Here is a 57,671-nt window from a genome sequence, read left to right on the forward strand (position 1 = left end):
CATCCACATTCAAGCGGCCAACCACATCATCGAACCAAATTTTCCTGGGTTTAAGGGTGGAAACGCCTTTTTCTTTGAGTTCAATACGCTTTACCGGATATTTGGTGACAAGGTTGCCTTTGGATGCCCTTCCCTTGATGAGCACGTCGGCAAAATCCAGGTCCCATTTCAATTTTTTAATGCTGCCCGACTGACGAAGCATAACCGTTACCACTTCGGCTTCCCCATTGGGATTGGCCGAAAAATACAATACGTCCGAAGAGGCTTTCTCTCCGGCCAATTGATACATTTTGTCACGGGTGATGCTGGTCACATTAAATCGTTTCACATAGCTTGGACCTCCTTTGCCATCCTTGTAGATCATATTATAGATGGTGCGTTTGTCCTTTTTCTTGAAAACGGCCACATGGATGATGTTCTTGTCCACAAACACTTTGGAGTCGACTTTGGTGACCATCATTTCGCCTTTTTGGGTAAAAACAATGATATCATCAATGTCACTACAATCCGTCACATACTCGTCACGTTTTAGGGAGGTGCCAATAAAACCTTCCTCTCTATTGACGTACAGTTTTGTGTTGCGGATGACCACTTTGGTGGCCTCAATATCATCGAAAATCTTGATTTCGGATTTGCGTTCCCTTCCCGCTGCGTATTTTTTCTTCAGCTCCTTGAAATAATCGATAGCATATTCCACCAAATGCTCCAAATGGTGTTTGGTCTGCGCAATCTTTTCTTCCAGGCCTTCAATAAATTGCTGGGCCTTTTCCAAATCGAATTTGGAAATACGCTTGATTCGGATTTCGGTCAAGCGAACAATATCCTCTTCGGTTACAGCGCGTTTCAAATGTTGGGTATGCGGCTTCAATCCCTTGTCGATGGCAGCGATTACCCCTTCCCAAGTTTCTTCTTCCTCAATATCTCGATAGATCCTGTTCTCAATAAAGATGCGTTCCAAGGAAGCGAAGTGCCACTGTTCCTCCAATTCGTCAAGTTGGATTTCCAACTCAGCTTTCAGTAGATCAACAGTATTGTCCGTGGAACGTTGAAGCATTTCTTTAACTCCAATAAAATTAGGCTTGTTATCCTCGATGATGCATCCCAAAGGAGAAATGGAGGATTCGCAAGCTGTGAAAGCATACAAGGCATCAATGGTCTTGTCCGGAGAAATGCCCGGGGGCAAGTGTACCAGGATTTCCACTTCAGCTGCGGTATTGTCCTCTATCTTCTTGATCTTGATCTTGCCTTTCTCATTGGCTTTGAGAATGGAATCGATTAAAGAAGAAGTGTTGGTTCCGTAGGGTATTTCGGTGATGACCAAGGTGTTCTTGTCCAAAGTGGAGATTTTGGCCCTTACCCGAACCTTGCCGCCACGCAAACCATCGTTATAATTGGTCACATCAATAATGCCAGCCGTAGGGAAATCAGGATATAACGTAAAACGTTGTCCTTTCAAATGCTTGATGGAGGCATCGATCAATTCCACAAAATTGTGCGGTAATATTTTTGTCGAAAGCCCAACCGCAATCCCTTCGGCACCCTGCGCCAATAACAATGGAAATTTCACCGGAAGATTGATGGGTTCCTTTTTTCTACCGTCGTAAGAAAGTTGCCATTCGGTGATTTTTGGACTGTACACCACTTCCAGTGCAAACTTGGAAAGTCTGGCCTCAATATATCGGGGTGCCGCGGCACCGTCCCCGGTCAGGATGTTCCCCCAGTTTCCTTGGGTGTCAATAAGAAGGTCTTTTTGACCAATTTGGACCATGGCGTCCGCAATACTGGCATCTCCGTGGGGGTGGTATTGCATGGTGTGCCCTACTACATTGGCCACTTTGTTGTAACGTCCATCGTCCAATTCCTTTAGCGCGTGCATGATCCTACGCTGCACAGGTTTAAACCCGTCTTCAATGGCAGGTACGGCTCGCTCCAAAATTACGTAGGAAGCATAATCCAAAAACCAATCTTTGTACATCCCCGTTACCTTGACCAGGCTATCTTGGGGCTCTTCATGGTTTTCTAAACCTTCATCATTCAGTTCTTCGTTCTCTTCCATTTAGAAGGGCAGCATTTAGTTGGTTCACAGTTGATTTTCCTCAACTAGATCTAGTTCGACTTTAAGGTTGTTTATGATAAATTCCTGTCTGTCCGGCGTATTTTTCCCCATGTAAAACTGTAACAGGTTGTCGATACTCATCGCTTTGTCCAGCATTACAGGTTCCAAGCGTATATCGTCTCCAATAAAATGTTGAAACTCGTCCGGAGAAATTTCTCCCAATCCCTTGAATCGGGTAATTTCCGGTTTGCCTGTCAGTTTTTCAATGGCCTGACGTTTTTCCTCTTCACTATAGCAATAAATGGTTTCCTTTTTATTGCGCACCCTGAACAATGGAGTTTGAAGAATGTAAAGGTGATTTTCCTTGATCAGCTCTGGGAAGAACTGCAGGAAAAATGTAATCAACAGCAAACGAATGTGCATACCGTCAACATCGGCATCCGTGGCAATCACGATATTGTTGTAGCGCAAATCTTCCATGGATTCCTCAATGTTCAATGCCGCTTGTAACAGGTTGAACTCCTCGTTCTCATATACAATCTTTTTAGACATTCCGTAGGAGTTCAACGGTTTTCCACGAAGACTGAACACGGCTTGGGTGTTCACATCCCTGGATTTGGTGATGGATCCGGAAGCGGAATCCCCCTCCGTAATGAATAGGGTGCTATCCAGCCTGCGGTCACTTTTCATGTCCTGCAGATGTATACGGCAGTCACGTAATTTTTTATTGTGGAGGCTTGCCTTTTTGGCCCGTTCCCTTGCCAGTTTTCGAATACCGGACAGTTCCTTGCGCTCTCGTTCCGCCTGAACAATTTTGCGTTGCAACGCCTCAGCGGTCTGAGGATTTTTGTGCAAATAGTTATCCAAATAGGTGCCTAAAAAATCGTTGATATAGGTGCGTACCGTTGGCAGGTTACCACCCATATCGGTGGAACCCAATTTGGTTTTGGTCTGACTCTCAAAAACAGGCTCCATCACTTTAATGGATATGGCCGAAATAATGGACTTCCGTATATCGGAAGCATCGTAGTTTTTTCCGTAAAAATCGCGGATGGTCTTGACCACTGCCTCCCTAAAAGCAGCTTGGTGTGTTCCTCCCTGTGTGGTATGCTGCCCGTTCACAAAGGAATGGTATTCTTCGCTGTACTGGGTTTTACTATGGGTCATGGCCACCTCAATGTCCTCTCCTTTTAGGTGGATGATCGGGTAGAGAAAATCGTCCTCATTGTTGTTGTCTTCCAACAGATCCTTCAAACCGTTTTCGGACTGATACTTCTCCCCATTGAACATAATGGTAAGTCCGGGATTGAGGTAGACGTAATTTTTGAGCATGCGTTCCACATACTCATTTCGGTATTTATAGTTTTTGAATATGGTATCGTCCGGGGTGAAACTAATTTTGGTCCCCCTTCTTCTTGAAGATTCTTCCAAAAGTTCTTCGTTGACGAGGTTTCCTATATTGAACTCAGCCGACTTGGATTGCCCATCCCTGTTCGATTCCACCTTAAAAAAAGTGGACAGGGCATTGACGGCCTTGGTACCAACACCGTTCAACCCTACCGATTTCTTGAAAGCACGGGTATCGTACTTACCCCCGGTGTTCATCTTGGAAACCACATCGACCACCTTGCCCAATGGAATGCCTCGGCCGTAGTCGCGCACATGCACCATGTTGTCCTTTATGGTAATTTCGATAGTCTTGCCTGCACCCATGACAAATTCATCGATACAGTTATCGATGACTTCCTTGAGCAGTATGTAGATACCGTCATCGGCGGACGAGCCATCTCCTAATTTACCAATGTACATTCCAGGACGCATGCGAATATGCTCCTTCCAATCCAGGGAACGAATATTATCCTCTGTATACTGGGTTTCTGCCATTAATCTATAAGGGTTAATCCTTGCTAATATAAAATTTAGGGGCAAAAATAACAGTGCCGGACAAAGAAAGTAATCAACAATGAAAGTGTACAATTGTTAATATACATCACGCCTTAGCCCTCTTTTTTCGCTGTATGGAGAGGTAGGTGACCCCAAAAATCACCACCATCATTCCTAGTAATTGCCAGTATGTCAATCTTTCATTCAAAAATACAAAAGCCAACAGAATTGTGGAAACTGGACCCAAGCTCCCCAATATCGAAAAATTGGAAGCGCCTAATCGTTCTATGGATGCCGAAACCAGAAAAGATGGGATCAAAGTGGCCAAAATGGCCATGGCGAACCCATATAGATAAACAGGCGGCGGATATTCCCAAAGCTGCCAGCTCCCGGCAATGAGGTAATGTACCATGATACAGGTTGTAGAAACAATCATGGCATAACACGTAAATCGCAACATCCCGAATTTAGGAATCAACCAGCCGCTACCCACCAAATATGAAGCATAGGTAATGGCACTCAACAACACCAAAAAACCACCCCACAATACTCCATTGCCTGTGATATCCAATTCGCTCCAAAAGGTGATAACCACTCCAATGTAAGTGATGATAATGGCCACAGATTGCACTTTGGTTATTCTTTGTTTGAAGAAAAACCAGGACAGAAAAACCACAATGGTGGGGTACACAAAAAGAATGATCCGTTCCAGACCTGCCTTGATGTAGTTCAATCCCAAAAAATCGAAATAGCTGGCCAGATAGTAGCCCACAAACCCGAAAAGGAACAACCATGCATAATCCTTTAGGTTGATTTGGATTGATGGTTTTTTCTTTCTAATCAAAAAGAGAATGAAAAGATAAAACGGAAGCGAAAAAAGCATTCGGAACAAAAGAAGATCCAAGGTGTCCACATAGTATTCATAGGCCAGTTTGACCATGACCGCCTTGGAGGAAAATAGAATCACCCCCACAATACCATAAAAGATTCCCAAGCTTTTGTTCGACATACATCAAAACTAAACTTGAACTAAAAATTAAAAGGAGAAAATCTGGTAGAATTACAACGGTCAGTGTTTACACATTAAACCTAAAGTGCATGATATCACCGTCTTTCACGATATATTCCTTGCCTTCTACACGCATACGGCCAGCTTCCTTTACCTTGGATTCGCTGCCATATTTAATGTAATCGTCATAAGAAATCACCTCTGCTCGGATAAATCCCTTTTCAAAGTCGGTATGGATCACCCCTGCAGCCTGGGGAGCGGTTGCCCCAACGGGAATGGTCCAAGCACGAACCTCTTTAACCCCTGCAGTAAAATAGGTTTCTAGATCCAATAATTTGTAAGCCCCGCGAATCAGTTTAGCTGAACCCGGTTCAGTAAGGCCCAAATCTTCCAAGAACATTTGACGCTCTTCATAGGTTTCCAATTCAGTGATGTCTGCCTCGGTACCCACGGCCAAAAAGATGACCTCAGCATTTTCATTGGCTACGGCTTCTTTTACCTTTTCAACATAAGCATTGCCCGTTGTGGCTGAACCTTCGTCCACGTTGCATACGTACATCACAGGTTTATCGGTGATCAGTTGCATGGGTCTTACATATTCGGCACGGTCTTCCTCGCTGATCTGAATAGCGCGAACCGAAGTTCCGGACTCCAAACCTTGCTTAACGGCATTGAGCACGGCTTCTTCCTTTTGGGCTTCCTTGTTTCCAGTTTTGGCTGCTCTTTTAACTTTTTCCAGTTTTTTGTCCACACTTTCCAAATCCTTCAACTGGAGTTCCATATCGATGGTTTCCTTATCTCGAATTGGGTTTACGGAACCATCCACGTGCACAATATTGTCATTGTCAAAACACCTCAAAACGTGCAGAATGGCATCGGTTTCACGGATATTTCCCAAAAACTGGTTGCCCAAACCTTCACCCTTGCTAGCTCCTTTTACCAATCCGGCAATATCCACAATTTCTACTGTTGCAGGAACCACGCGCTCTGGATTTACCAACTCTTCCAATTTTTCCAATCGCTGGTCGGGCACGTTCACCACACCAATGTTGGGTTCAATGGTACAAAAAGGGAAGTTGGCACTTTGTGCTTTTGCATTGGAAAGGCAATTGAACAAAGTTGATTTTCCTACGTTGGGCAATCCTACAATACCGGCTTTCATTGACTAGATAATAGATGTTATATTTTAGAACTCGGATTAAATCTCAGAACACAGAAATACTATTGTATTCATTGATTATTGATGACTGTTCATTGATTTAAGGCTGCAAATATAAGTTGAAGTTTTGGTTGAGGGATCAATATTTCCCAATCAAAAGGTAGATGCCCATGATAAACAGGGCTATGATTCCTAAAATGGCCACCAAAGAGAGGATGCATCCCACCTGCATCCAAATGCCTTTGTACTCTTTTTCCTTTTCTTCCATAAAAAAACCCGAACCATTTAAAGTCCGGGCTAAATTACAAGATATTTTATTGATTAGTTGTTGGGATGCATAAAACGCTGCTTGCCCAACAATACATCTTCGCTTTCCACATGGTCCTCATCGGGGACACAACAATCCACCGGGCAAACCGCGGCACATTGGGGTTCTTCATGAAAACCTTTGCACTCGGTACATTTATCTGGAACGATATAATAGATTTCATCACTTACGGGATCCTGCACATCATCCGCATTCACGGCCTTGCCGCTTGGCAAAACCACATCTCCGGTCAACGATGTCCCATCGCTGTATCTCCACTCATCTGCACCTTCATAAATTGCGGTATTGGGGCATTCTGGCTCGCAAGCACCACAGTTTATGCATTCATCTGTTATAATTATGGCCATAATTTTCTTTTCCTTTTGGGCTGATTCTTTTCAGCATGCTTACTTTTGACAAAAATAAACCCTAGTAATTTAGTGTACAAATTTAATGACACCGTATAACCAAAGAATTGGAGCTTTTGTCGAACTTGGAAAATACCTAACGGATTTTTGCGAAAAATGTTATGCAAACGATGATTCCATTGACCTTGAATTCAAGGAAATAGTGGCTCGGGCACAACAGGAAAACGGATGGTTTACCCAAGAGAATATTTTGCACGCTTTAAGGGAATGGGGACATTTGCTCACCAAAGAAAATCTTGAAGATTGGTTGTCTGGATATGATCTGGGCACTGTGGATTATCCAAAAACCATTGGCATCATCATGGCCGGGAATATACCTTTGGTAGGCTTTCATGATTTTCTCTGCGTTATCTTTTCCGGACACAAGGTTTTGGCCAAGCTTTCTTCCAATGACAAAAGATTGTTGCCGCATTTGGTGAAATTTTTGGACGAACAATATCCGTCATTAAAGGAGTACATCACTTTCGTGGATGGAAAAATGGAAGGCTTCGATGCTGTCATTGCCACTGGAAGCAATAATACAGGACGTTACTTCGAATATTATTTTGGCCAAAAACCACATATCATCCGAAAGAACCGGAATTCGGCAGCTATCCTGACAGGCAAAGAAACCCAAGAAGAATTGGTGGCCTTGGGTGAAGATATTTTTAGGTATTATGGATTGGGTTGCCGCAATGTTTCCAAAATCTATATTCCTGAAGGATATGATTTTGAACCTTTCTTTAAGGCCATGTTCAATTATGGGGATATCATCCACCAGCACAAGTACGCCAACAATTACGATTATAACAAAGCGGTATACTTAATGAGCGATTTCAAGATTTTGGACAATGAGTTTCTGGTCTTGAAAGAAGAGTCGTCCCTCTCCTCGCCAATTTCAGTGTTGTTCTATTCCTATTATAGTTCGGAAGAAAATCTTCAAAAGGAATTGGAAGCGTTGAATGATCAAATCCAATGTGTGGTTTCCAATCAAAATAGGGATGGACATGTTGGTTTTGGCCAAACACAAAAACCCCAACTTGACGATTATGCGGATGGTGTCGATACTATGGAATTTCTGCTTCAACTTTAAGAAAAATCGAACCCTGAGAACCATTTTCAGATCCAAGAATTTTTAAGACCTTTATCCCGTAAACCAAGGAAATGAAAAAACACAATTTTAGTGCAGGACCCAGCATTTTGCCCAAAGAGGTCTTGTTAAAGGCTTCCGAGGCCGTAATGGACCTCGATGGAATCGGACTTTCCCTAATCGAAATATCCCACCGTAGCAAGGAATTTGTAGCCATCATTGAAAAGGCCCGTTCCTTGGCACTGGAATTGATGGGGTTGGAAGGAAAAGGCTATCAGGCCATTTTTCTTCAGGGTGGTGCGAGCATGCAGTTTTTAATGGCCGCCTATAATCTTTTGGAGAAAAAAGCAGGATACGTGAATACGGGTACCTGGAGTCAAAAAGCCATCAAGGAAGCTCGCTTATTCGGTGAAATTGTTGAAGTGGCCTCATCCCAAGAAGATAATTTCGACCATATCCCAAAGGGATACAAGGTGCCGAGCGACTTGGACTACCTTCACCTGACCTCGAACAACACCATCTATGGAACACAGATCAAAGAATTTCCTGAAACGGACGTTCCCCTGGTTTGTGATATGAGTTCCGACATCTTTTCCCGTCAGCTCGATTTCTCAAAATTTGACCTGATCTACGCCGGGGCCCAAAAGAATATGGGACCTGCCGGAACCACTCTTGTAGTAGTCAAGGAAGATGTATTGGGTAAGGTATCCCGAAAAATCCCATCCATGTTGGATTATGCCGTGCATGTAAGCAAGGATAGTATGTTCAATACTCCCCCTGTGTTTGCGGTCTATGTTTCCATGCTTACGATGCAGTGGTTGAAGGATTTGGGAGGTATTCCAGCCATTGAGGAAATCAACGAGCGGAAAGCCAACTTGATCTATTCCGAAATTGAACTGAACCCTGTATTCTCGGGTTTTGCGGCCAAAGAAGACCGTTCCATGATGAATGCCACGTTCAATATTACTGATGATGGACTCAAGGATATATTTGACAATATGTGTAAGGAAGCGGGCATCAGCGGTATCAACGGGCATAGATCCGTTGGTGGTTACAGGGCTTCCATGTACAATGCACTTCCCATTGAAAGTGTTGGGGTTTTGGTCGATATCATGAGTGAATTGGAAAAGAAAGGATAAGTTTTTTTAAATGTTCAATTCTAAGTTTTAAGTGTTGATTGAGGACAAGACCTTTAAATTTTCTCTTAGTATCATCAAATTGGTTAAAGATTTGAAGGAAAATAAAGAGTTTGTCTTTGCTGATCAATTGCTTCGTTCATCAACCAGTATTGGAGCCAATCTTGTGGAAGCTGGTGCAGGTCAATCCAAAAGGGATTTCATCGCAAAAATGGCGATTGCTTCCAAAGAGGCAAGGGAAACGCGTTATTGGCTCAGATTGATCAAAGAAAGTAAATTGACAAAGATTGGAACAGAATCTTATTTGGATGAAATCGACCAGATCATTAAAATATTGACCAAAATCGTGAAGACCAGTCAAGAAACCATTTAGCATTCAAAATTTAAAACTTATAAATTAATGAAGGTCATATTAGCCAACGACGGGTTGGCAAAAGAAGGAATCGCTTTGCTTGAAAAAGCTGGATTTGAGGTCAACCTTACACATGTTGCCCAAGAACAGTTGGCAAACTTTATCAATGAAAATAAAATCAACGGACTTTTGGTCCGCAGTGCCACCAAGGTCAACAAGGAAATCATTGATGCTTGCCCCCCCCTTAAATTGATCGGTCGCGGCGGTGTTGGCATGGACAATATCGATGTGAAACATGCTGAGTCCAAGGGAATCCATATCATCAATACCCCAGAGGCTTCTTCCGAATCCGTTGCCGAACTGGTCTTTGCCCATTTGTTCGGTGCGGTCCGTTTCCTCCCAGACTCCAATAGAAATATGCCACTGGAAGGCGAGAGCCATTTCAAATCACTCAAGAAAAGCTATGCAGGTGGGTTGGAACTACGTGGAAAAACATTGGGTATTGTTGGTTTCGGAAGAATTGGACAGGCAACAGCCAAGATGGCCTTGGCTTTGGGGATGAAAGTAATCTATACCGATCATCATGTCAATAAAGCTAATCTGGAGGTTTCTTTTTTTGATGGTCAATCCGTGTCTTTTTCTTTGGAGGCCCAAGATCTGAAAAGTGTGTTGAAGCAATCCGATTTCGTTAGCCTACATGTTCCCGCACAAGAGGATTATGTCATCGGCAAAAAAGAATTGGAAATGATGAAGCCGGGTTCTGGAATCATCAATACCTCCCGTGGTGGCATTTTGGACGAAGTGGCATTGGTGGAAGCCTTGGATAATGATCACCTTGCCTTTGCAGGATTGGATGTTTACGAATCGGAACCCCATCCAGAAATCCAAATATTGATGAACCCCAAAATATCCCTTACACCCCACATCGGGGCATCGACCATCGAAGCACAGCAGCGTATTGGAATGGAATTGGCCCAGCAGGTTATCAAATTGCTAAATTAATTTGTTTTTGAGGGCCAAAAGAGGATGGTAAAGACTACTTTTTTGTACATTGTTCTTCTAACCTTAACACGAACGAAATGTCAGGATTATTGGATTTACTGAATAGCCCCATGGGCAAACAATTGGTCAGTGGGGTCGCAGGACAAACAGGCCAATCCGAGAGCAAAACTGCCGATGTTTTGAGCATGGCCATGCCACTTTTGATGGGAGCCATGAAAAAGAACACTTCCACACCAGGTGGTGCCCAAGGATTGATGAACGCGCTCAGTTCCAAACACGATGGAAGCATTTTGGATAATCTGGGAGGTTTCTTTGGTGGAGGTGTAGACCAAAGCGCCATGGATGACGGAGCCGGGATTTTAGGTCATATTTTAGGATCAAAACAGCCACAGGTCGAGAATGCCCTAAGTAGTAAATCGGGGATGGATGCAGGTACCATTGCCCAGATTTTACAGATAGCCGCCCCTATCCTATTGGGATATTTGGGCAAGCAGACACGACAACAGAATGTGAGCAGCCCTGATGGACTCAACGGACTTTTAGGTGGATTGATGGGCGGTAACAAAACTGCGGCCAAACAGCAATCCCTCATTGAAACTTTTTTGGATTCCGATGGTGATGGCAGTATTATGGACGATCTTGCCGGAATGGTATTGAACGGAGGGGGCCAAAAGAAAAGTGGCCTGGGAGGAATCCTCGGCGGATTGTTTGGCAAATAGAAACACCGACTTAACGTTATTTAACAAAGCCGTTTGAAATTTCAAACGGCTTTTTTTGTACCTTAAGATTATGAAAAAGAAAAAGATAAAGATACATTATTCGTTAATGACGATTGTTTTGTTAATGCTCGTCTCCTGTACTACCCAAAAGCAAGCGTTGGATATTTCCAGCGAGGAACAGGCCCTTTTTGATTCCAAAGAAGAAGAACCTGTGGAAATCAAAGATGAAAAAACAGAGTATGAGATCATCATTATTGAACCGGGCTTCAACACATGGTTGTTGAGCATTGCCAGGCCTGAAGGTTATTATTCGCAAAGTTTTCTTGAAAACCGCAACGCCATTTTGGTCATGAATTGGAACCAAAGGGTAATGCAACCCAACTTGTATAATCCAAACCTATATGAAATGCAGATCAACTACGATCCCAATATCGATTATGGGTATGAGGTCAACTACAAACTCTACAATTATTTCATATACTTTCAAAGAAAGTATCACCAACGCTTGGGACCCTTTATTCCAAGGATTTAATGTCGTATTTTTGCATGACAACCAAAGGCAATGCAAAGAATAAGACAGCGTTGGGAAATCCAGAAGAATTGGCAATTAATTTTTCCTGTTCTTGGCGTAACGCTTACCATGCTTGCCGCCTATATGATCGCTAGAAGGTTATTACACCTTTTTGGGCTCAACAACACCTATTTTGAATGGATTTTCACCATTGGTATGACCTTGCTTTTATACTTTTTGTTGGTCCGGCTCTTTTTATGGTGTTTTAAAAAGTTGGAAAATAAATGGAAGGTGACCTACAAATGGGAAATGATCACCATTTTTATTGTTTTTGCCATAACGGGCAGTTTGGCCGGTAAAATGGCAGGTCCCTTAGTGGAATGGATCGGACTGGGCAAGGGCACCATACATCACGTTCTTTATTGGACCATCAGGATTCTTATCATTTTTCCCTTGTATCAAGTCTTATTGATTTCCATAGGATGGCTTTTTGGACAGTTCCAATTCTTCTGGAATTTTGAAAAAAAAATGCTCAAACGCATGGGATTGGGCTTTCTTGCCCCATAGTTTAAGGTTTTATTAACACAGAAAGAGCAAAGGTCTTCTTTAAATTTGTTGGAAATGGCCTTCAAACTCCACAAACGCGCGATCTCATATCTCTCCCTTGTTCTTGCATTGGGGATTCTTACGCCGTCTGTTGTCAAGTTGGCACATGCCATATATGGGCATTCCCAAGAGCAAAAATGTCTCGCACAGGGGACCAATCATATCCACAGTGCAAACTTTCATTGTGATTTTCATGATTTTACCCTGGCCTCCAAGGTATTCTTCAATTCTTCTTTTACCTATGTACCGGTAGACATTCCGGAAATTGTTCACAATGAAACGGCCTATCATTTTGTCTTTAAACCCTTCAAGGCACAATACCATGCCTTACGAGGTCCTCCAAGGGTTGTAACATCTACTGCCGTCTAGATTTACAAACCTTTTAATTTTTACAATGAAACAATTTTATCTGGCAATGCTATGGGCATTGTCCCCCCTATATATATTTTCACAAAATACCCTCACGGGGACCATCACGGATTCTGATAGTGGCGCTCCACTAGAGCAGGTTTCCATTTACTTTCCACAATTGCAAAACGGTACCATTACGGATGAGAATGGAAATTACACCCTAAAAAACCTTCCGGAAGGCAATTACAAATTGGTGGTTTCTTACTTGGGATATGAAACCTATTCCATTTCTTTTGAAATCGGGACAGGAAATAATGTGTTCGATTATCAAATGGTTCCCTCGGCCATAGAAATGGATGAAGTGGTCCTTTCCACACCCTTCCATAAACTGGAAAGGGAAAACGTAATGAAAGTAGAACAAAAGTCAATCGCCGAGCTTAAAAGTGAAGGAGCCATGACCTTAGCGGATGGCATCACCCGGATACCAGGGGTATCCTCCGTATCTACCGGTGTAGGTATTGGGAAGCCTGTGATACGTGGATTGAGCTTCAATAGGGTTTTGGTATACACGCAAGGCGTCCGTTTGGAAAACCAACAATTTGGTGGTGAGCATGGTCTTGGATTGAATGATGCCGGGATTTCCAGTATCGAGGTCATCAAAGGCCCCGCGTCATTGCTATATGGCTCCGACGCCTTGGGAGGCGTCCTCTATTTAAATCCGGAAAATTTTGAACTAGCAGGTAAGACTTCCGGGGATGTAAACCTGAACTATTTTACCAATACCTTGGGCTATGGAACCAACGCTGGTTTCAAGACGTCAGGCGAGAAATTCAAGTTTTTGGTAAGGGGTGCCATTGCCTCCAATGCGGACTACGAAACCGGGGACGGCACCAGTGTCACCAATTCCAGGTTCAAGGAATCGGATATCAAGACAGGTTTTGCCTATCAAGCCGCCAAATTCAAAACGGAGCTGCGATATAACTACAATCTATCAAAGCTCGGTATTCCAGAAGAGATAGGTGTACAGAACAATGATCGCGATCCATTGTTACCCTATCAGGAAATTTTCACCCATATCCTGAGTTCCAAGAACAATTTCTTTTTCAAGAAATCAAGCCTTGAAGCTACTTTTGGCTATATTTTTAACGACAGAAAAGAGTTTGAGGAAGAGCATGATCATGAAGAAGAAGGTGAGGAAGAGGAACATGGAGAGGGACCTTCCTTGCATATGGAGTTGAGTACCTTCAACTACAACATCCACTACAATCCGCAATGGGGCAAAACAACCACTATTTTCGGAATCCAGGGAATGAGCCAAAAGAATGAAAACTTTGGGGAAGAAGTGTTGATTCCAAACGCTACCACCAATGATTTTGGGGTTTTGGCCACATCTCACATCCATTTCACTAAAAGTGATTTTCAATGGGGACTCCGGTATGATGTCCGTGCCATAAAGGGTGATGAAAGCGGTGTACAAGGTGAAGAAACCTATATTGCTGCCATTGACCGTAATTTCAACAGCTTTAATGCTGCTGTGGGGTACCGTGTAGATGTTACCGATAATATTTTGGCCCGTTTGAACCTCGCATCTGGGTTTAGAGCACCCAACTTGGCGGAATTGACCTCCAATGGGCTACATAGCGGGGCCAACCGCGTGGAAATAGGAAATCCCGATCTTAAGAGTGAGCGGAATTTTCAGATAGACCTCGCCCTTGAATACGGGAACAAACACGTGGAAGCCTACATCAATGGGTTCTACAATGGCGTGAGCGATTACATCTACCTTCAGCCTACAGGCGAGTTTAGGGATACGGACCCCATCTACATCTTTCAACAACAGAATGCTACTTTGTATGGTGGTGAATTTGGATTCCACATTCACCCACACCCTATAGATTGGTTGCATCTGGAAAGCAGTTATGACATTGTCTACGGTCAATTGGAAAATGACACCAACCTACCTTTGATGCCAGCTAATAAATGGACCAATACCTTCAGGGTGGAATGGAACAAAAAGGACACCCAATACCGATGCTATGCATTCGTAACGCTTCAAACTTTTTTTGACCAGAACAAAGTGGCCGTATTCGAGACCAAGACCCCGCGTTACAATTTGTTCAATGTTGGTGTTGGGGGAGATATCAAGATCTTTGACCACAAAATTGGATACAAGATCAGTGGTAACAACCTATTCGACAAAAACTATATCTCGCACCTATCTAGGTTGAAAACGGATGGAATTGCCAACATTGGGCGCAACGTAGCTTTCAATTTGAGTATTCCCCTGTAAAAGTTTTAAACTGAATCATTAGAAGGGCAACGATTGATGAAACATCAGTCGTTGTTCTTTTTTTTGGCCAAAAGATAGGTGTAGATCCACTTCAAGGTAAACGTAGGGATAATATCAAGACCGGGAATCAACTCTTCTGTAAAGGTGATCAAACCAGCGGCCTGCCCTACCCTGCCCTTGTACATACGGGTCATGAGCCAACCGGCAATGGGAGCCCAGATTACGTCGGAAAACTCACCCACACCAGGAATGATAAAGGATAACATCCCAATACCATCAAACACCAATCCCAGAATGAGATTGCGGTACTTCTTGTCTTTTTCTTCTCCCATAAAGGAAAAATAGGAATTCCCCCCGAATTGTGGAAATCGACTAGGATAAATCTGAACTGATGAGTTTCAGGAACTCGTTACGGGTCTCTATTTTTTCAAATTGTCCCCTAAAACCTGATGTGGTAGTCACAGAGTTTTGTTTCTGTACCCCGCGCATCATCATGCACATGTGGGCCGCTTCGATTACCACGGCAACTCCTTTTGGTTTCAAGGTGTTGTTGATGCATTCCAAAATATCATGTGTCAACCGTTCCTGCACCTGTAACCTACGGGCAAAAACATCCACAATGCGCGGAATCTTGCTCAATCCCACAATATGTCCGTTGGGAATGTAGGCGATGTGGGCCTTGCCAAAAAAAGGCAACATATGGTGTTCGCAAAGCGAATACATTTCTATGTCTTTGATGATGACCATATCGTCATAACTTTCGGCAAACATGGCGCTCCTCAAAATTTCCTCAGCATCCTGTTGATAACCTTGGGTAAGAAACAACATGGCTTTGGCGGCACGCTCTGGTGTCTTGACCAATCCTTCACGGGTCACATCTTCCCCAATATCACCCACGATCTTGGCAAAATGATCCTTGACCTCGTTAGTGATCTCGATGTTGTATTCCTCTAAATTTCTATAAGGTGCCATGCTGTAGTTTTTTTGAAAAATAGGTATTCAATTTTTTGATTTTTGGATCGATAATGACCTGACAATACGGTTGTTGATGATGGTCGTTGTAATAATTGTGATGCTCCTCCTCTGCTAAATAAAAGGGTTTTTCTTCAGAAATAGCCGTAACAATAGGTGATGCAAAGATGTCTTCTTTTTCCAACAGGGCAATGAATTGTTCCGCCAATTCCTTCTGTTCAGGATTTGTGCAGAAAATCTCACTACGATATTGGGTGCCCACATCGTTCCCCTGTCGGTTAAGGGTTGTGGGGTCATGCGTGGCAAAAAATACTTCCAGCAATTCGGTATACGAGACTTGGGAAGGATCAAACGTAATCTTGATGGCCTCTGCATGTCCGGTCCTGCCCGTACAGATTTCACGATAAGCAGGATTTTTAATGGTGCCACCTGTATACCCAGGCACCACGGATTCCACCCCTTTCAAGCGTTGAAAAACCGCTTCGGTACACCAAAAACAACCGCCAGCAAAGATGGCGGTCTCCAATGTAGTATTATTTTGTTTATCCATTATTATTCAAAGTTAAACAAAGTTTAGGATTTCACATTCTAAATCCTAAACTAATTCCATTCGGTATTAGTCGCACAAATGACCGAAACTTAATTTAAAAACCTGCATCTTTGTGGCTTTGACAGGATTCATTACTTTCATTACACGAAGCCATTTTTATGATTAAGGCCACGAACATTCAAAAAAGTTACGGAGACCTAAAGGTCTTGAAAGGGGTTGATCTCGAAATCCAAAAAGGCGAAGTCGTTTCTATCGTGGGCGCTTCCGGTGCAGGAAAAACCACCTTGTTGCAAATTCTTGGGACCCTCGATACCCCATCCAATAAAGGCGAAAGTACCTTGTTCATCAATGATACGGATATTAACCAATTGAATGATAAAAGCTTGGCCCGATTCCGAAATGAACATATCGGGTTCATCTTCCAATTCCATCAATTGCTTCCTGAATTTACAGCCTTGGAAAATGTATGCATCCCTGCCTTCATTAGGGGTACGGCCAAATCCGAGGCCGAAAAAAGGGCGAAGGAACTCTTAGACTTTCTGGGACTTGCAGATAGGTATGACCATAAACCCAATGCGCTTTCGGGTGGGGAACAGCAACGGGTTGCCGTGGCGCGATCCCTCATGAACAGTCCAGCCGTGGTTTTTGCGGACGAACCCAGTGGTAACCTCGATTCCGAAAGTGCGGACAACCTTCATAAACTGTTCTTCAAGCTCAGGGACGAATTCGGCCAGACCTTTGTATTGGTGACCCACAACCTGGAACTGGCCAATATGGCGGACCGTAAATTGACCATGGTAGATGGTTTGATCGTAGCCAAGAACTAGCATGACCAAAGCGGAGTTAAAGGAGTTTTTGGATGCAAAAGTAGAGGAATACAACCACCCCCGTTTTTTAGAGGATGACCCCCTGCAGATTCCCCATCGCTTTACCAAAAAAGAGGATGTCGAAATCAGTGCTTTTTTGGCTTCTACCATTGCATGGGGCAACCGAAAAAGCATCATCAACAATGCCTCTAAATTGATGGACCTCATGGACCATGCTCCCCATGATTTTGTCATGGACCACAACCCCAATGACTTGGATAAATTGGCATCGTTTGTCCATCGCACCTTTAATGGAATCGACTTAGGTTACTTTGTAACCAGCCTGAAAAACCTATATATCAACCATGGTGGCCTAGAGGGTGTTTTTACTACTTACCAGGAACAGGATTCCATGCAACCGGCCATTTCCAAATTCAAGGAAATTTTCTTTGAACTGCCCCATGAGACCCGTACTACCAAACATGTCTCCGATCCGTTAAAAGGTTCAGCGGCCAAGCGTATCAATATGTTTTTGCGGTGGATGGTACGTGACAATTCCACTGGTGTTGATTTTGGCTTATGGAAAAACATTTCTCCCAGTAAACTTTCTTGTCCGTTGGATGTGCACACAGGTAACGTAGGCCGTAAATTAAAACTGTTAAAGCGCAAACAGAGTGATGCCAAGGCCTTGGCCGAGCTGGACAAAAACCTTAGAAAATTAGACCCCGTAGACCCCGTGAAATATGACTTTGCTTTATTTGGGTTGGGGGTGTTTGAGCGGTTTTAGTTAAAAACCTTTTTTCATTCAAAAGAAAACGGAAATCAACTATATTGTAGAAGAATGTATTGGGACTACAAAAACAATACATGATTGAATAATCAATTTTTAGTTATGAAAAAATTCATTTTAGTCTTCGTAATCTCTTTTAGCATAAATATTGGATTTTCTCAGTCAACATTTAATACTGAATCTAAAGATTCTACAAATATTTATTTCCATTCTTTAAAAAAAATGTGTGAACTATTTGATGCTAATTCAGTAAACAATCAAATTCTGTATGTAGAAGAAAATTTATTTACTGATAAGCTTCCGGATAATATTTTAAACTTTCAGATTAAATATCTCAATGAATACGAGATAATTAAGACAATTAAAGATAAGGGTGGTGACATAATGTTAATTAGAATTGTATCGTTAAGGATACGTAATGGGGTTTTCTTTATTAATATTATTCCATTTCAAGCTATTTATAATAAAGGAAATTTGGAATTGGTAAATTCTGGCGGAATGAAAGTTGAATATTTGTTCAGCCAAGAATTAAACGGACTTGTATTTGAGAAAGCTAATTTCAGTGGAATTTAGTTGTTTATTATAGGAAGGATGGCTTAAATGCTTAATTATTTAATTAGGATTCGATTGATCTAAAATCATTAAAAAACCTCACAAATCCATTCTCGAATTTTGTTTGCCTATTTGTTGTTTGCTTTCGGTTGCTATTTTCTACTCCACCGCAAAAACAAAACAGCCTATAAAGCTTTTGTTGATTTAGTCATAAAACTATAAGGAACCTGCATTATAGATTAGAAAAAATCTTGAAATAATTTGCGCAACCGAAAAGTTGCATATATATTTGCAACCAAACAGTTTCATAAATCATATTGAAAAAATGAGAAGAGATGTTTTTCAAGCCGTTGCCGATCCCACAAGAAGGGCTATTATTGCGCTAATTGCCTTGCAATCCATGACTCCCAATGCCATTGCGGAAAACTTCGATGCTTCCCGTCAATCTATCTCAAAACACTTGCGCATTCTCAGCGAATGTGAATTGGTGCACCAAGAACAACAGGGCAGGGAAATATTCTATTCCCTCAAAATAGAGAAGATGAAAGAGATTGATGCATGGCTGGAGCAATACCGGAAAATTTGGGAAACTCGATTTGACCAACTCGAAAATGTATTATCCACAATTAAAAAACAAACAAAATGAAAGACCATTTGCTATTTAATTTTACCGCAGACAAAGCAATTCAAACCGTATTTATTGACAAGGAATTTGAGACAGAACTCCCACTGGTTTGGGATGCCTTTACCAAGCAAGAAATTCTAGATCAATGGTGGGCGCCGCAGCCTTGGAAATCGGTAACCAAGCATATGGAGTTTAAAGTGGGCGGAAGACGATTTTATGCCATGGTAAGTCCAGAGGGCCAGGAACATTGGTCGCTTCAACAATACACTTCCATCAGCCCGAAAACCAATTTTAAAATGTTCAATGCGTTTGCTGATGCAGATGAAAACCCACAATTACCAGGCTCTAATTGGGATTTGAACTTTAGTGAGGAAAACGGCGTTACCACGGTGAGCATTTCCATCCACAATGAATCGCTTACCCGAATGGAACAGATGATCGAAATGGGCTTCAAGGAAGGATTTACTGCAACATTGACCTATTTGGAAAAGGTGTTGAAATCACTATCGTAAACCCGGACGGTCAAAAAATTTCAATCACCCCCAAAACCAAAGCCGGGGGCAAGATCCAAGTTGATTTTCTGCCCTCCTTTGGCAATGGACGTATAAATGGCCTCAACGATCATCATATCCCGTTTGCCCATTTCTCCTGGTGCCTTATTGGGTTCTCCCATGAGCACATGCTTGGCAAAATCATCCATTTGTAATTTTTGTTGGCTTTCATGTGGAAACTCGATGATATCCCCATTGGAAGTTTTGCCACTCAACGGTCCATAATTGTTGGCCGGTTGTAGTTGGAACCAACCATTCGTGCCAGAGACATACATGCTGTTTGCGTTAAAATTATGTGAAGTGGAGATATTGGCCACCGCACCACTCGGAAATTCCAATTGGGCCATGATGGTCTCGTCGGTATTCTTGAAATATTCGGGGCGTGTGCTAAATTCCTGTGCAGAAACCGAAATGGGGTTCTCCCCTGTCCCATAAATGGTACTTTGCACGGCATAAACACCCATGTTCATCAAGGCTCCACCACCTGAAAGTTTTTTGTTCAACCGCCATTGGTCTGGATTGCCTGTGGACCTGTAAGCGGCCTCAGCGGACACAAATTTGATATCGCCAAAGGTTTTTTCCTTCACAAATTGCTTTACTTGTTGCGTATAGGGTTCGGAATGTAGCCGGTATCCCATTCCCAATTTTACCCCTGCCGCCTTGCAAGCATTGATGATGGCATCACACTCTTTTACACTTATGGCCATGGGTTTTTCGCAGATAACATGCTTTCCCGCTTTAGCGGCACGGATACAAAATTCGGCATGCATACTATTGGGCAACACCACATATACCACATCAATGGCGTCGTTCTTGGCGATTTCATCAAAATTTTGGTAGTTATAGATGTTTGCTTTGGGAATGTTGTATTTATCTGCCCAAACTTTTTCTTTTTGCGGTGTGCCAGTCACGACTCCTGCCAAATAACAATGCTGGGTATCTTGAAGTGCAGGGGCCAATTGGTAGGTGCTATAACTCCCCAATCCTACCAGGGCAATGCCCAGTTTCTTTTTATCCTGATCGGTTCCCATGGCACAGGCCAAAGAAGTAACGGACATTAGGGCGGCGCTCCCAGCCCCCTTGATCATTAAACCATTGAAATCCCTTCTGGTTAAATTTTTCATCGAAATCGTTTTTAGTGTGCCGTACTAAAAATACACATAATGCATGAACCTTTATAATTTTATGTTTTACGATTCCTTTAACAGATTTCAAACTTGTAAAATCCTTACATTTATTCACTAGACTAATTCAACCAAATAATATGAAATCTCTTTACCTTTTCAGCATAGCGTTATGCTCTGCTATTACCCTGACATTTGCCCAAGAAAGAAAATTACCGATTGACACCACGGTGACTACCCAACATTCCGTGACCATCAACGGCACTCGAATGGATTACACCGCCGTAACGGGAACCCAGCCGGTTTGGGACGAGCTTGGCAAACCCATTGCTTCCTTGCACTACACCTATTACACCCGAAATGATGTAAAAGACCGAGCAGCCCGTCCTTTGCTGATCTCTTTCAACGGTGGACCTGGTTCAGGTTCCGTTTGGATGCACTTGGCCTATACGGGTCCTCGTGTACTTAAAATTGATGATGAAGGCTATCCGGTTCAACCTTATGGAGTAAAAGAAAATCCTTATTCGGTTTTGGACGTGACCGATATTGTATATGTGAATCCAGCCAATACTGGCTATTCCCGTACCATTCCCGAATCTGGAAAGGAAGTGGACCATAAAAAATTCTTCGGGATTAATGCCGATACCAAATATTTGGCCGAATGGTTGAATACTTTCGTGACCCGCAACAACCGTTGGAGATCCCCGAAATACATCGTTGGGGAAAGCTATGGAGGTACCCGTGTGATGGGACTTTCTTTGGCATTGCAAAACCAACAGTGGATGTACTTGAACGGAGTGATCATGGTATCTCCTGCGGATTACAGGAATTTCCGTGATGATGACCCTGTTTCCAGTGCCTTGAACTTGCCCTATTTTGCCGCCACTGCATGGCACCATAAGGCCTTGCCTGCTGCTTTGCAGAACCAAGATCTTTTGGAAGTATTGCCTGAAGTGGAAGATTTCACCATCAACCAATTATTGCCTGCCATTGCCAAGGGCGGCTTTATCCAGGATTCGGAACGCAAGGCCATCGCCGAAAAAATGGCCTATTATTCTGGGATAGATGTGCAGGACATCTTGGATCAAAACCTGGTGGTTCCCACTCAATTTTTCTGGAAGGCGTTATTGAGGGAAAAAGGCGGTTACACCATCGGACGTTTGGATAGCCGTTATTTGGGAATCGACAAGGTCTTAACCGGTACCAGACCTGATTATTCGCCCGAGTTGACGTCTTGGTTGCACAGCTTTACCCCTGCCATCAACTATTATTTACAGGAAGAGCTGAACTTTAAGACCGATATTAAATACAACATGTTCGGTCCCGTGCATCCTTGGGATAATAGCAACGATAACGTTCGTGACGACCTTCGCCAGGCCATGGCACAAAACCCTTATTTGAACGTATTGGTGCAATCCGGTTATTATGATGGGGCCTGTACCTATTTTGCGGCCAAATATACCATGTCACAAGTGGATCCCAGTGGGCGTATGAAAGATCGTTTCGAATTTAAAGGATATCGTTCCGGTCACATGATGTACCTACGTCACGAAGATTTGAAAACGGCTAATGAAGATATCCGGAATTTCATTCTAAAAACCCAAGCAAACGGTAAGAGTGCTAAATATTAATGGCGATTAAAACTATATAAAAAGGCAGGTCCACAAGGACCTGTCTTTTTTTTGACATGGGTTTTCATTCGATTCTGTCCTTTATCTGAATACTTTTTATGTAAATTAGAACTTTGTACAGTAACTAAAACAAACATTTTGAAAACACAAACCACCATTTGGGCCATGGCATTTTTATTTGGATTGTCGAACTCGTTCAAAAGTACCGCACAGGATTGGCCCAACCTTGAAAAGTATAAAAAAGCCAATACCGAATTACCTGCCCCTGCTTCAGATGAGAACCGAGTAGTTTTTATGGGTAACTCCATTACCGAAGGTTGGATTGGGGCACATCCTGAGTTTTTTAAGGACCATCCTTTCATTGACCGCGGTATCGGCGGACAGACCACACCTCAAATGTTATTGCGCTTCAGACAGGACGTCATCAACCTTAAACCTAAAGTGGTAGTGATATTGGCCGGAACCAATGACATTGCGGGGAATACCGGACCCATGACGCTTGAAGAAATAAGAGATAATATTTTGGGTATGGTAGAACTGGCCAAAGCTAATGGCATCCATCCCATCGTCTGTTCCGTGTTGCCAGCCTATGATTATCCTTGGAGACCCGGATTGCAACCCAATATCAAAATTCCAAAGCTGAATGCTATGCTAAAGACCATGGCAAAGGAGAAAGAGGTCATGTATCTGGATTATTTTGCAGCCATGGCCGATAAACGAAACGGTCTGCCCAAAGCTTTGACTACGGATGAAGTACATTTGACCAAAGCCGGTTATTCCGTTATGGAGAAACTGGTTTTGAAAGCCATTGATGAAGTTTTGGAATAAGAGACACCGATGTGGTATCGCTTTACAGCATCAATATTTTTTTGTCCGTAATTATTTGAAGTCCATAGATTTAGCAGGAGACCAAGTGATTAATGGTCATCCGAAGCTAACTTTTGTATCTTAGCGATATCAATCAATCTCATTGTGGAACTAATTGGCAATAAGGAAACTACCATTGCGGTTTTACCTTTTCAGATTTTAGGGGATTCTGAATCCATCTCCCCTATTATCAAAGGGTTTACCGAGGACCTTATCATAAATTTTTCCAAGTACATTGGGTTGTCCGTCATTTCCCAATACTCCACACAGCACATTTCAGATACTTCCGATACTGAGTCTATGACCAGATTGGGTGCCGATTACCTGATTACCGGAAGCTTCCGACCCACGGATAAAGGATTCCGCATTGGGGTGCAACTCATCAGGACCCGAGACCACAAGATTGTTTTTGCCGGTAATCATGATGAAACCCTAGAAACCGTTCTAAAAATGCAGGATACCATTACCCAACAAATGGTAAATGTACTGCAACAGCAAATAGACCACGACCTGCTCTCCTACTCCTATAAAAAGGAATCCGTGGACCTTGCGGTATATGAAAATTGGCTCTTGGGAATGAACGAGGTCAAAAAAGGAACCTTGGAAAGCGATCTTAAGGCACGGGAACATTTTGAGGCCGCCCTAAAGATTGATCCCATGTTCGCCAGGGCTTATACAGGACTCTCATTATCGTACTTCAATGAATGGAGTTGTCAGTTATGGGATCGTTGGGATGTAAGTCAAAAAGGAGCCCATGACTATGCCCTCAAAGCCATAGAATTGGATGAAAACGATTATGTTTCCTTGGCAGTCCTCGGTCGCACTTTTCTTTATTTGGGGGATTACGAAAAATCCGAACATCTGCTACGCAAATCCCTTAGGATGAATCCAAACGATGCCGATAACCTTGTATTGATTTCCAATTGTATGGTTTGGCTTGGTTATATGGAAGAAGCGGAACAATTATATGATAAGGCCAGAAGCTTGAACCCTTTGAATCCGGAAGCCTATCTACCCGCAGGCATGTTGGTTTATTTTGAAAAAGGCGAGTTTGAAAAAGCTATAGAGGTAGGTGAAAAGGTTTCCAATCTTTCCATTTGGACAGATTTCACGGCTTTTTTATCTGCGGCATATTACCATATTTCCCGCTACGACCAAATGAAGAGTTATTGGGAGCAATATCTAAAGATATTTAGAAAAAATATCAAGCAGGGTAAAGATGCTACAAACCAAGAAGCAGTTGCATGGCAAAAGGAAGTTAACCCCTATAAAGATAAAAGCAACCTGGAATCCTTTTGGGAGTTTATGCTAGGCAATGGTTCAAAACCTAATCCGAAAATTGTTTCGACAAAGAAAAAAAATATTGCTGGGGGAAGTTTTATTCATCATGGCGAACTGTGGGAACTCAGTTATTCAGGCCTATCGGTAACTGCAAAGGATTCCAAAGGACTACATGATATCGCACAATTATTGGAACACCCTGAGGAAGAATTTCATTGTCTGCAGCTTATGGGAAGTTCCGTAAACAATGATGGTGAAGCACTTGTTGATGAAAAAGCATTAAGGGATTACAGATCCAAAATAAAATCCTTAAAAATGCAAATCAGCGATGCAGAAGAGATAGGGCTTATTGAAAAAGCAGAAAGACTAAAAGAGGAATATGAACAATTAATGGGGCATATCGGTAAGGTTATGGGGTTGTCCAACAAAGCGCGTAAAACGGGTTCTTCTTTGGAGAAAGCAAGGGCAGCAGTGACTTGGCGAATCAGGAATTCTATCAAAAAATTGGAACAAATACATCCTTTATTGGTCAAACACCTAGCAAACTCTATCAAAACAGGAACCTGTTGCAGCTACAAACCGGAAATACCCCACGAATGGACATTCTAAAGAAACTTACCTGCTCCCTTACATTGTAAGGTTAAAACTTATGCCTATGGGGTAAACAACCTAAAAAAATCGTAAAGTATGTTAGAGATTTTAAAAAGTTTGCCTAATCCTTGGGATGTGTTGATAGACCCAATCTCCTTAATTTTATTGGGCATGTATGGCGTATTGATGGTTTGGGAGGGACTCTTTCCGGCCAGGGAACTACCTAAAATAAAGAATTGGAAATTAAGGGGACTTACCTCCTTTGCTGTTTTCTTTTATCTGTCCACCTATTTTCCCTTGATATGGGACAATTATCTAGTTGATTATCAAATCTTTGATTTGACTGCACTTGGAACGGGATGGGGTGCCTTTATCGCCGTGATGATTTATGAATTTGCCCTTTACCTTTGGCATTATGCCATGCACAAGAATGACACCCTCTGGAAAATTTTCCATCAAATGCACCATAGCGCCGAACGTATGGACAGTTATGGGGCCTTTTACTTTAGTCCAATGGACATGATCGGTTTTACCTTGTTGGGAAGTCTATGCCTAGTGGTCATTGCTGGCTTTACCCCTCAAGCAGCTACGGTTTTCATTCTCGTCACCACATTTTTGAGCATATTTCAACATGCCAATATCAAAACTCCGGTTTGGGTGGGGTATTTTATCCAAAGGCCCGAGGCCCATACCGTGCACCACGCTAAGGGTATTCACGCTTATAATTATTCTGATATTTCCTTGTTCGATATCTTATTTGGCACCTTCAACAATCCCAAAGGGTATGAACATGAAGCTGGTTTTTATCTTGGGGCATCGAACAGGGTTTGGGATATGCTACGGTTTAAGGATATCAATAAAGAATGAGCCATGTCCTGCACAAGACCTAACATGGGCATGAACCCACCTAAACACCATTGGGATTTGGACGATTCCCGTTTCATTGAAGCCTTTGAAACGGGAAGCCTATCCCCTTCCCTGTTCAGCCATGAAGCCCATTTACGTTTGGCCTATATCTACTTGAAGAATTTTGGGGAGGAATCGGCCATAGAGAAATGTTGTAAAGGCATCCGTGAGTTCGACCGATTGCATGGGGACGACACCAAGTTCCATAAAACCTTGACAGTGGCTTCGGTTAAAGCAGTCCACCATTTTATGAGAAAATCAAAATCTGCCACTTTTGATGATTTTATTGTGGAGTTCCCAAGACTCAAAACATCCTTTAAACAATTGTTGGACCAGCATTATGCGTTTGACTTGCTAAAAAATGTCAAAGCCAAATCTGAATATGTAGCCCCGGACCTCATACCCTTTGATTGAAGAATTAGTTACTTTGCAATATGCAACAAGGCAAAGTAAGCATCGTCATCCCGTTTAAGAACACTGCTCATTATTTACCGGAGTGTTTGGATTCCATTCTAGGCCAAACCTATTCCAATTGGGAAGTTTTGGCGGTTGATGATCATTCAAATGACCAGAGTTTTGAAGTCTTGAGTCAATATTCAAGCAAAGATTCTCGCATAAAAGTCTTTAAAAATGAAGGGGAAGGGATTATCCCCGCCTTACAGACTGCCTATGCCAAAAGTAGCGGAGCCTTCATCACCCGGATGGATTCTGACGATATCATGAAACCGCAAAGGTTGCAACGAATGGTCGATAATTTGATAGCAACCGGCAAAGGACACGTCGCTGTGGGACAGGTGAAATACTTCTCTGACCGTGGGATCAGTAATGGTTACGAGCGATATGAGAAATGGTTGAACGGGTTGACATCCAAAGGGACCAATTTTGATGAAATCTACAAGGAATGTGTGATTCCTTCCCCATGCTGGATGGTGCACCGGGAAGATTTTGAACGTTGTGGTGGATTTGAACCCTTGCGCTATCCTGAGGATTATGATCTCACCTTTCGTTTTTATGAAGGGGGATTAAGAATTATTCCATGCGATGAAATACTGCATCTTTGGCGGGATTACGATACACGGACTTCACGAACCCATGAGCATTATGCCCAAAATTATTTTTTGGATATCAAACTCCATTACTTTTTAAAATTGAATTTCAACGGCAATCGTCCCCTAGTCGTTTGGGGAGCTGGTTTTAAAGGAAAAGCAATTGCCAAGGGACTACAACATCATGGAATCAATTTTACTTGGCTCTGTGATAATCCCAATAAAATTGGCAAAAAAATCTATCATGAAGAACTGATGCATTTTGATGTTTTGAAAACATTGAAAAACCCGCAAAGCATGATCACTGTTGCCAATAGCAAAGAACAAAGAGAAATAAAGAAATACTTGAAGGGTCTCGGTCAAAAGCCAATGGAGGATTATTTTTTCTTTTGTTGACAACCCCTTCACCTTTAACCCTTCCACCATAAACCTTTTATTTTATTACCCCCTTAACAGCATTATTTGAAATGATCAAATATTTTAATGCCTATATTTGTTCAATCTAAGTCGGGAATGCAGTTTAAACATCCAGAAATTCTTTGGGCCCTTTTTCTTCTGATCATCCCCCTATTCATTCATCTTTTTCAATTACGAAGATTCCAAAAGACACCCTTCACCAATGTGGCCATGCTACAAAAAGTGGTTTCGGAGTCGCGCAAAAGCAATTCCTTGAAGAAATGGCTGCTGCTTTTTACGAGGTTATTATTGTTGGTGGCTCTAATCTTGGCCTTTGCCCAGCCGTTTGTTTCTTCAGGAACGGCCTTGCAACAAAAGGAAACCGTAGTCTATTTGGATGATTCCTTTAGCATGCAAGCCAAGGACAATGGATTGGCACTGTTTGAAAAAGCCATCCAAGACCTTATTAAAAATGTAGATGAGGAGTCGGTTTTCAGCCTTTTCACCAATACCCAAACGTTTACCAACATCCAGATAAAGGATATCCAGAACAACCTACTGTCATTGCCCTATACCTACAAACAGTTGACCCTCGATGAAATAGGTCTCAAGGCAAATACCCTGTTTTCAAAATCGAACAGCTCGGTTAAAAACCTGATGGTGATTTCTGATTTTCAGGATAGAATGGCTGGCGGTAATACACTATTGGATAGCATGTACCATTCCTATTTTGTGCCATTGCGACCCAGGGAGGCGCAAAACGTGTCCATGGATTCTGTTTTTCTTTCGGACCGATTTTCGGACCAAGCAAAGCTTACAGTGCTTTTATCGGGAGGTAACCCAGAGGAAGCCCTTCCCCTTTCCTTGTATAATGATGAAAATCTGATTGCCAAAACGGCTGCAAAATTTGGTGCCAATGCAAAGGCTAGAGTTGAGTTTTCAATACCGGGAAATAAAAAAATCAACGGAAGGCTGACCCTTGTTGACAATGGATTGGCATACGATAACACCTTTTATTTCAACATCAATGAAACTGAAAAAATCAAGGTGTTGGCTATCAGTGAATCCGATAATGATTATTTGAGTCGACTTTACACCGAGGACGAATTTGATCTTCAAAATTACAGACTTAATCAATTGGATTACAGTAAACTTGATGATCAAAATGTTGTAATCCTGGATAATTTGAAAGCCGTTCCCAATAGCCTTCAAAATGTTTTGCGCACCTTTAAAAATAATGGGGGCACTTTAATCGTAATTCCTTCCATCAGTAGTGATTTGGCTTCCTATAATTCCTTTTTATCCAGCCTTTCCAACATTCGTTTTACTGAAAAAGTATCATCAAATACCAAACTGACTACCATTGCTTTTGATCATCCGCTTTACAGGAATGTTTTCGAAAAGCAAGTAACTAATTTTCAATATCCTTCGGTAAAGGAATATTTTAAAGTCCAGACCAATTTGCCCAACATACTGGCTTTGGAAGGTGGTGATGCATTTTTATTGGGGAAGGATGGACTTTACATTTTTTCTACGCCCTTGGAACTGGAAAATTCCAATTTTAAGAATTCCCCATTGATCGTACCCACCTTTTACAATATGGCAATTTCGAGCTTGAAGGCCCCTGAACTCTATCACACCTTAGGAGTTCCGAGTGCCATTGATGTGGCGACCCGTTTGGGAAGTGATGATATTTTATCTGTTGCGAAGGAAGGGTATGAATTTATTCCGCTTCAGCAAACATTTCCCAACCGGGTAAGGCTTTCTTTTGACCAAAATCCAACAGAAGACGGCATTTATACCATTTCAGAAAATGGGAATGCCCTGCAAAATATCAGTTTCAATTATCCAAGGGCTGAAAGCCAACTCAGCTATATGGATTTGGAAAGTTTTTCCCAAACCAATATACAAGACTCCGTGGTATCCGTGTTCCGGCAATTGGAACAGGACAATAACATTACGGCTTATTGGAAATGGTTTGTTATTTTAGCGTTGCTTTTGGCGCTCACCGAGGTTATCATTCAAAAATTCGTTACATGAACATTCTGCTGAAGTCTGCAAAAATTGTATGCCCAGATAACAAGGAACTTCACCTAAAAAAGCGGGACATCCTGATTAAAAACGGGGTCATTGAAAAGATTGGAACCTCTGTGGAGGGGCCTTCCAATACCAAGGTTGTAGATCAAAAGAACCTGCATGTTTCCTTAGGGTGGTTTGATTCAGGAGTAAGTTTTGGTGAACCTGGTTACGAAGAGCGTGAGACTATTTCCAATGGATTGATGGTCGCTGGCAAAAGCGGTTTTACGGATATTCTTTTGTACCCTAGCACCCATCCTGTACCTGATACCAGCTCAGATGTGGTGTTCTTAAAGGAAAGGGGACTGAACAAGGCAACGGTGATCCATCCTATGGGAACCTTGACCAAAAATGCGGATGGAACCGACCTGGCAGAACTTTTCGATATGAAGAACGCAGGGGCAGTGGCCTTTTACGACTTCAAGAAGCAAGTAGCCAATCCCAATCTATTAAAAATAGCACTGCTGTACGCACAAAATTTTGGTGGATTGATTTTTTCCTTCCCCCAAGATGGCAACATTAAAGGGACCGGTGTGGCACACGAAGGAAAAATTTCGACCATTTTGGGTATGAAAGGAATTCCTGCTTTAGCCGAAGAACTGCAAGTATCACGAGATCTATTCGTTTTGGAATATACGGGTGGTAAACTGCATATTCCCACCATTTCCACAGCTGGATCGGTAAAACTGATTGCCAATGCCAAAAAGAAGGGGTTGGATGTAAGCTGCAGTGTGGCCGTCCATAATCTTTTTCTTTCGGATGAATCCCTGCAAGGATTTGATACCCATTATAAAGTATCACCTCCCCTTCGGGAAAAATCGGATTGCAAGGCCTTGATCAAAGGAGTAAGTGATGGAACCATCGATTTTGTAACCTCTGACCATATTCCCGTGGATATTGAGCATAAGCGTGTGGAGTTTGACAATGCGATGGACGGTTCCATTGGATTGGAATCTACATTTGGTTGTTTGAATACCATTTTCGGTCTGGACGAAACCATATCTATCTTGATCAAAGGCCGTTCCCGTTTTGGATTGGAAGAACCTGTTTTAAAAGAAGGAGCCAAGGCCTGCCTTGCCCTTTTTAATCCTGATGAGGGTTATACTTTTGGATTGGAAGATGTACTTTCTACCTCCAAGAACAGTATGTTTTTGGGTTCTTCCCTAAAGGGAAAAGCCATCGGTGTGATCAATAACGACCAAATCACCATAAAATGAATGAAACCAATCCAGGAAAAACCACGGCCATAGTGGCATACATCACCATAGTGGGCTGTTTGATCGCCATTACCATGAATATGGAACCCAAGAATGCTTTTGCTAGGTTCCACACCCGACAGGCATTTGGCATACACGTGCTGTTTCATGCTTTGGCCATTCTGTTGACCTATTCAGGAATCGTTTATCTGGCGTTGCCCATCTATATTTTCTATTTTGTACTTTGGATTTTTGGGTTTTTGCAGGTGCTGAACGATAAGATGAAGCTGTTGCCTGTTCTAGGTGAATATTTTCAAAAATGGTTTACCTTCATCCCTTAAAAGAATACCATGTCCCCCATCCCACTATCTTTGGAATATCTCCTACGTCCCTCATCATCAACATCTGAAAAGAAACCGGCCATTTTTTTATTCCATGGTTATGGTAGCAATGAGGAAGACCTTTTTTCCTTCGCTCCCGAGCTACCAGGCGAATTGATGGTCTTGTCCGTTAAAGCACCTTATGATCTAGAACCTTTTGGCCATGCTTGGTATGCCATTAATTTTGATGCGGAATACGGAAAATGGAGTGATGACGAACAGGCCAAAGAATCCCGTGAAAAGATTATGACTTTTATCGATGAGGCCATTAAAGCCTACAATCTTGATGAAAAAAACATTACGCTTTTGGGATTTAGCCAAGGAACCATTTTAAGTTACGCCGTGGCCCTTTCCTATCCGGAAAAGATTAAAAATGTGGTGGCCCTGAGCGGTTATATCAACGAAAGAATTTTGACGGCCAATTATACTGAAAAGGATCATGACAACCTCCATATCTATGCCTCGCACGGACAGGTAGATCAGGTAATCCCATTGGAATGGGCACAACAGGCCCCGGAATTGTTGAAGAAATTGGGGATTGACTACACTTTTGAAGAATTTCCGATTGGTCACGGGGTTTCCCAACAAAACTTTTATTCCTTCAAAAAGTGGTTGGAAAACCACATTTGATTTTGATGACAGTACGCTGCCATTCTGAACGGAGTGAAGAATCCCTTAATTAGCCTAAGAACCGATTAGATTCTTCGCTTTGCTCAGAATGACGTTCGGAAATGTTTCTGATTCTTCATTTTGCATAGTTGTAGTAACCTGGTGCCTATTGTCATTCTGAAAGGCCAACGGTCCTTGAAGAATCTCAACCAACATTAAACTGAATAGATTCTTCGTTTCACTCAGAATGACGTGAGAGGTAGTTTTGAGAGTCTTCGCTTCGCTCAGAATGACCAGTGAGGATTAATTACTCCTAGCGTAAAGTAAATGGTCCAACATGGTAAAGTCCACGCTTAGGTCATCCTTCAGTTCATATTTGATGAGCAGTTCACCCCAATATTTTCCATCGGAAAAGTCGGCCAAGATCCATTTATGGTTCAGCACCTTGATCTTGTTGATCTTAAAATCACTTTCCATACCCTCATACGGAATCAAGGGATTATCTCCTTTCCTTTCATTGGTTTCCAACAATTTATCCTCAATGTATCGGGAAGGATTGTCCAAATTGAGATGGTCATAGTACGCCAAGGCATCATCATTATTCTCCAAGGTGAAATATTGCATGTCCAACACTTTTAGGTTGAGTGTTTTAATGGAATCCTCCATTTTTTCCGTTTGTTCCTGCAATCGGGAAACATCGGAGTTAAGTGCTTTTTGCATGTTGTTGGCCGTCACGTATTGGAAAAGTACCAAGAGAGCCGTAAAGACAAATAGGTATAGAAAAATTCTACTTTTCATGGAATTAAATTTTCAATTGTAGGTTATCGTATGCTAAGTGAACGTTGGGTGGTAATCGTTTTTCCACTTCTTCATGGAATCCCAATAAATGACTGATGTGTGTGAAGTAAGTTTCATCTGCACCTGCTATTTCGGCAAATTCCAAGGCTTCTTCCAAATTAAAGTGGGAATGATGGGGTTCTTCGCGCAATGCGTTCACCACTAACACTTTGGCTCCTTTTATTTTTTTGATTTCTTCTTCTTCCACTTTCTTTATATCGGTGAGATAGACAAATTCCCCAAAGCGATATCCGAAAACCTGTAACCGGTTGTGATAGGCTTCAATGGGGATTATGTTCAGTCCTCCCAATGGAATCGGTTTATCCTTGGTTACTTCAAAAACCTGTACGGCCGGGGCACCAGGATATCGATTTTCATCGGCAAATATATAATCGAAACGTCTTTTTAGGGAATTGATGACCCGTTGGTGCGCATAGATCGGAATATCCCCCTGCCGAAAGAAAAAGGGACGAATATCATCAATACCGGCAGTATGATCGGCATGCTCATGGGTGAACAGGATGCCGTCCAGTTTTTCGATGGGATGTAACAACATTTGTTGCCTAAAATCCGGGCCGCAATCCACCACAAAATTATAATCGCCCCAAGAGACCAAAACGGAGACCCGAAGCCTTTTATCCTTGGTATCCTTACTGAGGCATACCGGATGATTGCTTCCAATTACAGGTATTCCCTGCGAGGTTCCAGTTCCTAAAAAAGTAATGGTCATCCTGTCATCCATTAAATCCAAAATTATAACTTATTTATTTAATAGATTGAATGAAGAGTGTAACTTTGTCCTTCAATAAAAATTCGGATATGCCTACCGTACCTAGCAAAGAAAATGCCTTTGAAAACATTCCTTCCATAAAGGCCAAGACCCTCAGAATCAACCTGAATCCTGATATTTATGGAACCTTTGCCGAAATTGGGGCAGGGCAGGAAACGGCCAGACATTTTTTTAGGGCCGGTGGTGCATCGGGAACCATTGCGAAAGCCATGAGTGCCTATGACAAATCCTTCAGTGATGCCATTTATGGTGTTGAGGAGGATGGTAGATATGTGACCCAATCTCGATTGAAGAAAATGTTGGACCACGAAATGCGTTTGGTGGAAGAGCGTATCGGTAGGGAAAGTAATCCGGACTATTTGTTCTTCACCTATGCCAATACGGTGGCCACCATCGATTTTTCTAAACGATACAAAGGCCATGGATGGGTGGGTATCCGTTTTCAGTTGGATCCAGACCAAAAAGAATATGACGAAATCGTCCTCCACATCCGATTCAAACAGAACGAGGCCCGATTGCAACAAGAAACCCTAGGGATTTTAGGAGTGAACCTGATCTACGGGGCATTCTTCAAATTTGACAGACCCAAAAAACTACTGAAATACCTTTACGACCATATTGACAAGGACACCTTGGAAATTGATATGGTGAACTTCACCGGACCCAATTTTGCCGAAGTGGACAACCGATTGATGAGCCTTCAGTTGATCAAGAACGACATGACTGATGCCGTAATGTTCGGCCCTGACGGGAACAATTTACTTCCTGCCGCAGTACTATATAAGAAGAGTATCCTGGCACTTCGCGGTAGTTTTAGGCCTGTTACCAAGGTGAACATGGATATGTTCAAAAAATCTTATGACATATTCATTCGGGAGCAAACCGTGGAATATGAAAATACCATTGTGGTGTTCGAGATTACCCTTTCCAACCTAAAAGTGGCAGGGGAAATTGATGAGCAGGATTTTATGGACCGTGCGGAACTGTTATGCTCCTTAGGCCATACCGTATTGATCTCCAAATTCCAGGAATACTACAAATTGGTTGAATATTTCAATAACTACACCAAGGCCAAGATCGGACTCACCATGGGTGTGAACAACTTGGTGGATGTATTCGATGAAAAATATTATCGTCATCTAAGCGGTGGTATCTTGGAAGCCTTTGGAAAATTGTTCTTCAAGGATTTGAAGGTATACCTCTACCCTATGAAAGATCCAGATACAGGACAAATCCTTACCAGCAACAATGTTAAGGTGCATCCGAGGATGAAGGAGCTTTATAAGTTCTTCAAGTACAATGGAAAAGTGATGGACATCATTGATTATGACCCTGAAGTACTCCACATCTTCTCTCGTGATGTACTCAAAAAGATCATCAACAATGAAGAAGGCTGGGAAGATGAACTACCAGAGGGTATTGCCGAAATCATCAAACAAAAACATCTCTTCACCAGAAAGGTTCTGGAAGAAAAGGAATAAAAAAAGCGCCTTAAAGGCGCTTTTTACTTTTAGGCTTCCAGCAATTGTGCGGCGTGATCCTTGGTTTTCACCTTGTCAATGACTTTTTCCACAACACCATCGCTGTTAATGACAAAAGTGGTACGGTGGATACCGTCATATTCTCGTCCCATAAATTTTTTAGGGCCCCATACTCCAAAAGTATTGATGACCGTGTGGTCTTCATCAGCCAATAATGGAAATGGAAAGTTATATTTTTTCTTGAAATTGGTCTGTTTTTTCTCCGAATCGGCACTTACGCCAAGCAATTCAAACCCTTTATCTTTCAATTCTTTATAGTTATCCCGAAGGTTGCATGCCTCTGCCGTACAGCCAGGGGTATCCGCCTTGGGGTAAAAGAAAACCACTAGGGATTTACCCTTGTAATCCTTAAGATTTATTGTATTACCATCTTGGTCGTTTGCTGAAAAATCAGGTACTTTATCCCCTACTTTTAACATGTTCATAGCTTCTGAATTGAAATTATTGTTTAATGTTATAAGTGTAAAATTAAACAAAAATGACCAAACAAGAAAAAGTTGACTTCACCATTTCTACTTTGGAGAAGATTTATCCGACCATTCCCATACCACTTGACCATAAAGACCCCTATACCCTATTGATTGCCGTACTATTATCTGCCCAAAGCACCGATGTTCGGGTGAACCAGATTACCCCTCTTTTATTTGAACGTGCCGATAATCCTTATGATATGGTAAAGCTTTCCGTGGAGGAGATTCGTGAAATCATCAAACCGGTCGGGTTATCACCTATGAAGTCGAAAGGAATTTTTGGATTGTCTCAAATTTTGATTGAAAAGTACAATGGCGAAGTCCCCCAGGAAATCGAATTGTTGGAAGAATTGCCTGGAGTGGGACATAAAACAGCAAGTGTAGTGGTGTCTCAGGCGTTCGGGATCCCAGCCTTTCCAGTGGATACCCATATTCACCGACTGATGTACCGTTGGGGTTTCAGCAATGGCAAAAATGTGGTGCAAACAGAGCGCGATGCCAAAAGATTATTCCCGATGGAACTTTGGAACAAGTTACATCTTCAGATTATTTGGTACGGACGGGAATACTCTCCGGCTAGGGGTTGGAACTTGGAAAAGGACATCATCACGAAGACCATCGGCAGAAAAACGGTGTTGGACGAATACCATAAAAACAAAAAGAGCCGCTAATTGCGGCTCTTTTCGTCAGTTTGAACATTGATTAATTTAACGTTACTTCAAACTGGTGTTTTTTGTAGTCAACTACATGAATCGATTTTGAATAGCTAAGCAAGAAATCAATAGTCTTCTGGCTAGCCTTTACCGTTTTTACGGATTTTTGTTCTTCAGAGTAAATGTTTTCCATATTCTAGCATAAATGTTTCAATTAGATAACGCAGCTAGATTGGAAATATTGCAGTCTTCGACGTACTGTATTATTAATTCGTTAAAACGATGTTCTTACGGTCAACAATTTTTCTGAGGTTGATAAGGGCATAACGCATTCTTCCCAAGGCGGTATTGATGCTAACCCCAGTGTTCTCGGAGATTTCCTTGAAGCTCATGTCTTTGTAGATACGCATGATCAGGACTTCTCTTTGGTCTTCGGGCAATTCATCGATCAAAAGTGTAAGATCGCTTTCAATTTGATCTTTAATGATTTGTTTTTCTACGTTCAACTTCTCATCCTTGATCACGGAGAAGATGTTGAAGTCATCACTTCCCTCAAACTTGGGCATCCTTTTGTTTTTCCTAAAGTGGTCAATGATCAGGTTGTGTGCGATCCGCATGACCCAGGGCAAAAATTTACCTTCTTCACTATAGTTGCCTCTTTTTAAGGTTTTGATGACCTTAATAAAGGTATCTTGGAAGATGTCCTCTGCCACATCCCTGTCCAAAACTTTGGAATAAATAAAACTGGAAATCCTTTGGTTGTGTCGGTTGATGAGAATCTCAAGAGCTTTTTCGTCTCCAGAGATATAGTTTTTTACTAAAATCGAGTCATTAATCTGTAGTTCCATACAAATTACTTTTTTGGTTAAAATCATGGTCCTTCCTTTCCAAGAAAGACTTCAGGTATTTAGTTTTTAATCTTAAAAAAGTAATTATTTCTGTATAGGCCTATCAGTATTTTAATTACACTTCAAATATAGATATTTAGGTAGGCGACCTAAAAACTATGTTGTGAGTTGCTAATTTTTATATGTTAACTGATGCAATATACGTATTAAGTGTGGGGAGTCGTATCTTTGAGACCCTAATTTTAACAAATGACGGCCATTACAAACGTTGATCCTAAGCACAATATCATCATAAAAGGTGCCAAGTTGCACAACCTCAAAAATATAGATGTGGTGATACCCAGGAACAAACTGGTTGTCATCACTGGATTATCGGGCTCTGGAAAATCCAGTTTGGCTTTTGATACTTTGTATGCCGAAGGCCAAAGACGCTATGTGGAAAGCCTTTCTTCCTACGCCCGACAGTTTTTGGGAAAACTTGACAAGCCGAAGGTAGATTATATTAAAGGTATAGCGCCAGCCATTGCCATTGAGCAAAAAGTGAACTCTACCAACCCCAGATCTACCGTAGGGACCACCACCGAGATTTACGACTACCTTAAATTATTATATGCCCGTATCGGAAAGACCATTTCCCCCATTTCAGGGAACGAGGTAAAAAAACATTCCGTAAGTGATGTGATGGATTATATTAAAGGTATAAAGGTGGACACCAAACTATTGTTGTTGGCTCCCATCACCATCAAGGAAGAACGTGATCCCATCAAATCGCTGGAGTTGTTTTCCAAACAAGGGTACGCCCGAATCAAATATAATGGAGAGGTCATCCGAATAGATCAGGCCCCAAAAGATATTGGCAGGGAATTCGATCTTGTGGTAGATCGTATCATAGTAAAGGAGGACGAGGATTTTCTTAACCGCTTGGCCAATGCCGTGGACAATGCTTTTTTTGAAGGAAAGGGACTGTGCACCATCGAGAATCTAGAAACTGGGGAAATCCGCTCCTTCAGCAACCAATTTGAATTGGACGGCATTAAATTCCTGGAACCCAATGTGCACCTGTTCAGTTTCAACAATCCCTATGGTGCTTGTCCTAAATGTGAAGGCTATGGGGATGTGATTGGAATCGACGAGGATTTGGTGATTCCCAACACAGCCCTATCCGTTTATGAAAATGCCGTATTCCCGTGGCGAGGTGAAAGCATGGGCTGGTACCGTGACCAATTGGTGAACGCTGCTTACAAATTCGATTTTCCCATTCATAAACCCTGGTTTGAACTTTCCGAAGAACAAAAACAATTGGTTTGGGAAGGCAATGAGCATTTTATCGGAATCCATAAGTTCTTTGAACAGTTGGAGGAAAAGAGCTATAAAATTCAGAACCGGGTGATGTTGTCCCGATACCGTGGAAAAACCAAATGTACCGTTTGCAAGGGCAAAAGACTTCGGGTGGAGGCCAATTATGTAAAGGTAGGCGGTAAATCCATATCTGAATTAATAGAGCTGCCCATCCGTAGATTGATACCCTTCTTTGAGGAATTACAACTTTCCGAACATGATGCGGCTATTGCCAACAGACTTTTGAAAGAAATCACCACGCGTCTGGATTTTTTGGACAAAGTAGGACTCAGCTATCTCACCCTAAATAGAAAATCCAACACGCTATCTGGTGGGGAAAGCCAGCGTATCAATCTGGCCACGAGCTTGGGAAGTAGTCTGGTAGGTTCCATGTATATTTTGGATGAACCCAGTATTGGTCTGCATCCCAAGGATACGGAGAATTTGATTGAAGTATTGAAATCCCTTCGCAACCTGGGCAATACCGTAATTGTTGTGGAACACGACGAGGACATCATGAAAGCGGCGGATGAAATCATCGACATTGGTCCTGAAGCCGGTACTTTGGGTGGGCGCGTAGTAGCTACCGGTAATATGGAAGCCATCCTAAAGTCAGATTCCCTTACCGCTTCCTATCTCAACGGCACCATGGAAATTTCGGTTCCGAAGGAACGCAGGAATTCCAAGCACTACATCCAAATAAAGGGAGCAAGGGAGAACAATCTCAAGAATATAGATGTCATTTTTCCTTTGAATATGTTGACGGTAGTTACAGGTGTATCGGGAAGTGGCAAGAGCACCTTGGTCAAAAAAATACTGTATCCATCCATTTTAAAGGAAATTGGTGGATACGGGGAAAAGGCAGGTCAGTTCACCAGCATGGAAGGGAAATATGCCCACATCAAACACGTTGAATTTGTGGACCAGAACCCTATTGGTCGTTCATCCCGTTCCAATCCGGTTACCTATATAAAGGCTTATGACGATATACGAAGTTTGTTTGCATCCCAAAAATTGAGCAAACTGCGTGGATATCAGGCCAAACATTTTTCATTTAATGTGGATGGGGGTAGATGCGAAAAATGTAAGGGCGAAGGTGAAATTACTGTGGAAATGCAGTTTATGGCCGATGTGCATTTGGAATGTGATGTCTGCAATGGCAAGCGATTCAAAAAAGATATTCTTGAAGTCCAGTTTGAAGGCAAGAACATTGATGACATCCTAAACCTGACCATTGATGATGCCATAGAGCATTTCAAGATGTACAAACAGGATAAGATTGTGGCCAAACTACAGCCCCTACAAGATGTGGGACTGGGGTATGTTACGTTGGGACAGTCCTCATCTACCCTTTCCGGAGGTGAAGCACAGCGAATCAAGCTCGCTTCGTTCCTGGTAAAAGGCCATACCAAAGAAAAGGCTTTGTTCATCTTTGATGAACCCACAACGGGACTTCATTTCCATGACATTAAAAAACTGCTCAAATCGTTCGATGAACTTATTGACAAAGGGCATTCCATCATCGTGATCGAACATAATATTGAACTCATCAAATGTGCGGATTACATCATCGACCTTGGCCCAGAGGGTGGCGAATTAGGAGGTCAATTGATGGCAGAAGGCACCCCGGAAGAGTTACTTCAACATAAGGAATCGTTCACGGCCAAATATCTTAAGGACAAAATCTAAAGAATCAATTAATTGGTTATCAATATTTTATAATTTTTGGCACGCTGATTGATACTATAAGGGTGGATGCAAATAGTTGCATCTAGAACATAAAACCTTGTAGTATGAAAAAGTTAGTACTCTTAATAGCCGCAGTTGCTCTTGGGTTACCGAACATCCAGGCCGCAACCATAGAAAATACAGTTAGCACCAGTACCATCCGTGGATATGGAAACTCCTTCATTTTTGTGGAAGACGGGGTTACTTTTTCAGTGTATCCTGATGGTGAGTTCGACTTCTACATGGATAGTCGCGTGAACGTTGGCATAGGTGCCCAGATAGGGAATGTTGGGATTACCTTCAACTCCGGTTACGATTATAACCCTTATGTACAATATGACGATTACGGTGCCGTGATCCAAGTAGAGAACATTCCTGTATTCTACGATTATTATGGTAGAGTTTCACAAATTGGTAGTGTAGACATCTGGTACAATAATGGTAGAGTCCGTAGAATCGGTGGTCTTCATGTGTACTACAATGGCGGTGTATTCAGCCACTATACCGGATATATCAACGTATACAACAGATACTATGTGTACAGACCATTCCATAGGTATTTTGCAAGACCTGCCATCGGGTTCTGTAATGTGTACACCTCTCCTTATAGAAGGTATTACAGCCCCGTACGATATACATACTATGCCCCTTACAGATACAACACCAGAAGAGCCTATGCTCATGTAGGTAAAGTGTATCGCAATGACAATCACTATAGAAGGGACAACATCTATAGAAATGATAAAAGGGTAACCGTACGTGACAACAGTATTCGTAGAAGTGGGGATTATGGCAGAAGCAATAAATATGTGGAGCAGAATTCCTATAGAAAAGGCAATGCCGTGACCCGTTCCAACAATACGGTAAAAAGACAGGCCACTACTTCCAGGACCGTAAAGAACAGCGATTACAGAAGAGCTGACAATAATGCTAGAAGCAGCAGGGAAATTTCACAGAAAAGTGTTACCCGTACGCCTAACAGTAGGAGTGTTACCCAACGGACGGTAAAAACAACTCCAGATAGTAGAACAGTGACCCGCACCACTAAAAGTACCTACAAAAAGCCTGAAACCAGAGGCAATAATAGTAGGGCCACAGTGAGCAGGGGAAATGAATCCAAAAGAACGGTAGCAAGGAGTTCCAATGGTAACGGAAACCGTAGCTCCAATACCGTAGCAAAGAAAAGTAGCTCTAGAGCTTCTACAACAAGAAGTTCCAGACACAACGAATAAAAGAGAGTTTTTAGGTTGGTTAGTTGTTTACCCCGTAGTTGGATTTATCCGCTACGGGGTATTTTTTTCAACCATTTGGATAGAATGCCCGTTACATCTTCCGAAATATCAAAGCGGTAAAGAATACCCACGTACATCACCATGATCAAAGTAGATTTCAAAATTATGTTGATGATAGGGTGAAACGGAAATTGAAACAGATTGAACAGTACGGAAAGCAATACCAATGTGGCCAACACCTTAAGTGTAGCTTGGGTAAATGGCAATATGTCAAATTTCATTTTCACAAAAACCAATTTGACCATATTAAATATTAAAATGGAAACAAAACTGGCCAAGGCAGCACCTTCCATCCCCATTTTAGGAATGAGCCAATAGTTGAGCACAATGGTAAGAATGGCCAACCCTACCCCAAATACCAATACCGATTTATAGTATTGGGAGTTGAAAAGAATGGAATTGTTATTGCCCAAAATAGAGTCCAGCACCTTGGCAAATCCAATCAAAAACACAATGGTAAAACCACTCCTATAATTTTCTGGAATCAATAAATACAGGTCATTCAAGTTCAATATGATCAACACGAATAAAATCCCAGAAGCAATAAAAAGGGTCAGCGAACTTCTTTGATATAATTTCTTCAACCCTTCGGAATCCCCCAGATTCAACAGCTCAGCCGTCAAGGGATAGGTAATCTGGTGCATGGCCCTGGAAGGCACTATGATCACCGTGGCAATATAAACGGCAACCCCGTAATAGGCCACATTTTCTATGTTGACGAACTGGTTGAGCATCACTTTGTCTATTTCCAATAGGATCAGAGCGGCCGAGCCTCCTAAAATGATCAAAAACGAATAGGAAAGAATTTCCCTTGTTCCTGCTGGGAAATGAAAGTTCAATTTGGGATACCTAAGGGTAAATGCATAAATCTTGATAATAATGGTACGCAACAAATAAAGACCAACCAAGCACTTGAAAAACAAATCAAGGGAAATCACCTCAAAATAATAAAGGAGTAATAGTATGGAAACCCCTACTCGGGCAAACACTTCTTTCATAAAATTGCCAAAGACCGATTTCATATGCACCTTGCACCAAGCATTGAACACTTCAAAGTAGGCCATGGCAAGGCCCACCAAAAAAACATACCACAAATAGTGCTTTATTATGGGGTTGACCTGGGAAACCCAGTCTCCCAAAGGGTCATACCAAAAAAGTCCGATCAATGCCACGGGGATGATTCCAAGCAGCGGCACAAGTACCATCAGGGTAAGGAACCCATCCTTTTCATCATCGGAATAAAAACTATAATATTTCACCAAGGTATTTTGTACCCCAAAGGCCATCAAAGGCATTAGAATGGCACCAGAGGCCAGAATAAAGGTCACAAGGCCATAGTATTCAGCGGGTAATATTTTTGTGTAAAGAAAAAGTGTGTTCACGGCCCCAAAAACGAAGCCCATGTATGTCACCACCAAATTTTGTACCGATTGTTTGAGAACAACGCCCATTATATGAATTTTGCCAAGGATTCCGTAAGTGCCCTCCTGTGATATTGTTCAATTCCCACGGAGTGACACTCCAATTTTCCTTCTTGGTATTGGTTGAACCAATCCAAAAGTACAGTTTTTAGCAACGCTACATCGGAATGTTGGAGGAACTTGCCCGCTTTGGATTTCTCGACCATGCTTCCTGCCTCCCAATCCTTTGGACCAATGGCTAAAATGGGCCGTTTTGCATTCAGGTATTCGAACAATTTACCAGGGATGATGCCCTTAGTCTCTTCCGAATCAATTTCAAGTAGCAACAATGCTTGGGAGGATTGCATGGTTTCGAGTACTTGGTCATGAGGTAAATATCCCAATTGTTGCACAAAAGTATCCAAACCGAAAGATTGTAAACTTTTCTGGACTTCAGTACTGATGACACCTGCCAATTTAATCTTCAATGCTTTTTGGAAAGTTTCATTTTCAGCAATAAGCTCCTTTATAGCCTGCCAAAGCCCCAAGGGATTCCTACCTGTCAATAACGAGCCTAAGTGTGAAATGGTAAAATCCTGATCCAATTCCCTTGGTGAAAGGTTTTCATCAAATCCGTTGGTGATTACTTTAATAGGTTTTGGGGTGATGTCTTCAAATTCCTTCCGGGTGGTTTGACTGGTCACTACTATTTTATCCGCAGATACCAACACTTCTTTTTCAAGCGATTTGTGCCTTTTAGCGGCCCACGGAGTCAACCTTAATTTTTTGTGATATCCAATGGAGGTCCAAGGATCTCTAAAATCAGCAATCCAATGAATATCATATTTCCTTTTCAGACCCAATCCAATCAAATGTAAACTGTGCGGGGGCCCCGTGGTAATAATGGTCTGAATGCCTTCATCCGCAATAACCTTGGCCAAAAAATGGATTGAGGGTTTTACCCAACCTTTACGGGCATCCGGTATAAAAAAGTTGCCGCGTATCCACAAAAGTATCCTTTCCGCTAAAGAAGGATTTTTATCTTGAATGATTCCCGAACTAATGGTCTTGGTTTTCTTTTTGGATAGCAGTCCGGCCCAACCATAGGGTTCCTTGATTGGTTGTTTCAGGATTTGAATTGTTGCGGGACTCTCCTTTACCAAATTACGGTCCGTGATGGGATAACTTGGATTTTCAGGGACATAAACCACTGGTTCATAACCAAGTTCAGGCAAGTATTTTACAAACTTTAGCCATCGCTGTACCCCTGGTCCCCCAGCAGGAGGCCAATAGTATGCTATGACCAAGATCTTTTGCATTACGAATCCTTGGATTTTCTTCCAAAGAGTGAGTAACCCGCTCCTCCAACAACGATCAAACCTAATAAGATATTAGCGGCCAATGCAATCTGACCACCCTTTTCAATTAATTGCGGTTCAAACTTAAATTCGATTTCATGAGTACCGGCAGGGACCTTCAAACCACGAAGGGCATAATCCACTTTAAAATGAGGTTCGGGTTTACCATCAATATAGGCATCCCAACCAGATGGGTAGTACATCTCGGAAAAGACCGCGAATCCATCGTTGGCATTTGAGGATTTGTATTTAAGATAGTCAGGACGGTACTCCACCAAACCGATATTTGCCAATGAATCCACTTCAAAACGAAGCTTGGTTTGGGTAGGATAGGTTTTGGTATTAATCACCGCCTGTTTTTTGGAATTGAAATCCTTTAGTTTCATAATCTCCTCATCAGCAGAGGAAACGGGCAACAATTGATCAACAAACCATGCATTGCCATTGGCATCTGGATTGATAGCTGGGAAACTACTGCCATCATCATCTTTTTGAATGATGTACTTTACGTTAAGCATGTTCAACACCTGCAGGTTGTTCTGGTACAAGTGATACTCGAACAGATCTTGCAGGGCACGGGGTTTGGCGGCATGGTACCCCCCTATCGATTTATGAAAATAGGATGTTCTGGAACCATTGACTCCTTCTTCCGGGTCAAAAACCCTAAAAATGGAATCGTCCTGTTGAATCAACTGGTCAATTTTACTCGCCTGAAAGGGTTCGTTCACTTCTCTTTGTCGCACAAAATCGTCCTCGTTCACATAACGAAGATCCACGCCCACCAAATCGAACAGAATCAAAGCACCCAATGCCAAGACCAATAGGTTCTTTCCCATTTTTTCTTTGATGAAAAACCATAGGGCTGCAGCGGCCAAAACCACATAAATCAAAGAACGTATGGTATCGTTTACGTAAACAGCTTCGCGATCACGTTTGATCATGGTCATGACATCATCCCCGAAATACCCACGGTATACTTCGTCTCGCAAGCCTTCAAAACTGAAAAAGCCTTTGATCAGAAATATAAAAACTCCCAATCCCAAGGTGATGAAAAAGCTCCATTTTAAGGCATTGAGTTTTTCCTTTTTATCCACGGAAGCTTTGAAAAGCTCCCACAAACCTAATATTCCCAATACAGGGAGACAAAGTTCCAATACCACTTGAATGGAAGAAACTGCCCTGAATTTGTTGTATAATGGAAAGTAATCGATCATAAAATCAGTGAGCACTGAAAAGTTCCTACCCCAGGATAAAACCAGGGACAAGATGGCACCAATCAACAACCACCATTTCTTCTTCCCTTTCACCAAAATAACACCCAGTACGAACAAAAAGAAAATGATGGCCCCAACATAGGCCGGACCCGCCACAATGGGTTGATCACCCCAATACAAAGGCAAACTACTGGAAAATTCCAATGCCTTGCTAGGAGGCAATCCTTGATTGGTCAGGTATTCGTATGCCTTGGAATCCTTACCCAAATCCTCTCCTCCCGATCCCCCAAAAAGCCTGGGTGAAAACAAATCCAAAGACTCTGCGATACCATAGCTGTATTGGGTGATGTATTCCCTGTCCAATCCATTGGTTACTTCTTTAGGGCTTCCATCTGGGTTTATGGTGAGCTCCGATTTACCGCGGGTACTCCAATCGGCATATTCCTTGGTAGCCATCAGACTAGTGGCGTTCGTTGCAATGGAGAGTACAACAGCCAATGCCAAAATTCCAACGGAGACAAAAAAGTGTTTCAGTTCCTTTTCCTTAATCGCATACACCAAATACACAAGGCCCATCACCAAGACCAAGAGCATAAAATAATAGGTCATTTGGTAATGGTTGGCACTGATTTCCAACGCCATGGCCAAAGCCGTCAAAATAAATCCAAGGATATATTTCTTTCTAAAAACCAAAACAATCCCACCCAAGACCATGGGGATATATCCCAAAGCATGGGCCTTCGCATTATGCCCAACGCCCAAGATGATAATCAAATAGGTAGAAAATCCAAAGGCAAGAGCCCCCAGGGCCGCCAGCCTAAAATCTACTTTTAAGCAGAGTAATAAAATGTAAAAACTCAGTAAGTATAGAAAAAGATAATCCGCTGGCCTAGGTAAAAATCGAATCAGGTGGTCCAATTTCTTGACATAATCATTGGGATAATTGGCCCCCAACTGATACGTGGGCATCCCACCAAAAGCACTATTGGTCCAATACGATTCTTCTCCGGTGGCCGCTTTGTAATCGTCCCTTTCCTTGGACATGCCCTTGTACCAGGCAATATCCGATTGAAAAATGGCCTTGCCCTGTAGCACTGGATAAAAATAGACCAATGACACAAGAATCAGCAGTCCGATTACACAAATATGGGTTATTAGGGCCTTTGGAGAAAGATTCATGGATAGGTTTTGAAAAGACAAATATTAGTCAATTTCTTCAAAATCTATGTATTCTCCAACTTTTTTTGACGGATTGGACTTTCTGGGAGGCTTTTGAAATATGGAGGTCTCCCCTTCCCTTTCCTGTGTTCTCCCGTATCCTTGATTATCGCCAAATTGTTGGCCAAACCGCTCACTGGTCTTCTTCACCGCATAATTGAGCAATCTGGGAGCCAACCATGTCCAGAGCAATTTCAGGGCGTAGTATACTAATATGACAATTAAAATCGTTTTTAGTAAAACCATATAACCTCAGTTATTGTATCAAAATTACACTGTTAGTAACGGAAAACGGTCAAACGTATCTTAAAATAGTATTAAAAACCAGTTATATGGATCTCTCCATGCTTAAAAAGTGCCTTTTTGTATTGGTTCTGTTCCCTGCCCTGTTGTGTGCGCAGTATACAGACGTCATCAATTCCAACAGACCCGGAAGAGCCGTAAGTGCCTATGCCGTGGGAAAAAACGTGGCCCAGGTAGAGGTTGGATTGCTGTACGAGCAGCAGGACAATGCAGACTTGAACTCCGATTCGAACATTTTCGGAACCGATTTTGCGCTACGCTACGGATTGCTTTTTGAGGAACTGGAAATCAATCTTGAAGGATCTTTCATCAAACAAAACATCACCTATCCCGATTACAACATTGAAGGAAAACTGACCAATTTCTCCAGAAATCGTTTGGGCTTGAAATATCTGGTCTATGACCCCTACAAAAATCCTGAGCGTAACAAACCCAATTTGTATAGCTGGCGGGCCAATAATGTTTTTCAATGGAAGAATTTGATTCCTGCCGTATCGGTGTACGCGGGAGCGAACTTTTTATTCAACGACAATCCATTTTATCCAGGTGACCCGAGCCTTTCCTACCGGGGAGCTATTAATACGCAAAGTAGATTGTCCCCAAGGTTTGTATTGATTTCCAATATCGCATACGACCGTATTGGTACCGATTTCCCGGAATGGCGTGTGGCCTTATCGCTTAGCCACGCTTTTCGAGATCCCCGCTGGAGCGTTTTCTTTGAAGGACAGGGGATTTCCAGCGACCGCTATTCCGATGTTATTCTGCGTACCGGTGTGGCCCGTTTGATCAGCCCCAATTTTCAGGCGGACATTCACATGGGTTCTGGCTTTAACGATTCCCCTTCGCGTGTATTTGTGGTTTTGGGCTTTTCATACCGTTTAGACTTCCATAAAGACCAACTCATTCCCATAGATGATCAAAAAGCTGGTCAGAATGGTTCAATAAAGAAGAATGCCAATAAGAAAAACTCAAAAAAGAAGAAGAAAAAGAACAAAGATGACATAGATTTCTAAGTTTTGTGTCCATCATTTTTCTGCTGAAGGTAATATTCCTAATATTGAGGTTCTAAATAGGATCTATGGTTACCGTAAAGCAGGTTCAATCCAAATCAGATTTAAAAACCTTTGTAAAATTCCCCTTTTCCCTGTACAAAGGTTCACCTTATTGGGTGCCTCCCATCATCAATGACGAGATGGAGTCCTTTGACCCTGAGAAAAATCCCGTTTTCCAAAATGCAGAAGCAACCTTCTTTTTGGCTTACAAAGAGAACAAAGTAGTCGGGCGGATTGCCGCCATCATCAATTGGTTGGAAGTGAATGACCAAGGGTTGAAAAAAATGAGGTTCGGCTGGTTCGATTTTGAGGATGATCTGGAAGTTTCCAAAGCTCTTTTGGACAAGGTCAAGGAAATCGGGTTGCAACATCAACTGGAGTATATGGAGGGGCCTGTTGGCTTTTCGAACCTGGACAAAGTAGGCGTACTTATTGAAGGGTTTGACCATATCGGCACCATGATCACCTGGTATAATCATCCGTATTACCCATCACATTACGAACACCACGGTTTTGTAAAGGAAAAAGAATATTTGGAGAACAAGTTTTTGGCGGCCAATGCGGACCCCAAGCTTTTTGAGAAAGCCAATGTGTTGATCAAGCAGCGCTATGGCCTCAAGGAAATGAACTTTCAGAAAAGTTCCGAAATCATGCCGTGGGTGGATAAGATGTTCGACCTATTCAACGAATCTTATGCCAAGCTTTCATCGTTTGTTCGGATAACGGACATCCAAAAAGAATATTTCAAAAAGAAGTATATCAGTTTCATCAATCCGGAATACATCAAATTTGTGGTGGATTCCGAAGATAATCTGGTGGCTTTCGCGATTGTTATGCCATCTTTTTCCAAGGCCTTGCAAAAAGCCAATGGAAAACTTTTTCCAACAGGGATTTTTCATCTGTTGAGTGCCAAAAAGAACAGCAAGGATGTTATTTTTTATTTGATCGGTATTCATCCATCCTATCAAAACAAGGGGGTCACTTCTATCATTTTCAACGAGTTTCATCATACCTTCAAGAAAAAAGGAGTGGTCAATTGCATTCGTACGCCTGAGTTGGAAGAAAATGTGGCCATTAGACAAATGTGGAAGCATTTTGATCCCGTAACCCATAAAAGAAGACGTACCTATAGAAAAGATCTATAACCCAACATAACCAACCAAATGCCAACCTCACAACCTCCAACAAACCAAAATACTAGTCTCCATGAAGATTAAGTGGCCCGTTATAGGGCTACTCCTGTTGATACTCTTGTGGCCTAACCAAGATAACGCCCAGGAAAAAGAAATCATCCACCGAGGGGAACAATGGGTACAGTACAATCTGAACGTTATCACAAGTGAAAAGTGGATGCTCTTTGGTAACACGGGAACCAGATGGCGGGATAGTTTTGAAAAGTACACCCTTTTCTTTGGTCGGGTGGGAGCAGGATATAACGTGAACAAGACCGTTCGTTTGAGTAGTGGGTTCACCTATGCGGAGCTAAAACGAGACGGAGGAACCTATCTTGCGGAATTCAGACCGTATGAGGAATTGCTGGTCAGGGCCAACCCTGAAAAAAAGTTTGGGCTGAATCATCGTTTTCGTTTTGAGCAACGTTTTCATAACCCTGTTGTGGACGGGAGCATCCAATCGGACAACACCTTTGCGCTTCGATTTCGGTACGCGCTCTCAACGCGTATTCCCATTACGGCCCTTTCCAAGGAAAACCCTGATTTTAAATTGAGTTTGGGTATCAGTGACGAGGTGATGATCAATGCTGGAAAGGAAATTGTCTATAATGTTTTCGACAAGAATCGGTTTGTGGTCTCCCCTACGGTGCAGTTCAACAAATGGATGTCCGTGGCCCTTGCTTGGAACAATCAATTTTTTAACACCTCCACTGCCGGGCAATACATCCATACCAATGCTTTTTGGTTGCAATTGACGCATACACTCAACGTATCGCATAAAAAGGACGAAGACCTTGATCCCATTTATCAAAATCCAGTCATTCCAAATCCCAAGGATGCAGCAGAATAAGTTGAATACAAGATTATAACATGAAGAATAAATATGTAAAACTCTTTTTGCGCCTGGCTTTGGCTGGCAGTTTTCTATCCGCCGTCGCAGATCGCTTTGGAATTTGGAGCCCGGAAATATCCGTTTGGGGCAATTGGGAAAATTTCCTTGCCTATACCGGGTTGATCAATCCATGGATGCCACAATCGTTCATACCTGCCCTAGGAATTTTGGCTACAGTGGCCGAGATAGTTTTTGCAATTTTCTTATTGATTGGATTTAAAACGGAATTGTTCGCCAAGTTGAGCGGTATGCTACTGTTATTGTTCGCAATGTCCATGACTTTTTCAACAGGAATCAAGGGTGCTTTTGATTATTCGGTTTTTAGCGCGGCCGGCTGTGCTTTTGCGCTCAGCTTGATGAAGGAAAAATATTTGGAATTGGATAGTTTGATTTTTAAGATGAAAAATTAAAAACCTTCTCTCCAAAAACATCAGCCTTTCTGAAATAGAGCATTCTGAAAGCACCTTCATTTGATTTGACCTGTTTATTATTGGTTTTATGGCAGTTTTTTCTGAATTTTAGTAAGTCCATAAACTTAGAAGCGATGCGTTATATGAGAACCCAAATAGGCAAAATAGTAATCGGGTTTCTTTTATTGGCACCCTACATCTGCTCTGGGCAAAAACTAAATTCCGAAAAATGGAGTGAAAGTGAAAAGGCCCAATATACAAAGCTTACCGAGTTGGTCCATTATGTCCATAAAAAGAAGGAAACCGAAATTTCCAAAGACACGCTGTTCCAGAAATATATCTATTTTGACAATGTCCTGAGCGATACGGTCCAACAAAGAAAGATAAAGCGATTGGCAGCCTTTGATGACCTCTTCCAGTATTTCAGAAAAACCTTGGACAGCATTGGATTGGAAAATTTGGATGCAAAACCCATTAGATTTTATAAAGATCATAAAATCTATGAGCCATTTGACGAAAAAGTGGCCAAAAAAAGTATCGATGGTAAAAAAATGTATACGAAAGATTCCAACGTTTTTGCTTATTACAGAAAGGATGAACCCGAAAACCCTTTTGGTTCATTACTGTTCGACCCTGAGACGGATAAATTAGCTGCCTGGATTATGATCAACCAAGGCGGATACAAGTACTTTTTAACCTTCAATCTTTTCTAAACTTATGCTGAATGAAAGATTGACCCACTTCGCTCCCGAACTGCATATTCCAAATGGGACATTCGAAATCGATTTTTATACCAGATGGGGAGCGGTTGAACATTTTTGTTTCCGGAATGATGACGGCAGTATCCATGTGGCCGAATTGGATTTCGATGGTGCCATTTTCCACGTACATGAAACCATGCGAGGAATAGACTCCCTTGAACCTAAAAGTGCGAAGGGTGTCACCACGATAATCGGTTTGTTCGTTCCCGATGTGCAGCAAGTGATGGAAAAAGCTATTTCGGCAGGTGCTATCTTAATTAATCCCACAACAGATCATGACTATGGATATCGACAGGGCATGTTCAGGGACCCCTTTGGTCATTATTGGCAAATCCAAAAGAAAATTTAAACAAACGCTACCCATATGAACCAAGAAGTTACAGAATTTCTAGATGGGCTCAACCATCCGTTACGGACCGAGATTGAACACCTTAGGACATTGATTTTGAATGCTGAAGATAGGCTTACTGAAAATGTGAAGTGGAACGGCCCCAATTACAGCATTGATGATGCTGACAGGATTACCATGAAAATCCACCCCCCAAAACAAATCCAATTGATTTTTCATCGTGGGGCCAAAAAGCTGGAGCAACCTAAAGCGCCTATGATTTCTTCAAGATCGAAACTGCTTGTTTGGAAGGGAAATGACAGGGCCATCGCATCCTTTAAAAATCTGGATGATATTGGGAAAGGAAAAACTGAATTGATGGAAATCGTTAAAAGTTGGATACAGGCAACTTCTTGAACATTCTTTGTTTTTCATATTGAAACGACTGTGGTGTCCAAAATATAAACGATATTTAAGAACACCATTAACAACCTTATGAAAACGAAAACACTGACTTTATTGGCGGCATTCTTTGCCAGCTTTTGTACTTTTTCCCAATCACCCTCTATTGAAGGAACCTTTTTGAACAGCAATAGCTCAATTTCCATTCAATTTAAGCAAATGGGTGACGAATATCACGGTATGCTTGCAACAGCTGGAGCAAGTTTTGCCATTAGGGCCGAACAATCTGCAAATCGTTTGACAGGCAAGATATTTGGCTTGAACGGCCCCATTGATTTTACCGCCCAATTAGGTGAGAGACAAATGTTGTTTGCAGCGACCGGGTATAATGAAACGTTCTATAAATATTCAGATGAACATAATTTGGCCGGCTACGACCTCACTCCTTACATGGTGGATTATGGGACTGGTACCGGTCAGAACAGCAATTCGAATGCCCCGCAGGCCAAATCCCCATCGGCTCAAAACGGTTTGAAGAGTCCTTACCCAGATTTAAACAACCAAGAGGTATACAATATTGTTTCCGGTAGCCAATTGGTGTATTACCAAAGAACCTCCTATGTCAATGACAACACCGGCAGTTCCATCACCTATGTAAATTTCTGTTCCAATGGGACCTTTACCATAAATTATGATGGCTCTTTTAGTGTTGAAGGTGACTATGGTGGTAACGTGCATGGAGCTTCACGTGGAAGCAATTCTGGATACTGGAAATTGGTTTCTTATCAAGGACAGCCCGCTGTCTATTTACTGTACTACAATGGCCAATCCAATGTAAACCCTTTCAACATCAACGATGTAAAACAAGGAAGATGGCGTAGAGGCAATACCCAATATGCGTTGCAGCGCAACAAAGTATCTTGTAACTAACCTTTAGTCTTTGTTAAGAGTTTATTATTCTCCCATCGCAGCAGAAACCGCTGCGGACAATCGCTTGTAGGTTCCATTTTCCAAACGCTCACGGATGGATGAAAAGGCATCCAAGGTTTCTGAAATATCCTCCATCGTATGTGTGGCCGTCGGTATCAAACGCAACAGGATCAATCCTTTTGGAATTACCGGATATACCACAATGGAGCAGAAAATTCCATGATTCTCCCGAAGGTCTTTTACCAAGGCCATGGCCTCGGGAATACTTCCATTCAAATAAACAGGCGTAACGCAACTGGTAGTGGTTCCAATATCAAAACCACGCTCCTTAAGACCGTTTTGAAGAGCATTCACGTTTTCCCATAGTTTTGCCTTCAATTCTGGCATGGTACGGAGCATATCCAAACGTTTCAAGGCTCCTTTCACATACACCATGGGAAGGGATTTCGCGAACATCTGAGACCTCAGGTTGTATTTCAAATACTCCACAATCTCTTTATCAGCAGCTACAAAAGCTCCTATACCTGCCATGGATTTGGCAAAAGTGGCCAAGTACACATCGATTTCATCCTGAACGCCTTGCTCCTCTCCTGCTCCGGCACCGGTTTTACCCAAGGTTCCAAAGCCGTGCGCATCATCCACCAAAAACCTGAACTTGTATTTTTTCTTCAGGGCAACAATTTCTTTCAGAATACCTTGCTCCCCACGCATACCAAATACCCCTTCGGAAATCACAAGGATACCACCACCGGTCTCATTGGCCATTTTGGTGGCACGCTCCAAGTTTTTCTCCAAACTTTCTGGATCATTGTGTTTGAAGGTGAAACGCTTGCCCATGTGCAAACGTACCCCATCAATAATACAGGCGTGGCAATCCACATCGTAAACAATAATATCATCTTTGGAAACCAGGGCGTCGATTACGGACATAAACCCTTGGTACCCGAAGTTCAATAGGTAAGCCGCTTGTTTGTGTACAAAAGCAGCCAGTTCTTTTTCCAATTGTTCGTGGTAATCGGTATGTCCGCTCATCATACGGGCACCCATGGGGTAAGCAGCTCCATGTTCCGTGGCGGCTTCACCGTCCACTTTTTTAATTTCCGGTCGATTTGCAAGACCCAGATAGTCATTGATACTCCACGTTATGACATCCTTTCCTTGGAACTTCATGCGGTTGGAAATGGGTCCTTCCAATTTCGGGAATACAAAATATCCTTCGGCTTGTGACGCCCATTTTCCCAACGGTCCCTTGTTCTCAATGATTCTATCAAATAAATCTCTCATCTACCTAAAATTTTATTCAATTGCAAAAGTATATATTTTTACGTTGCTCGCACAACGAATTTTTAGCATAAAAAAACGGCAATGTTTTGCATTGCCGTTCCTTAATATTATCGCGAAGTATTCATTACTTGATGTATTCTATTTTTTCTGGTACTTCCGCATCTTGGATATCAAAAAAGCCTTGATTGTCCATCCATTCATTGCTGTAGACCTTGCTCATATAACGTGAACCGTGATCGGGGAATACCACTACTACATTGCTGTTGGCAGTGAATTCACCTTCGGTATCCAATTGGTACAAGGCCTGCATGGCGGCACCACTAGTGTACCCTGCAAAAATACCTTCAGTATGAGCCAATTTACGGGCCATATGGGCACTCTCACCATCGGTCACCTTTATATAACGGTCAATGCTATTAAAGTCAGTAGCTGATGGAATCAGGTTTTTACCCAATCCTTCTATACGGTAGGGATACACCTCATTATGGTCGAATTCACCTGTTTCGTGGTATTTTTTCAATACGGAACCATAGGCATCAACACCTAAAACCTTTACATTCGGATTCTGCTCTTTGAGATAGCGGGCAATACCGGAAATGGTACCACCGGTTCCGCTACAGGCAACCAAATGTGTAATCTGGCCATTGGTCTGTTCCCAAATTTCAGGACCTGTGGTCTTGTAGTGGGCATCAATGTTCAGTTCATTAAAGTATTGGTTGATGTAGATGGAATTATCTGTTTCACTGTGCAGGCGCTTGGCCACTTCATAGTACGATCGTGGATCGTCTGCGCTTACGTGTGCCGGGCAAACATATACCTTAGCTCCCATGGAGCGAAGCATATCAATCTTGTCCGGTGAGGATTTGGAGCTAACGGCCAAAATACATTTGTAACCTTTAACAATGCTCACCATGGCCAGACTAAAACCTGTGTTCCCAGAAGTAGTTTCTATAATGGTACTACCTGGTTGAAGGATACCTTTTCTTTCGGCTTCCTCAATAATGTGGATCGCAATTCTGTCCTTTGAGGAATGCCCAGGATTGAAGGCTTCCAGTTTGGCGTAGAAGTTTCCGGTAAGTGGGGCTGTAATCTTGTTAAGCTTGACTAAGGGGGTACTTCCAATTAGGTCTAGGATACTGCTATAAGCATTTATCTGTTTCTTCATAACTGGTATTAGGTAGGGAACATTTTTCTAAAGATAAGAAAATTGTTCCCTGCAAAAGTAATATTTTATTTTTAAAGGGCTTTTCCTTCAAGGTCTAAAATAAAGGCATACTCTTTGGCGGTCTCCTTCAAAGCCTCGAAACGTCCGGATGCACCGCCATGCCCGGCATCCATATTGGTATCCAAAAACAACTGGTTATCGTCTGTTTTATACTCCCTCAACTTAGCCACCCACTTGGCCGGCTCCCAATATTGTACCTGGGAATCGTGCAAACCAGTGGAAACATATAAGTTCGGGTAGGCCTTGGCCTCCACATTGTCATATGGGGAATACGATTTGATATAATCATAGTATTCCTTGTCATTGGGATTGCCCCATTCGTCATATTCTCCCGTGGTCAAAGGAATGGTATCATCCAACATGGTGGTCACCACATCCACAAAAGGTACGGCAGCAATGACACCGTGATACAGTTCCGGGGCCATGTTGATGACGGCCCCCATCAAAAGCCCACCTGCAGACCCTCCCATGGCATACAAATGTTCCGGGCTGGTATATTTTTGTTCAATCAGGAATTTGGAAACATCGATGAAATCGGTAAACGTATTCTTTTTGGTCAACAGTTTTCCGTCCTCATACCAAGGTCTGCCCAAATACTCTCCTCCCCTAATGTGGGCAATGGCATATACAAAGCCACGATCCAACAAACTCAAACGTACCGAAGAAAAATACGGGTCAATGGTAGCTCCATAAGATCCATATCCGTATTGTAATAATGGACTAGTGCCATCCAGCGGAGTGTCCTTTCTGTATACCAAAGAAATAGGCACTTTCTTTCCGTCCCTTGCCGTGGCCCAAAGGCGTTCGGTCTTGTAATTGTTCTTATCGAACTTGCCTCCCAATACCTCTTGTTCCTTCAACACCTTCTTGGTCTTGGTCTCCATGTTGAAATCGATCATCGCATATGGCGCACCCATTTCGTTGTAGTAATAGCGGAGTTCCTTGGTATCAAAATCCAAATTAGTGGAAGGTCCTGCCACATAGGTTTCACTTTCAAAAGGAAGGTAATAACTATCAGAGCCGTCCCATCTTGAAATTTTCATTTGGTTAAGACCGTTTTCCCTTTCAGAAAGTACGTAGTAATCCTTGAAGATTTCGATATCCTCCAACAGAACTTCTTCCCGGTGGGGAATAAATTCCTTCCAATGATCGGAAGTGGTGTGCTCCTCATCAGTCTTCATCAACTTAAAGTTGGTGGCCCCATCCTTATTGGTCAACACATAAAAATTGCCATCATAATGCGAAATAGAATATTCCACCCCCTTTTCGCGTGGAGAAAATATCTTGAATTCCCCATTGGGGTCATCGGCATTCAAAATTTGGTATTCGGTGGTCAGGGTACTGCCAGAACCGATTACGATATATTTTCGGGATTTGGTCTTGTACACAAAGGTGTTGTAGGTATCATCCAGTTCCTCAAAGACCAACACATCATCTTCCGAAGGGGTTCCTAGTACATGCTTGAAAATACGGTCTGAACGCAGGGTCACAGGGTCCTTTTTGGTGTAGAACAAGGTTTTGCCGTCACTGGCCCAAACGGAACTTCCTGTGGTGTTATTAATGACATCAGGGTAAATTTCACCTGTTATCAGATTTTTGAATTGGATGTTATACTGACGTCTGGAAATGGTATCCGTAGCGAAAGCAGCCAACGTATTGTCAGGAGTCACCGAAATCCCCCTTAGGTTGAAAAACTCATGCCCCTCGGCCATTTGGTTGCAATCGAACATCAATTCCTCGTCGGCATCCAAACTTTCCTTTTTTCGGGAATGGATAGGATACTCCTTGCCTTCCTCATATCGGGTGATGTACCAATAGCCATCCAGTTTGTAGGGCACGGAGGAATCATCCTCTTTGATCCTGCCCTTCATTTCCTTATAAAGTTCTTCCTGAAATGCGGCAGTATGTGCCGTCATTTTTTGATAGTACTCGTTTTCGGCGTTCAAATAGTCCAGAACCTGCTGGTCCTCCCTATTGTTCATCCAATAATAATCATCGATCCGTACATCGCCGTGCTTCTCCAACTTGGTTGGATGCTTGGGGGCCACTGGTGGGGCTATGTTCATTGATTCTTCTTTACTGTTCTTGCAAGAGCTTGCAAAAATAAGGCATAAAACCAGAATATGAATTCTAGAAATAGTCAGTTTCATCAGTTTTAGGTTTTAGCCAATTTACTACTTTTGACCTTACTCACCTTTAAAATTGAAATTATGTTTGGAGATATCATGGGAATGATGGGCAAATTGAAGGAAACCCAGAAAAAAGTGGAGGAGACCAAAGCGCGTTTGAACACGGTTCTGGTTGATGAGCAGTCAGTCGATGGATTGTTGAAAGTGACCTTGACCGCCAATCGCGAAATAAAATCCATATCCATTGACGATTCACTATTAGCCGATA

58 protein-coding genes (2 of these 58 cut by a window edge) are annotated in these 57,671 nt (G+C 42.2%); 37 read left to right on the forward strand and 21 right to left on the reverse strand.

Annotation, left to right across the window (positions count from 1 at the left end; genetic code table 11):
- From D2U88_RS16730 to D2U88_RS16750, 6 genes are all read right to left on the reverse strand, one after another.
- Positions 1-2,056: the 5' portion of a DNA gyrase/topoisomerase IV subunit A gene (locus D2U88_RS16730; protein ID WP_119641659.1), read on the reverse strand. 572 nt of this gene lie to the left of the window's left edge; the window shows 2,056 of its 2,628 coding nt (coding positions 1-2,056); its start codon is at positions 2,054-2,056; the stop codon falls past the left edge of the window.
- A gap of 24 nt (positions 2,057-2,080) precedes the next feature.
- The gene (locus tag D2U88_RS16735; RefSeq protein ID WP_119641660.1) at positions 2,081-3,940 is read right to left on the reverse strand and encodes a DNA topoisomerase IV subunit B; all 1,860 of its coding nucleotides are present in this window, start codon (positions 3,938-3,940) and stop codon (positions 2,081-2,083) included.
- A gap of 106 nt (positions 3,941-4,046) precedes the next feature.
- On the reverse strand, positions 4,047-4,949 hold the full coding sequence (locus tag D2U88_RS16740; protein WP_119641661.1) for a DMT family transporter: 903 nt from the start codon (positions 4,947-4,949) through the stop codon (positions 4,047-4,049).
- A 67-nt stretch (positions 4,950-5,016) separates the two neighbouring features.
- Positions 5,017-6,111 (reverse strand): redox-regulated ATPase YchF, encoded by a 1,095-nt coding sequence (gene ychF, locus D2U88_RS16745; protein WP_119641662.1) that lies wholly within the window; start codon positions 6,109-6,111, stop codon positions 5,017-5,019.
- A 136-nt stretch (positions 6,112-6,247) separates the two neighbouring features.
- Entirely contained in the window at positions 6,248-6,376 is a 129-nt protein-coding gene (locus tag D2U88_RS19800; RefSeq protein ID WP_262696608.1) for a hypothetical protein, read from the reverse strand.
- A 53-nt stretch (positions 6,377-6,429) separates the two neighbouring features.
- Positions 6,430-6,783, reverse strand: a complete 354-nt coding sequence (locus tag D2U88_RS16750) for a 4Fe-4S dicluster domain-containing protein (protein ID WP_119641663.1) — start codon at positions 6,781-6,783, stop codon at positions 6,430-6,432.
- Positions 6,784-6,868: 85 nt separating this feature from the next.
- Between D2U88_RS16750 and D2U88_RS16755 the strand changes: the two genes are divergently transcribed.
- The 9 genes from D2U88_RS16755 to D2U88_RS16795 all read left to right on the forward strand — a co-directional run bounded on the left by D2U88_RS16755 (position 6,869) and on the right by D2U88_RS16795 (position 14,879).
- Positions 6,869-7,915 (forward strand): acyl-CoA reductase, encoded by a 1,047-nt coding sequence (locus tag D2U88_RS16755; RefSeq protein ID WP_119641664.1) that lies wholly within the window; start codon positions 6,869-6,871, stop codon positions 7,913-7,915.
- Between the two features lie 71 nt (positions 7,916-7,986).
- The gene (gene serC / locus D2U88_RS16760) at positions 7,987-9,051 is read left to right on the forward strand and encodes a 3-phosphoserine/phosphohydroxythreonine transaminase (protein ID WP_119641665.1); all 1,065 of its coding nucleotides are present in this window, start codon (positions 7,987-7,989) and stop codon (positions 9,049-9,051) included.
- A gap of 31 nt (positions 9,052-9,082) precedes the next feature.
- The gene (locus D2U88_RS16765) at positions 9,083-9,421 is read left to right on the forward strand and encodes a four helix bundle protein (RefSeq protein WP_119641666.1); all 339 of its coding nucleotides are present in this window, start codon (positions 9,083-9,085) and stop codon (positions 9,419-9,421) included.
- 27 nt (positions 9,422-9,448) lie between these two features.
- Positions 9,449-10,402: a D-2-hydroxyacid dehydrogenase gene (locus D2U88_RS16770; protein ID WP_119641667.1), complete on the forward strand. Its 954-nt coding sequence runs from the start codon at positions 9,449-9,451 to the stop codon at positions 10,400-10,402.
- Between the two features lie 77 nt (positions 10,403-10,479).
- Positions 10,480-11,121: a DUF937 domain-containing protein gene (locus tag D2U88_RS16775; protein WP_119641668.1), complete on the forward strand. Its 642-nt coding sequence runs from the start codon at positions 10,480-10,482 to the stop codon at positions 11,119-11,121.
- 106 nt (positions 11,122-11,227) lie between these two features.
- Positions 11,228-11,653 (forward strand): DUF6146 family protein, encoded by a 426-nt coding sequence (locus D2U88_RS16780; RefSeq protein ID WP_235855811.1) that lies wholly within the window; start codon positions 11,228-11,230, stop codon positions 11,651-11,653.
- Between the two features lie 30 nt (positions 11,654-11,683).
- A complete protein-coding gene (locus D2U88_RS16785) occupies positions 11,684-12,199 on the forward strand; it encodes a DUF6787 family protein (protein ID WP_119641670.1) in 516 nt (171 codons plus the stop codon).
- 54 nt (positions 12,200-12,253) lie between these two features.
- Positions 12,254-12,607: a hypothetical protein gene (locus D2U88_RS16790; protein WP_119641671.1), complete on the forward strand. Its 354-nt coding sequence runs from the start codon at positions 12,254-12,256 to the stop codon at positions 12,605-12,607.
- 25 nt (positions 12,608-12,632) lie between these two features.
- A complete protein-coding gene (locus D2U88_RS16795; protein WP_235855812.1) occupies positions 12,633-14,879 on the forward strand; it encodes a TonB-dependent receptor in 2,247 nt (748 codons plus the stop codon).
- A gap of 44 nt (positions 14,880-14,923) precedes the next feature.
- Here the strand turns inward: D2U88_RS16795 and D2U88_RS16800 are convergent, their stop codons facing one another.
- From D2U88_RS16800 to msrA, 3 genes are read right to left on the reverse strand one after another with little or no spacing between them, the layout of a single operon-like run.
- Entirely contained in the window at positions 14,924-15,211 is a 288-nt protein-coding gene (locus tag D2U88_RS16800; protein ID WP_119641672.1) for a hypothetical protein, read from the reverse strand.
- Positions 15,212-15,251: 40 nt separating this feature from the next.
- A complete protein-coding gene (gene folE, locus D2U88_RS16805) occupies positions 15,252-15,851 on the reverse strand; it encodes a GTP cyclohydrolase I FolE (protein WP_119641673.1) in 600 nt (199 codons plus the stop codon).
- Positions 15,838-16,401, reverse strand: coding sequence for a peptide-methionine (S)-S-oxide reductase MsrA (gene msrA / locus D2U88_RS16810; protein ID WP_119641674.1), 564 nt, complete (start codon positions 16,399-16,401; stop codon positions 15,838-15,840). The genes folE and msrA overlap by 14 nt, the downstream gene beginning before the upstream one ends.
- Before the next feature lie 158 nt (positions 16,402-16,559).
- Here msrA and D2U88_RS16815 point away from each other — a divergent pair, with 158 nt between their 5' ends.
- From D2U88_RS16815 to D2U88_RS16835, 5 genes are all read left to right on the forward strand, one after another.
- On the forward strand, positions 16,560-17,228 hold the full coding sequence (locus D2U88_RS16815; RefSeq protein WP_119641675.1) for an ABC transporter ATP-binding protein: 669 nt from the start codon (positions 16,560-16,562) through the stop codon (positions 17,226-17,228).
- A gap of 1 nt (position 17,229) precedes the next feature.
- Positions 17,230-17,994: a TIGR02757 family protein gene (locus D2U88_RS16820; protein WP_119641676.1), complete on the forward strand. Its 765-nt coding sequence runs from the start codon at positions 17,230-17,232 to the stop codon at positions 17,992-17,994.
- A gap of 105 nt (positions 17,995-18,099) precedes the next feature.
- Positions 18,100-18,570: a hypothetical protein gene (locus D2U88_RS16825; protein WP_119641677.1), complete on the forward strand. Its 471-nt coding sequence runs from the start codon at positions 18,100-18,102 to the stop codon at positions 18,568-18,570.
- Between the two features lie 304 nt (positions 18,571-18,874).
- Positions 18,875-19,195, forward strand: a complete 321-nt coding sequence (locus tag D2U88_RS16830) for an ArsR/SmtB family transcription factor (protein WP_119641678.1) — start codon at positions 18,875-18,877, stop codon at positions 19,193-19,195.
- The gene (locus tag D2U88_RS16835) at positions 19,192-19,686 is read left to right on the forward strand and encodes an SRPBCC family protein (RefSeq protein WP_119641679.1); all 495 of its coding nucleotides are present in this window, start codon (positions 19,192-19,194) and stop codon (positions 19,684-19,686) included. Before D2U88_RS16830 ends, D2U88_RS16835 begins: the two co-directional genes overlap by 4 nt.
- Positions 19,687-19,706: 20 nt before the next feature.
- On the opposite strand, the gene D2U88_RS16840 is transcribed toward D2U88_RS16835, so the two are convergent.
- Complete coding sequence (locus tag D2U88_RS16840) at positions 19,707-20,849, reverse strand: Gfo/Idh/MocA family protein (protein ID WP_119641680.1); 1,143 nt, start codon at positions 20,847-20,849, stop codon at positions 19,707-19,709.
- A gap of 140 nt (positions 20,850-20,989) precedes the next feature.
- On the opposite strand from D2U88_RS16840, the gene D2U88_RS16845 reads away from it, so the two are divergent.
- The 10 genes from D2U88_RS16845 to D2U88_RS16890 all read left to right on the forward strand — a co-directional run bounded on the left by D2U88_RS16845 (position 20,990) and on the right by D2U88_RS16890 (position 31,849).
- Positions 20,990-22,480: a S10 family peptidase gene (locus D2U88_RS16845; protein ID WP_119641681.1), complete on the forward strand. Its 1,491-nt coding sequence runs from the start codon at positions 20,990-20,992 to the stop codon at positions 22,478-22,480.
- A gap of 138 nt (positions 22,481-22,618) precedes the next feature.
- The gene (locus tag D2U88_RS16850) at positions 22,619-23,308 is read left to right on the forward strand and encodes an SGNH/GDSL hydrolase family protein (RefSeq protein ID WP_417935313.1); all 690 of its coding nucleotides are present in this window, start codon (positions 22,619-22,621) and stop codon (positions 23,306-23,308) included.
- Between the two features lie 144 nt (positions 23,309-23,452).
- Positions 23,453-25,237 carry a tetratricopeptide repeat protein gene (locus tag D2U88_RS16855; RefSeq protein ID WP_119641682.1) on the forward strand — a complete coding sequence of 595 codons (1,785 nt, stop codon included), beginning with the start codon at positions 23,453-23,455 and terminating at the stop codon, positions 25,235-25,237.
- 78 nt (positions 25,238-25,315) lie between these two features.
- The gene (locus D2U88_RS16860) at positions 25,316-26,086 is read left to right on the forward strand and encodes a sterol desaturase family protein (protein WP_235855813.1); all 771 of its coding nucleotides are present in this window, start codon (positions 25,316-25,318) and stop codon (positions 26,084-26,086) included.
- Positions 26,087-26,116: 30 nt separating this feature from the next.
- The gene (locus D2U88_RS16865) at positions 26,117-26,539 is read left to right on the forward strand and encodes a hypothetical protein (protein ID WP_119641874.1); all 423 of its coding nucleotides are present in this window, start codon (positions 26,117-26,119) and stop codon (positions 26,537-26,539) included.
- Between the two features lie 20 nt (positions 26,540-26,559).
- Positions 26,560-27,567 carry a glycosyltransferase gene (locus D2U88_RS16870; protein ID WP_119641683.1) on the forward strand — a complete coding sequence of 336 codons (1,008 nt, stop codon included), beginning with the start codon at positions 26,560-26,562 and terminating at the stop codon, positions 27,565-27,567.
- A gap of 117 nt (positions 27,568-27,684) precedes the next feature.
- A complete protein-coding gene (locus D2U88_RS16875; RefSeq protein ID WP_235855814.1) occupies positions 27,685-29,607 on the forward strand; it encodes a BatA domain-containing protein in 1,923 nt (640 codons plus the stop codon).
- Positions 29,604-30,860 carry a dihydroorotase gene (locus D2U88_RS16880; RefSeq protein ID WP_119641685.1) on the forward strand — a complete coding sequence of 419 codons (1,257 nt, stop codon included), beginning with the start codon at positions 29,604-29,606 and terminating at the stop codon, positions 30,858-30,860. Before D2U88_RS16875 ends, D2U88_RS16880 begins: the two co-directional genes overlap by 4 nt.
- Positions 30,857-31,180 (forward strand): hypothetical protein, encoded by a 324-nt coding sequence (locus tag D2U88_RS16885; RefSeq protein WP_119641686.1) that lies wholly within the window; start codon positions 30,857-30,859, stop codon positions 31,178-31,180. The genes D2U88_RS16880 and D2U88_RS16885 overlap by 4 nt, the downstream gene beginning before the upstream one ends.
- A 9-nt stretch (positions 31,181-31,189) precedes the next feature.
- Positions 31,190-31,849 carry an alpha/beta hydrolase gene (locus D2U88_RS16890; RefSeq protein WP_119641687.1) on the forward strand — a complete coding sequence of 220 codons (660 nt, stop codon included), beginning with the start codon at positions 31,190-31,192 and terminating at the stop codon, positions 31,847-31,849.
- A gap of 282 nt (positions 31,850-32,131) precedes the next feature.
- Here D2U88_RS16890 and D2U88_RS16895 read toward each other — a convergent pair whose 3' ends face one another.
- Positions 32,132-32,626, reverse strand: a complete 495-nt coding sequence (locus D2U88_RS16895; protein WP_119641688.1) for a hydrolase — start codon at positions 32,624-32,626, stop codon at positions 32,132-32,134.
- 4 nt (positions 32,627-32,630) lie between these two features.
- Positions 32,631-33,407, reverse strand: a complete 777-nt coding sequence (locus D2U88_RS16900) for an MBL fold metallo-hydrolase (protein ID WP_235855815.1) — start codon at positions 33,405-33,407, stop codon at positions 32,631-32,633.
- A 77-nt stretch (positions 33,408-33,484) separates the two neighbouring features.
- On the opposite strand from D2U88_RS16900, the gene D2U88_RS16905 reads away from it, so the two are divergent.
- The gene (locus tag D2U88_RS16905; protein ID WP_119641876.1) at positions 33,485-34,936 is read left to right on the forward strand and encodes a TonB-dependent receptor; all 1,452 of its coding nucleotides are present in this window, start codon (positions 33,485-33,487) and stop codon (positions 34,934-34,936) included.
- Positions 34,937-34,965: 29 nt separating this feature from the next.
- Here D2U88_RS16905 and bcp read toward each other — a convergent pair whose 3' ends face one another.
- Positions 34,966-35,421: a thioredoxin-dependent thiol peroxidase gene (gene bcp, locus D2U88_RS16910; protein ID WP_119641689.1), complete on the reverse strand. Its 456-nt coding sequence runs from the start codon at positions 35,419-35,421 to the stop codon at positions 34,966-34,968.
- Positions 35,422-35,474: 53 nt separating this feature from the next.
- Between bcp and D2U88_RS16915 the strand changes: the two genes are divergently transcribed.
- On the forward strand, positions 35,475-36,137 hold the full coding sequence (locus tag D2U88_RS16915; RefSeq protein ID WP_119641690.1) for an endonuclease III domain-containing protein: 663 nt from the start codon (positions 35,475-35,477) through the stop codon (positions 36,135-36,137).
- A 248-nt stretch (positions 36,138-36,385) separates the two neighbouring features.
- Here D2U88_RS16915 and D2U88_RS16920 read toward each other — a convergent pair whose 3' ends face one another.
- Positions 36,386-36,967: an RNA polymerase sigma factor gene (locus tag D2U88_RS16920; RefSeq protein ID WP_119641691.1), complete on the reverse strand. Its 582-nt coding sequence runs from the start codon at positions 36,965-36,967 to the stop codon at positions 36,386-36,388.
- A gap of 249 nt (positions 36,968-37,216) precedes the next feature.
- Between D2U88_RS16920 and uvrA the strand changes: the two genes are divergently transcribed.
- Together uvrA and D2U88_RS16930 are read left to right on the forward strand one after the other, a co-directional pair.
- Positions 37,217-39,994, forward strand: coding sequence for an excinuclease ABC subunit UvrA (gene uvrA / locus D2U88_RS16925; protein WP_119641692.1), 2,778 nt, complete (start codon positions 37,217-37,219; stop codon positions 39,992-39,994).
- A 104-nt stretch (positions 39,995-40,098) separates the two neighbouring features.
- A complete protein-coding gene (locus D2U88_RS16930) occupies positions 40,099-41,265 on the forward strand; it encodes a hypothetical protein (protein WP_119641693.1) in 1,167 nt (388 codons plus the stop codon).
- A 44-nt stretch (positions 41,266-41,309) separates the two neighbouring features.
- On the opposite strand, the gene D2U88_RS16935 is transcribed toward D2U88_RS16930, so the two are convergent.
- Genes D2U88_RS16935 through D2U88_RS16950 form a run of 4 tightly spaced genes read right to left on the reverse strand, consistent with a single transcriptional unit; the run spans position 41,310 to position 46,761 of the window.
- Positions 41,310-42,776: a lipopolysaccharide biosynthesis protein gene (locus D2U88_RS16935; protein ID WP_119641694.1), complete on the reverse strand. Its 1,467-nt coding sequence runs from the start codon at positions 42,774-42,776 to the stop codon at positions 41,310-41,312.
- Positions 42,776-44,044: a glycosyltransferase family 4 protein gene (locus tag D2U88_RS16940; protein ID WP_119641695.1), complete on the reverse strand. Its 1,269-nt coding sequence runs from the start codon at positions 44,042-44,044 to the stop codon at positions 42,776-42,778. The genes D2U88_RS16935 and D2U88_RS16940 overlap by 1 nt, the downstream gene beginning before the upstream one ends.
- Positions 44,044-46,476, reverse strand: a complete 2,433-nt coding sequence (locus tag D2U88_RS16945) for a glycosyltransferase family protein (RefSeq protein ID WP_119641696.1) — start codon at positions 46,474-46,476, stop codon at positions 44,044-44,046. The genes D2U88_RS16940 and D2U88_RS16945 overlap by 1 nt, the downstream gene beginning before the upstream one ends.
- Positions 46,477-46,500: 24 nt before the next feature.
- Entirely contained in the window at positions 46,501-46,761 is a 261-nt protein-coding gene (locus tag D2U88_RS16950; protein ID WP_119641697.1) for a DUF4834 family protein, read from the reverse strand.
- A gap of 86 nt (positions 46,762-46,847) precedes the next feature.
- On the opposite strand from D2U88_RS16950, the gene D2U88_RS16955 reads away from it, so the two are divergent.
- The 8 genes from D2U88_RS16955 (at position 46,848) to D2U88_RS16990 (ending at position 52,765) form a co-directional block, all read left to right on the forward strand.
- Positions 46,848-47,831 (forward strand): transporter, encoded by a 984-nt coding sequence (locus D2U88_RS16955; RefSeq protein WP_119641698.1) that lies wholly within the window; start codon positions 46,848-46,850, stop codon positions 47,829-47,831.
- 65 nt (positions 47,832-47,896) lie between these two features.
- Positions 47,897-49,015 carry a GTP cyclohydrolase gene (locus D2U88_RS16960; protein ID WP_119641699.1) on the forward strand — a complete coding sequence of 373 codons (1,119 nt, stop codon included), beginning with the start codon at positions 47,897-47,899 and terminating at the stop codon, positions 49,013-49,015.
- Between the two features lie 61 nt (positions 49,016-49,076).
- On the forward strand, positions 49,077-49,892 hold the full coding sequence (locus tag D2U88_RS16965; protein WP_119641700.1) for a DUF2490 domain-containing protein: 816 nt from the start codon (positions 49,077-49,079) through the stop codon (positions 49,890-49,892).
- Positions 49,893-49,912: 20 nt separating this feature from the next.
- The gene (locus D2U88_RS16970; RefSeq protein ID WP_119641701.1) at positions 49,913-50,344 is read left to right on the forward strand and encodes a DoxX family membrane protein; all 432 of its coding nucleotides are present in this window, start codon (positions 49,913-49,915) and stop codon (positions 50,342-50,344) included.
- A gap of 134 nt (positions 50,345-50,478) precedes the next feature.
- The gene (locus tag D2U88_RS16975) at positions 50,479-51,057 is read left to right on the forward strand and encodes a hypothetical protein (protein WP_147833606.1); all 579 of its coding nucleotides are present in this window, start codon (positions 50,479-50,481) and stop codon (positions 51,055-51,057) included.
- Between the two features lie 4 nt (positions 51,058-51,061).
- On the forward strand, positions 51,062-51,454 hold the full coding sequence (locus D2U88_RS16980) for a VOC family protein (RefSeq protein ID WP_119641703.1): 393 nt from the start codon (positions 51,062-51,064) through the stop codon (positions 51,452-51,454).
- A 15-nt stretch (positions 51,455-51,469) separates the two neighbouring features.
- Positions 51,470-51,850, forward strand: a complete 381-nt coding sequence (locus D2U88_RS16985) for a DUF1801 domain-containing protein (RefSeq protein WP_119641704.1) — start codon at positions 51,470-51,472, stop codon at positions 51,848-51,850.
- A 78-nt stretch (positions 51,851-51,928) separates the two neighbouring features.
- Positions 51,929-52,765: a hypothetical protein gene (locus D2U88_RS16990; protein WP_119641705.1), complete on the forward strand. Its 837-nt coding sequence runs from the start codon at positions 51,929-51,931 to the stop codon at positions 52,763-52,765.
- A 24-nt stretch (positions 52,766-52,789) separates the two neighbouring features.
- Here the strand turns inward: D2U88_RS16990 and D2U88_RS16995 are convergent, their stop codons facing one another.
- The 3 genes from D2U88_RS16995 to D2U88_RS17005 all read right to left on the reverse strand — a co-directional run bounded on the left by D2U88_RS16995 (position 52,790) and on the right by D2U88_RS17005 (position 57,340).
- Positions 52,790-54,049, reverse strand: a complete 1,260-nt coding sequence (locus D2U88_RS16995) for a cysteate-C-fatty acyltransferase (protein ID WP_119641706.1) — start codon at positions 54,047-54,049, stop codon at positions 52,790-52,792.
- Positions 54,050-54,173: 124 nt separating this feature from the next.
- Positions 54,174-55,214: a cysteate synthase gene (locus tag D2U88_RS17000; protein ID WP_119641707.1), complete on the reverse strand. Its 1,041-nt coding sequence runs from the start codon at positions 55,212-55,214 to the stop codon at positions 54,174-54,176.
- Positions 55,215-55,285: 71 nt separating this feature from the next.
- The gene (locus D2U88_RS17005; RefSeq protein ID WP_417935314.1) at positions 55,286-57,340 is read right to left on the reverse strand and encodes a S9 family peptidase; all 2,055 of its coding nucleotides are present in this window, start codon (positions 57,338-57,340) and stop codon (positions 55,286-55,288) included.
- Between the two features lie 144 nt (positions 57,341-57,484).
- On the opposite strand from D2U88_RS17005, the gene D2U88_RS17010 reads away from it, so the two are divergent.
- Positions 57,485-57,671 carry the 5' portion of a YbaB/EbfC family nucleoid-associated protein gene (locus D2U88_RS17010; protein WP_119641709.1) on the forward strand. It continues 140 nt past the right edge of the window, so only the first 187 of its 327 coding nucleotides appear in the window; the start codon lies at positions 57,485-57,487; its stop codon lies off the right edge, out of view.

The organism is Flagellimonas aequoris, from assembly GCF_003584165.1.
GTDB lineage: Bacteria > Bacteroidota > Bacteroidia > Flavobacteriales > Flavobacteriaceae > Flagellimonas > Flagellimonas aequoris.

Bases quoted from the DNA above. Each gene is read 5' to 3' on its own strand.
- msrA (WP_119641674.1), bottom strand. From the start codon at position 16,401: ATGGATAAACAAAATAATACTACATTGGAGACCGCCATCTTTGCTGGC.
- D2U88_RS16905 (WP_119641876.1), top strand. From the start codon at position 33,485: ATGCCTACCGTACCTAGCAAAGAAAATGCCTTTGAAAACATTCCTTCC.
- D2U88_RS16980 (WP_119641703.1), top strand. From the start codon at position 51,062: ATGCTGAATGAAAGATTGACCCACTTCGCTCCCGAACTGCATATTCCA.
- D2U88_RS16865 (WP_119641874.1), top strand. From the start codon at position 26,117: ATGAACCCACCTAAACACCATTGGGATTTGGACGATTCCCGTTTCATT.
- D2U88_RS16955 (WP_119641698.1), top strand. From the start codon at position 46,848: ATGGATCTCTCCATGCTTAAAAAGTGCCTTTTTGTATTGGTTCTGTTC.
- uvrA (WP_119641692.1), top strand. From the start codon at position 37,217: ATGACGGCCATTACAAACGTTGATCCTAAGCACAATATCATCATAAAA.
- D2U88_RS16890 (WP_119641687.1), top strand. From the start codon at position 31,190: ATGTCCCCCATCCCACTATCTTTGGAATATCTCCTACGTCCCTCATCA.
- D2U88_RS16755 (WP_119641664.1), top strand. From the start codon at position 6,869: ATGACACCGTATAACCAAAGAATTGGAGCTTTTGTCGAACTTGGAAAA.
- D2U88_RS16835 (WP_119641679.1), top strand. From the start codon at position 19,192: ATGAAAGACCATTTGCTATTTAATTTTACCGCAGACAAAGCAATTCAA.
- D2U88_RS17000 (WP_119641707.1), bottom strand. From the start codon at position 55,214: ATGAAGAAACAGATAAATGCTTATAGCAGTATCCTAGACCTAATTGGA.
- D2U88_RS16895 (WP_119641688.1), bottom strand. From the start codon at position 32,626: ATGAAAAGTAGAATTTTTCTATACCTATTTGTCTTTACGGCTCTCTTG.
- D2U88_RS19800 (WP_262696608.1), bottom strand. From the start codon at position 6,376: ATGGAAGAAAAGGAAAAAGAGTACAAAGGCATTTGGATGCAGGTGGGA.
- D2U88_RS16860 (WP_235855813.1), top strand. From the start codon at position 25,316: ATGTTAGAGATTTTAAAAAGTTTGCCTAATCCTTGGGATGTGTTGATA.
- D2U88_RS16770 (WP_119641667.1), top strand. From the start codon at position 9,449: ATGAAGGTCATATTAGCCAACGACGGGTTGGCAAAAGAAGGAATCGCT.
- D2U88_RS16800 (WP_119641672.1), bottom strand. From the start codon at position 15,211: ATGGGAGAAGAAAAAGACAAGAAGTACCGCAATCTCATTCTGGGATTG.
- D2U88_RS16780 (WP_235855811.1), top strand. From the start codon at position 11,228: ATGACGATTGTTTTGTTAATGCTCGTCTCCTGTACTACCCAAAAGCAA.
- D2U88_RS16885 (WP_119641686.1), top strand. From the start codon at position 30,857: ATGAATGAAACCAATCCAGGAAAAACCACGGCCATAGTGGCATACATC.
- D2U88_RS16815 (WP_119641675.1), top strand. From the start codon at position 16,560: ATGATTAAGGCCACGAACATTCAAAAAAGTTACGGAGACCTAAAGGTC.
- D2U88_RS16775 (WP_119641668.1), top strand. From the start codon at position 10,480: ATGTCAGGATTATTGGATTTACTGAATAGCCCCATGGGCAAACAATTG.
- D2U88_RS16960 (WP_119641699.1), top strand. From the start codon at position 47,897: ATGGTTACCGTAAAGCAGGTTCAATCCAAATCAGATTTAAAAACCTTT.
- serC (WP_119641665.1), top strand. From the start codon at position 7,987: ATGAAAAAACACAATTTTAGTGCAGGACCCAGCATTTTGCCCAAAGAG.
- D2U88_RS16945 (WP_119641696.1), bottom strand. From the start codon at position 46,476: ATGAATCTTTCTCCAAAGGCCCTAATAACCCATATTTGTGTAATCGGA.
- folE (WP_119641673.1), bottom strand. From the start codon at position 15,851: ATGGCACCTTATAGAAATTTAGAGGAATACAACATCGAGATCACTAAC.
- D2U88_RS16750 (WP_119641663.1), bottom strand. From the start codon at position 6,783: ATGGCCATAATTATAACAGATGAATGCATAAACTGTGGTGCTTGCGAG.
- D2U88_RS16830 (WP_119641678.1), top strand. From the start codon at position 18,875: ATGAGAAGAGATGTTTTTCAAGCCGTTGCCGATCCCACAAGAAGGGCT.
- D2U88_RS16940 (WP_119641695.1), bottom strand. From the start codon at position 44,044: ATGCAAAAGATCTTGGTCATAGCATACTATTGGCCTCCTGCTGGGGGA.
- D2U88_RS16985 (WP_119641704.1), top strand. From the start codon at position 51,470: ATGAACCAAGAAGTTACAGAATTTCTAGATGGGCTCAACCATCCGTTA.
- D2U88_RS16920 (WP_119641691.1), bottom strand. From the start codon at position 36,967: ATGGAACTACAGATTAATGACTCGATTTTAGTAAAAAACTATATCTCT.
- D2U88_RS17005 (WP_417935314.1), bottom strand. From the start codon at position 57,340: ATGAACATAGCCCCACCAGTGGCCCCCAAGCATCCAACCAAGTTGGAG.
- D2U88_RS16785 (WP_119641670.1), top strand. From the start codon at position 11,684: ATGCAAAGAATAAGACAGCGTTGGGAAATCCAGAAGAATTGGCAATTA.
- D2U88_RS16875 (WP_235855814.1), top strand. From the start codon at position 27,685: ATGCAGTTTAAACATCCAGAAATTCTTTGGGCCCTTTTTCTTCTGATC.
- D2U88_RS16840 (WP_119641680.1), bottom strand. From the start codon at position 20,849: ATGAAAAATTTAACCAGAAGGGATTTCAATGGTTTAATGATCAAGGGG.
- D2U88_RS16825 (WP_119641677.1), top strand. From the start codon at position 18,100: ATGAAAAAATTCATTTTAGTCTTCGTAATCTCTTTTAGCATAAATATT.
- D2U88_RS16735 (WP_119641660.1), bottom strand. From the start codon at position 3,940: ATGGCAGAAACCCAGTATACAGAGGATAATATTCGTTCCCTGGATTGG.
- D2U88_RS16935 (WP_119641694.1), bottom strand. From the start codon at position 42,776: ATGGGCGTTGTTCTCAAACAATCGGTACAAAATTTGGTGGTGACATAC.
- D2U88_RS16795 (WP_235855812.1), top strand. From the start codon at position 12,633: ATGAAACAATTTTATCTGGCAATGCTATGGGCATTGTCCCCCCTATAT.
- D2U88_RS16790 (WP_119641671.1), top strand. From the start codon at position 12,254: ATGGCCTTCAAACTCCACAAACGCGCGATCTCATATCTCTCCCTTGTT.
- D2U88_RS16970 (WP_119641701.1), top strand. From the start codon at position 49,913: ATGAAGAATAAATATGTAAAACTCTTTTTGCGCCTGGCTTTGGCTGGC.
- bcp (WP_119641689.1), bottom strand. From the start codon at position 35,421: ATGAACATGTTAAAAGTAGGGGATAAAGTACCTGATTTTTCAGCAAAC.
- D2U88_RS16965 (WP_119641700.1), top strand. From the start codon at position 49,077: ATGAAGATTAAGTGGCCCGTTATAGGGCTACTCCTGTTGATACTCTTG.
- D2U88_RS16740 (WP_119641661.1), bottom strand. From the start codon at position 4,949: ATGTCGAACAAAAGCTTGGGAATCTTTTATGGTATTGTGGGGGTGATT.
- D2U88_RS16950 (WP_119641697.1), bottom strand. From the start codon at position 46,761: ATGGTTTTACTAAAAACGATTTTAATTGTCATATTAGTATACTACGCC.
- D2U88_RS16915 (WP_119641690.1), top strand. From the start codon at position 35,475: ATGACCAAACAAGAAAAAGTTGACTTCACCATTTCTACTTTGGAGAAG.
- D2U88_RS16990 (WP_119641705.1), top strand. From the start codon at position 51,929: ATGAAAACGAAAACACTGACTTTATTGGCGGCATTCTTTGCCAGCTTT.
- D2U88_RS16900 (WP_235855815.1), bottom strand. From the start codon at position 33,407: ATGGATGACAGGATGACCATTACTTTTTTAGGAACTGGAACCTCGCAG.
- D2U88_RS16870 (WP_119641683.1), top strand. From the start codon at position 26,560: ATGCAACAAGGCAAAGTAAGCATCGTCATCCCGTTTAAGAACACTGCT.
- ychF (WP_119641662.1), bottom strand. From the start codon at position 6,111: ATGAAAGCCGGTATTGTAGGATTGCCCAACGTAGGAAAATCAACTTTG.
- D2U88_RS16845 (WP_119641681.1), top strand. From the start codon at position 20,990: ATGAAATCTCTTTACCTTTTCAGCATAGCGTTATGCTCTGCTATTACC.
- D2U88_RS16930 (WP_119641693.1), top strand. From the start codon at position 40,099: ATGAAAAAGTTAGTACTCTTAATAGCCGCAGTTGCTCTTGGGTTACCG.
- D2U88_RS16975 (WP_147833606.1), top strand. From the start codon at position 50,479: ATGCGTTATATGAGAACCCAAATAGGCAAAATAGTAATCGGGTTTCTT.
- D2U88_RS16995 (WP_119641706.1), bottom strand. From the start codon at position 54,049: ATGAGAGATTTATTTGATAGAATCATTGAGAACAAGGGACCGTTGGGA.
- D2U88_RS16880 (WP_119641685.1), top strand. From the start codon at position 29,604: ATGAACATTCTGCTGAAGTCTGCAAAAATTGTATGCCCAGATAACAAG.
- D2U88_RS16820 (WP_119641676.1), top strand. From the start codon at position 17,230: ATGACCAAAGCGGAGTTAAAGGAGTTTTTGGATGCAAAAGTAGAGGAA.